The sequence below is a fragment of the Actinosynnema sp. NPDC037264 genome (assembly GCF_055603705.1).
Window position 1 is genome coordinate 1 of the sequence record NZ_JBVJVK010000013.1, and the last position, 55,226, is coordinate 55,226.

58 protein-coding genes and 1 pseudogene (1 of these 59 running past the window's edge) are annotated in these 55,226 nt (G+C 72.1%); 27 read left to right on the forward strand and 32 right to left on the reverse strand.

Annotated features, from left to right (window positions below):
* The first annotated feature begins 317 nt into the window (after window positions 1-317).
* Window positions 318-1,619: a cation:proton antiporter gene (locus ACZ7GX_RS16825; RefSeq protein ID WP_498777529.1), complete on the forward strand. Its 1,302-nt coding sequence runs from the start codon at window positions 318-320 to the stop codon at window positions 1,617-1,619.
* Between the two features lie 14 nt (window positions 1,620-1,633).
* Here the strand turns inward: ACZ7GX_RS16825 and ACZ7GX_RS16830 are convergent, their stop codons facing one another.
* Window positions 1,634-2,977: an MFS transporter gene (locus tag ACZ7GX_RS16830; protein ID WP_498777870.1), complete on the reverse strand. Its 1,344-nt coding sequence runs from the start codon at window positions 2,975-2,977 to the stop codon at window positions 1,634-1,636.
* 69 nt (window positions 2,978-3,046) lie between these two features.
* On the opposite strand from ACZ7GX_RS16830, the gene ACZ7GX_RS16835 reads away from it, so the two are divergent.
* Window positions 3,047-3,886 carry a radical SAM/SPASM domain-containing protein gene (locus ACZ7GX_RS16835; RefSeq protein WP_498777531.1) on the forward strand — a complete coding sequence of 280 codons (840 nt, stop codon included), beginning with the start codon at window positions 3,047-3,049 and terminating at the stop codon, window positions 3,884-3,886.
* Here the strand turns inward: ACZ7GX_RS16835 and ACZ7GX_RS16840 are convergent.
* Window positions 3,852-6,236 (reverse strand): ATP-binding protein, encoded by a 2,385-nt coding sequence (locus ACZ7GX_RS16840; protein ID WP_498777533.1) that lies wholly within the window; start codon window positions 6,234-6,236, stop codon window positions 3,852-3,854. The two genes, ACZ7GX_RS16835 and ACZ7GX_RS16840, sit on opposite strands and share 35 nt — an antisense overlap.
* Window positions 6,237-6,362: 126 nt before the next feature.
* Between ACZ7GX_RS16840 and ACZ7GX_RS16845 the strand changes: the two genes are divergently transcribed.
* From ACZ7GX_RS16845 to ACZ7GX_RS16855, 3 genes are read left to right on the forward strand one after another with little or no spacing between them, the layout of a single operon-like run.
* On the forward strand, window positions 6,363-7,022 hold the full coding sequence (locus tag ACZ7GX_RS16845) for a response regulator transcription factor (protein ID WP_498777535.1): 660 nt from the start codon (window positions 6,363-6,365) through the stop codon (window positions 7,020-7,022).
* Window positions 7,015-8,244: a sensor histidine kinase gene (locus tag ACZ7GX_RS16850; protein WP_498777537.1), complete on the forward strand. Its 1,230-nt coding sequence runs from the start codon at window positions 7,015-7,017 to the stop codon at window positions 8,242-8,244. Before ACZ7GX_RS16845 ends, ACZ7GX_RS16850 begins: the two co-directional genes overlap by 8 nt.
* A 56-nt stretch (window positions 8,245-8,300) precedes the next feature.
* The gene (locus ACZ7GX_RS16855; RefSeq protein WP_498777539.1) at window positions 8,301-9,587 is read left to right on the forward strand and encodes a DUF2079 domain-containing protein; all 1,287 of its coding nucleotides are present in this window, start codon (window positions 8,301-8,303) and stop codon (window positions 9,585-9,587) included.
* Here ACZ7GX_RS16855 and pdxH read toward each other — a convergent pair.
* Window positions 9,584-10,240 carry a pyridoxamine 5'-phosphate oxidase gene (pdxH, locus tag ACZ7GX_RS16860; RefSeq protein ID WP_498777541.1) on the reverse strand — a complete coding sequence of 219 codons (657 nt, stop codon included), beginning with the start codon at window positions 10,238-10,240 and terminating at the stop codon, window positions 9,584-9,586. The genes ACZ7GX_RS16855 and pdxH overlap by 4 nt on opposite strands.
* A 48-nt stretch (window positions 10,241-10,288) precedes the next feature.
* On the reverse strand, window positions 10,289-11,149 hold the full coding sequence (locus tag ACZ7GX_RS16865) for an urease accessory protein UreD (RefSeq protein WP_498777543.1): 861 nt from the start codon (window positions 11,147-11,149) through the stop codon (window positions 10,289-10,291).
* A gap of 116 nt (window positions 11,150-11,265) precedes the next feature.
* Here ACZ7GX_RS16865 and ACZ7GX_RS16870 point away from each other — a divergent pair, with 116 nt between their 5' ends.
* Window positions 11,266-11,742 carry a DUF4232 domain-containing protein gene (locus ACZ7GX_RS16870; protein ID WP_498777546.1) on the forward strand — a complete coding sequence of 159 codons (477 nt, stop codon included), beginning with the start codon at window positions 11,266-11,268 and terminating at the stop codon, window positions 11,740-11,742.
* On the opposite strand, the gene ureG is transcribed toward ACZ7GX_RS16870, so the two are convergent.
* The 5 genes from ureG to ACZ7GX_RS16895 are packed head-to-tail and all read right to left on the reverse strand — an operon-like array spanning window position 11,712 to window position 15,413.
* Window positions 11,712-12,392 carry an urease accessory protein UreG gene (gene ureG / locus ACZ7GX_RS16875; RefSeq protein WP_498777872.1) on the reverse strand — a complete coding sequence of 227 codons (681 nt, stop codon included), beginning with the start codon at window positions 12,390-12,392 and terminating at the stop codon, window positions 11,712-11,714. The two genes, ACZ7GX_RS16870 and ureG, sit on opposite strands and share 31 nt — an antisense overlap.
* A gap of 4 nt (window positions 12,393-12,396) precedes the next feature.
* Window positions 12,397-13,047: an urease accessory protein UreF gene (locus ACZ7GX_RS16880; protein WP_498777548.1), complete on the reverse strand. Its 651-nt coding sequence runs from the start codon at window positions 13,045-13,047 to the stop codon at window positions 12,397-12,399.
* Window positions 13,047-14,747, reverse strand: coding sequence for an urease subunit alpha (locus ACZ7GX_RS16885; RefSeq protein ID WP_498777550.1), 1,701 nt, complete (start codon window positions 14,745-14,747; stop codon window positions 13,047-13,049). Before ACZ7GX_RS16885 ends, ACZ7GX_RS16880 begins: the two co-directional genes overlap by 1 nt.
* Entirely contained in the window at window positions 14,744-15,100 is a 357-nt protein-coding gene (locus ACZ7GX_RS16890; protein WP_498777552.1) for an urease subunit beta, read from the reverse strand. The genes ACZ7GX_RS16885 and ACZ7GX_RS16890 overlap by 4 nt, the downstream gene beginning before the upstream one ends.
* Before the next feature lie 10 nt (window positions 15,101-15,110).
* On the reverse strand, window positions 15,111-15,413 hold the full coding sequence (locus tag ACZ7GX_RS16895; RefSeq protein WP_498777554.1) for an urease subunit gamma: 303 nt from the start codon (window positions 15,411-15,413) through the stop codon (window positions 15,111-15,113).
* 185 nt (window positions 15,414-15,598) lie between these two features.
* Here ACZ7GX_RS16895 and ACZ7GX_RS16900 point away from each other — a divergent pair, with 185 nt between their 5' ends.
* The 6 genes from ACZ7GX_RS16900 to ACZ7GX_RS16925 all read left to right on the forward strand — a co-directional run bounded on the left by ACZ7GX_RS16900 (window position 15,599) and on the right by ACZ7GX_RS16925 (window position 20,710).
* Entirely contained in the window at window positions 15,599-16,711 is a 1,113-nt protein-coding gene (locus ACZ7GX_RS16900) for a citrate synthase 2 (protein ID WP_498777556.1), read from the forward strand.
* A gap of 150 nt (window positions 16,712-16,861) precedes the next feature.
* Window positions 16,862-17,995: a phosphoserine transaminase gene (serC, locus tag ACZ7GX_RS16905; protein WP_498777875.1), complete on the forward strand. Its 1,134-nt coding sequence runs from the start codon at window positions 16,862-16,864 to the stop codon at window positions 17,993-17,995.
* A 239-nt stretch (window positions 17,996-18,234) separates the two neighbouring features.
* Window positions 18,235-19,143: a septation protein SepH gene (gene sepH / locus ACZ7GX_RS16910; RefSeq protein WP_498777558.1), complete on the forward strand. Its 909-nt coding sequence runs from the start codon at window positions 18,235-18,237 to the stop codon at window positions 19,141-19,143.
* 196 nt (window positions 19,144-19,339) lie between these two features.
* The gene (locus tag ACZ7GX_RS16915; protein WP_498777561.1) at window positions 19,340-19,852 is read left to right on the forward strand and encodes an SRPBCC family protein; all 513 of its coding nucleotides are present in this window, start codon (window positions 19,340-19,342) and stop codon (window positions 19,850-19,852) included.
* Between the two features lie 47 nt (window positions 19,853-19,899).
* Complete coding sequence (locus ACZ7GX_RS16920; RefSeq protein WP_498777563.1) at window positions 19,900-20,274, forward strand: hypothetical protein; 375 nt, start codon at window positions 19,900-19,902, stop codon at window positions 20,272-20,274.
* Window positions 20,267-20,710: a hypothetical protein gene (locus ACZ7GX_RS16925; RefSeq protein WP_498777565.1), complete on the forward strand. Its 444-nt coding sequence runs from the start codon at window positions 20,267-20,269 to the stop codon at window positions 20,708-20,710. Before ACZ7GX_RS16920 ends, ACZ7GX_RS16925 begins: the two co-directional genes overlap by 8 nt.
* A 57-nt stretch (window positions 20,711-20,767) precedes the next feature.
* On the opposite strand, the gene ACZ7GX_RS16930 is transcribed toward ACZ7GX_RS16925, so the two are convergent.
* Window positions 20,768-20,989 (reverse strand): hypothetical protein, encoded by a 222-nt coding sequence (locus ACZ7GX_RS16930; RefSeq protein WP_498777567.1) that lies wholly within the window; start codon window positions 20,987-20,989, stop codon window positions 20,768-20,770.
* Window positions 20,990-21,210: 221 nt separating this feature from the next.
* Between ACZ7GX_RS16930 and ACZ7GX_RS16935 the strand changes: the two genes are divergently transcribed.
* Both ACZ7GX_RS16935 and ACZ7GX_RS16940 read left to right on the forward strand, forming a co-directional pair.
* Window positions 21,211-22,887, forward strand: coding sequence for an ABC transporter ATP-binding protein (locus ACZ7GX_RS16935; protein ID WP_498777569.1), 1,677 nt, complete (start codon window positions 21,211-21,213; stop codon window positions 22,885-22,887).
* A complete protein-coding gene (locus ACZ7GX_RS16940) occupies window positions 22,884-24,725 on the forward strand; it encodes an ABC transporter ATP-binding protein (RefSeq protein ID WP_498777571.1) in 1,842 nt (613 codons plus the stop codon). Before ACZ7GX_RS16935 ends, ACZ7GX_RS16940 begins: the two co-directional genes overlap by 4 nt.
* 4 nt (window positions 24,726-24,729) lie before the next feature.
* Here the strand turns inward: ACZ7GX_RS16940 and ACZ7GX_RS16945 are convergent, their stop codons facing one another.
* Complete coding sequence (locus ACZ7GX_RS16945; protein ID WP_498777573.1) at window positions 24,730-25,350, reverse strand: DUF2537 domain-containing protein; 621 nt, start codon at window positions 25,348-25,350, stop codon at window positions 24,730-24,732.
* Between the two features lie 38 nt (window positions 25,351-25,388).
* Window positions 25,389-26,165 (reverse strand): TrmH family RNA methyltransferase, encoded by a 777-nt coding sequence (locus ACZ7GX_RS16950; RefSeq protein ID WP_498777575.1) that lies wholly within the window; start codon window positions 26,163-26,165, stop codon window positions 25,389-25,391.
* 206 nt (window positions 26,166-26,371) lie between these two features.
* Between ACZ7GX_RS16950 and ACZ7GX_RS16955 the strand changes: the two genes are divergently transcribed.
* Window positions 26,372-27,871 carry a glutamate-cysteine ligase family protein gene (locus ACZ7GX_RS16955; RefSeq protein ID WP_498777577.1) on the forward strand — a complete coding sequence of 500 codons (1,500 nt, stop codon included), beginning with the start codon at window positions 26,372-26,374 and terminating at the stop codon, window positions 27,869-27,871.
* Window positions 27,872-28,513: 642 nt separating this feature from the next.
* On the opposite strand, the gene ACZ7GX_RS16960 is transcribed toward ACZ7GX_RS16955, so the two are convergent.
* From ACZ7GX_RS16960 to ACZ7GX_RS16980, 5 genes are all read right to left on the reverse strand, one after another.
* Window positions 28,514-28,924, reverse strand: a complete 411-nt coding sequence (locus ACZ7GX_RS16960; protein WP_230569812.1) for a hypothetical protein — start codon at window positions 28,922-28,924, stop codon at window positions 28,514-28,516.
* Between the two features lie 251 nt (window positions 28,925-29,175).
* Window positions 29,176-29,940 (reverse strand): ABC transporter permease, encoded by a 765-nt coding sequence (locus ACZ7GX_RS16965; RefSeq protein WP_498777579.1) that lies wholly within the window; start codon window positions 29,938-29,940, stop codon window positions 29,176-29,178.
* Between the two features lie 10 nt (window positions 29,941-29,950).
* Window positions 29,951-31,198: an MFS transporter gene (locus ACZ7GX_RS16970; RefSeq protein WP_498777581.1), complete on the reverse strand. Its 1,248-nt coding sequence runs from the start codon at window positions 31,196-31,198 to the stop codon at window positions 29,951-29,953.
* Between the two features lie 79 nt (window positions 31,199-31,277).
* Window positions 31,278-31,706 carry a MarR family winged helix-turn-helix transcriptional regulator gene (locus ACZ7GX_RS16975; protein ID WP_230569809.1) on the reverse strand — a complete coding sequence of 143 codons (429 nt, stop codon included), beginning with the start codon at window positions 31,704-31,706 and terminating at the stop codon, window positions 31,278-31,280.
* 52 nt (window positions 31,707-31,758) lie between these two features.
* Window positions 31,759-33,246, reverse strand: coding sequence for an NCS2 family permease (locus tag ACZ7GX_RS16980; RefSeq protein WP_498777585.1), 1,488 nt, complete (start codon window positions 33,244-33,246; stop codon window positions 31,759-31,761).
* A 146-nt stretch (window positions 33,247-33,392) separates the two neighbouring features.
* Between ACZ7GX_RS16980 and ACZ7GX_RS16985 the strand changes: the two genes are divergently transcribed.
* Window positions 33,393-33,662 (forward strand): DUF2530 domain-containing protein, encoded by a 270-nt coding sequence (locus tag ACZ7GX_RS16985; protein ID WP_498777587.1) that lies wholly within the window; start codon window positions 33,393-33,395, stop codon window positions 33,660-33,662.
* A gap of 574 nt (window positions 33,663-34,236) precedes the next feature.
* Here the strand turns inward: ACZ7GX_RS16985 and ACZ7GX_RS16990 are convergent.
* On the reverse strand, window positions 34,237-37,065 hold the full coding sequence (locus ACZ7GX_RS16990) for a sacsin N-terminal ATP-binding-like domain-containing protein (protein ID WP_498777589.1): 2,829 nt from the start codon (window positions 37,063-37,065) through the stop codon (window positions 34,237-34,239).
* On the reverse strand, window positions 37,062-37,832 hold the full coding sequence (locus tag ACZ7GX_RS16995) for a DUF3027 domain-containing protein (protein ID WP_498777591.1): 771 nt from the start codon (window positions 37,830-37,832) through the stop codon (window positions 37,062-37,064). The genes ACZ7GX_RS16990 and ACZ7GX_RS16995 overlap by 4 nt, the downstream gene beginning before the upstream one ends.
* A 73-nt stretch (window positions 37,833-37,905) precedes the next feature.
* Here ACZ7GX_RS16995 and ACZ7GX_RS17000 point away from each other — a divergent pair, with 73 nt between their 5' ends.
* The 4 genes from ACZ7GX_RS17000 to ACZ7GX_RS17015 are packed head-to-tail and all read left to right on the forward strand — an operon-like array spanning window position 37,906 to window position 41,622.
* On the forward strand, window positions 37,906-38,649 hold the full coding sequence (locus ACZ7GX_RS17000; protein WP_498777877.1) for a glutaminyl-peptide cyclotransferase: 744 nt from the start codon (window positions 37,906-37,908) through the stop codon (window positions 38,647-38,649).
* Window positions 38,650-38,667: 18 nt separating this feature from the next.
* Window positions 38,668-39,570, forward strand: a complete 903-nt coding sequence (locus tag ACZ7GX_RS17005) for a threonine ammonia-lyase (protein WP_498777594.1) — start codon at window positions 38,668-38,670, stop codon at window positions 39,568-39,570.
* A 34-nt stretch (window positions 39,571-39,604) separates the two neighbouring features.
* On the forward strand, window positions 39,605-41,131 hold the full coding sequence (locus tag ACZ7GX_RS17010) for an MFS transporter (RefSeq protein WP_498777597.1): 1,527 nt from the start codon (window positions 39,605-39,607) through the stop codon (window positions 41,129-41,131).
* A gap of 11 nt (window positions 41,132-41,142) precedes the next feature.
* Entirely contained in the window at window positions 41,143-41,622 is a 480-nt protein-coding gene (locus ACZ7GX_RS17015) for a DUF2771 family protein (RefSeq protein ID WP_498777599.1), read from the forward strand.
* A gap of 412 nt (window positions 41,623-42,034) precedes the next feature.
* Here the strand turns inward: ACZ7GX_RS17015 and ACZ7GX_RS17020 are convergent, their stop codons facing one another.
* Window positions 42,035-42,421, reverse strand: a complete 387-nt coding sequence (locus ACZ7GX_RS17020; RefSeq protein ID WP_498777880.1) for a cold-shock protein — start codon at window positions 42,419-42,421, stop codon at window positions 42,035-42,037.
* A gap of 226 nt (window positions 42,422-42,647) precedes the next feature.
* On the opposite strand from ACZ7GX_RS17020, the gene ACZ7GX_RS17025 reads away from it, so the two are divergent.
* A complete protein-coding gene (locus ACZ7GX_RS17025; RefSeq protein WP_498777603.1) occupies window positions 42,648-42,839 on the forward strand; it encodes a hypothetical protein in 192 nt (63 codons plus the stop codon).
* Here ACZ7GX_RS17025 and ACZ7GX_RS17030 read toward each other — a convergent pair.
* On the reverse strand, window positions 42,805-43,449 hold the full coding sequence (locus ACZ7GX_RS17030; RefSeq protein WP_498777607.1) for an HAD family hydrolase: 645 nt from the start codon (window positions 43,447-43,449) through the stop codon (window positions 42,805-42,807). The genes ACZ7GX_RS17025 and ACZ7GX_RS17030 overlap by 35 nt on opposite strands.
* Before the next feature lie 36 nt (window positions 43,450-43,485).
* On the opposite strand from ACZ7GX_RS17030, the gene ACZ7GX_RS17035 reads away from it, so the two are divergent.
* A complete protein-coding gene (locus ACZ7GX_RS17035; protein ID WP_498777610.1) occupies window positions 43,486-44,028 on the forward strand; it encodes a TetR/AcrR family transcriptional regulator in 543 nt (180 codons plus the stop codon).
* A 3-nt stretch (window positions 44,029-44,031) separates the two neighbouring features.
* Here ACZ7GX_RS17035 and ACZ7GX_RS17040 read toward each other — a convergent pair whose 3' ends face one another.
* Window positions 44,032-44,301, reverse strand: coding sequence for a hypothetical protein (locus ACZ7GX_RS17040; protein ID WP_498777613.1), 270 nt, complete (start codon window positions 44,299-44,301; stop codon window positions 44,032-44,034).
* 2 nt (window positions 44,302-44,303) lie between these two features.
* Window positions 44,304-45,278, reverse strand: coding sequence for a Gfo/Idh/MocA family protein (locus tag ACZ7GX_RS17045; RefSeq protein WP_498777616.1), 975 nt, complete (start codon window positions 45,276-45,278; stop codon window positions 44,304-44,306).
* 32 nt (window positions 45,279-45,310) lie between these two features.
* Between ACZ7GX_RS17045 and ACZ7GX_RS17050 the strand changes: the two genes are divergently transcribed.
* The gene (locus ACZ7GX_RS17050; RefSeq protein ID WP_498777618.1) at window positions 45,311-45,685 is read left to right on the forward strand and encodes a YccF domain-containing protein; all 375 of its coding nucleotides are present in this window, start codon (window positions 45,311-45,313) and stop codon (window positions 45,683-45,685) included.
* Window positions 45,686-45,719: 34 nt separating this feature from the next.
* Here ACZ7GX_RS17050 and ACZ7GX_RS17055 read toward each other — a convergent pair whose 3' ends face one another.
* Together ACZ7GX_RS17055 and ACZ7GX_RS17060 are read right to left on the reverse strand one after the other, a co-directional pair.
* Window positions 45,720-46,103 carry a VOC family protein gene (locus ACZ7GX_RS17055; protein ID WP_498777620.1) on the reverse strand — a complete coding sequence of 128 codons (384 nt, stop codon included), beginning with the start codon at window positions 46,101-46,103 and terminating at the stop codon, window positions 45,720-45,722.
* 103 nt (window positions 46,104-46,206) lie between these two features.
* On the reverse strand, window positions 46,207-46,995 hold the full coding sequence (locus ACZ7GX_RS17060) for a metallophosphoesterase (RefSeq protein ID WP_498777622.1): 789 nt from the start codon (window positions 46,993-46,995) through the stop codon (window positions 46,207-46,209).
* A gap of 154 nt (window positions 46,996-47,149) precedes the next feature.
* Here ACZ7GX_RS17060 and ACZ7GX_RS17065 point away from each other — a divergent pair, with 154 nt between their 5' ends.
* Window positions 47,150-47,494 (forward strand): hypothetical protein, encoded by a 345-nt coding sequence (locus ACZ7GX_RS17065; protein ID WP_498777624.1) that lies wholly within the window; start codon window positions 47,150-47,152, stop codon window positions 47,492-47,494.
* Here the strand turns inward: ACZ7GX_RS17065 and ACZ7GX_RS17070 are convergent.
* The 3 genes from ACZ7GX_RS17070 to ACZ7GX_RS17080 all read right to left on the reverse strand — a co-directional run bounded on the left by ACZ7GX_RS17070 (window position 47,399) and on the right by ACZ7GX_RS17080 (window position 49,492).
* Window positions 47,399-48,136 (reverse strand): maleylpyruvate isomerase family mycothiol-dependent enzyme, encoded by a 738-nt coding sequence (locus ACZ7GX_RS17070; protein ID WP_498777628.1) that lies wholly within the window; start codon window positions 48,134-48,136, stop codon window positions 47,399-47,401. The genes ACZ7GX_RS17065 and ACZ7GX_RS17070 overlap by 96 nt on opposite strands.
* 66 nt (window positions 48,137-48,202) lie before the next feature.
* Window positions 48,203-49,009: an HAD-IIA family hydrolase gene (locus tag ACZ7GX_RS17075; protein WP_498777631.1), complete on the reverse strand. Its 807-nt coding sequence runs from the start codon at window positions 49,007-49,009 to the stop codon at window positions 48,203-48,205.
* Between the two features lie 18 nt (window positions 49,010-49,027).
* Window positions 49,028-49,492, reverse strand: a complete 465-nt coding sequence (locus ACZ7GX_RS17080; protein ID WP_498777634.1) for a MarR family winged helix-turn-helix transcriptional regulator — start codon at window positions 49,490-49,492, stop codon at window positions 49,028-49,030.
* A gap of 129 nt (window positions 49,493-49,621) precedes the next feature.
* Between ACZ7GX_RS17080 and moaA the strand changes: the two genes are divergently transcribed.
* From moaA to ACZ7GX_RS17095, 3 genes are all read left to right on the forward strand, one after another.
* Window positions 49,622-50,680: a GTP 3',8-cyclase MoaA gene (gene moaA, locus ACZ7GX_RS17085; protein WP_498777636.1), complete on the forward strand. Its 1,059-nt coding sequence runs from the start codon at window positions 49,622-49,624 to the stop codon at window positions 50,678-50,680.
* 1 nt (window position 50,681) lies between these two features.
* Window positions 50,682-50,936, forward strand: coding sequence for a MoaD/ThiS family protein (locus tag ACZ7GX_RS17090; RefSeq protein ID WP_498777638.1), 255 nt, complete (start codon window positions 50,682-50,684; stop codon window positions 50,934-50,936).
* Window positions 50,937-51,315: 379 nt separating this feature from the next.
* Window positions 51,316-51,969 (forward strand): LysM peptidoglycan-binding domain-containing protein, encoded by a 654-nt coding sequence (locus tag ACZ7GX_RS17095; RefSeq protein WP_230569786.1) that lies wholly within the window; start codon window positions 51,316-51,318, stop codon window positions 51,967-51,969.
* Window positions 51,970-52,161: 192 nt separating this feature from the next.
* On the opposite strand, the pseudogene ACZ7GX_RS17100 reads toward ACZ7GX_RS17095, so the two are convergent.
* The 4 genes and pseudogenes from ACZ7GX_RS17100 to ACZ7GX_RS17115 form a co-directional block, all read right to left on the reverse strand.
* Window positions 52,162-53,075 (reverse strand): annotated as a pseudogene (locus tag ACZ7GX_RS17100) (molybdenum cofactor biosynthesis protein MoaE).
* A 17-nt stretch (window positions 53,076-53,092) separates the two neighbouring features.
* Window positions 53,093-53,566 carry a cyclic pyranopterin monophosphate synthase MoaC gene (gene moaC, locus ACZ7GX_RS17105; RefSeq protein ID WP_230569783.1) on the reverse strand — a complete coding sequence of 158 codons (474 nt, stop codon included), beginning with the start codon at window positions 53,564-53,566 and terminating at the stop codon, window positions 53,093-53,095.
* 10 nt (window positions 53,567-53,576) lie between these two features.
* Window positions 53,577-54,965 carry an NAD-dependent malic enzyme gene (locus tag ACZ7GX_RS17110; protein ID WP_230569782.1) on the reverse strand — a complete coding sequence of 463 codons (1,389 nt, stop codon included), beginning with the start codon at window positions 54,963-54,965 and terminating at the stop codon, window positions 53,577-53,579.
* A gap of 94 nt (window positions 54,966-55,059) precedes the next feature.
* Window positions 55,060-55,226, reverse strand: partial view of a hypothetical protein gene (locus tag ACZ7GX_RS17115; protein WP_498777641.1) — the 3' portion only. 19 nt of this gene lie beyond the right edge of the window; only the last 167 of its 186 coding nucleotides appear in the window; the start codon falls outside the window, past its right edge; it ends in the stop codon at window positions 55,060-55,062.

The following is a 55,226-nucleotide window of genomic DNA, read 5'->3' on the forward strand; positions in this document are numbered from 1 at the left end:
TCGAGAGCCATCCAACGGCAGAGGACTGATTGCCACACCCCACCAACCCGGGCGTCCGGAACATCGTGTCCCGGACGATCAAGAGCTTATGGAGGACTGAGGGCGTTCTCAGCATTTCCGCAGGTCAGAGGCATCATCTAGGGATGCCCAGGAGACCGTGGACCCACGCGCGGGCGCGCATCCCCAACACGCACAGGGGTTGGCGCCACCCGATGCGGGTAACTGGCTGAGTACTCGACCCGCTCGACCGCGAAACCCGCTCGACCGGGAACACGCTCGACCGGGAGAACCACGCGCCGACGAGAGGAACTCACCCGTTGGGTCCGACTGCGGTGGTCTACGCCAGTGTCGGCGTCGCGACCCTCCTGGCCGCGGTGCTGCCGCGGGTCCTGGGACGGGCGCCCGCCTCCATGCCGATGGTCTTCCTGGCCGCGGGCGCGCTCGCGTTCACGGTCATCGACCCGCTGCCCGATCCCGATCCGACCGAGCACGGCACGCTCACGGTGCACCTCACCGAGCTGTGCGTGATCATCTCGCTGATGGGCGCGGGCCTGGCGCTCAACCGGCCGGTCGGCCTGCGCCGGTGGTCGACGACCTGGCGGCTGCTCGGCATCACGATGCCCTTGTCGATGCTGGCCGTCGGCGCGCTCGGGTGGAGCGCGCTCGGCCTGGGCCTGGCCTCGTCGGTGCTGCTGGCGGCGGTGCTGGCGCCCACCGACCCCGTGCTCGCGAGCGAGGTGCAGGTCGCCGAGCCCGCGGAGAACCCCGACGACCCGGGCGAGGAGGAGGACGAGGCGCGCTTCGCGCTGACGTCCGAGGCGGGGCTGAACGACGGGCTGGCGTTCCCGTTCACCTACGCCGCCGTGGCCATCAGCGTCGTCGGCGCCGCGCCGGGCGCCTGGCTGCCGCAGTGGCTCGCCGTGGACGTGCTGTGGCGACTGGCGTGCGCGCTGCTCGTCGGCCTGCTCACCGGGTGGGGGTTGCGCAAGCTGTTCTTCGCCGCGCCGTCGAAGGATTTCCGGCTGGCGGAGCACGCGGAGGGCTTCGTCGCGCTGGCCGCCACGTTCCTGGCCTACGGCCTCACCGAGCTGGCCGAGGGGTACGGCTTCGTCGCGGTCTTCGTCTGCGCCTGCGCGATCAGGGCCGGCGAGCGGTCCCACGGCTACCACCGCGTCCTGCACCAGTACGTCGAGCAGGTCGAGCGGATGCTCACGGTGCTGATCATCTTCCTGCTGGGCGGCGCGGCGGTCACCGGCCTGCTGGCCGGCACCGGGTGGCGGGAGGTGCTGGTGGCACTGGTCTTCCTGCTGGTGGTGCGACCGGTGGCCGGCCTGGTCGGGCTGGCTCGGGGCAAGACGGGGCCCCGTGAGCGGGCCGTCATCTCGTTCTTCGGGGTGCGCGGCGTCGGATCGCTCTTCTACGTCGCCTACGCGCTCCAGTCCGGGGATTTCGCCGACCAGGACGCGATCTGGCGAGTGGTCGGCCTGGTGGTCATCGGCTCGATCGTGCTGCACGGCATCACGGCGACCCCGGCCATACTGCTGCTGGACCGCCTGAGGGTGCGCGCGGCGCGGGTACGGCACGGCGACCCGGGCCAGGCTCCGCGAACCCCGGTCTGACCGCGGTCAGCGGTTCACTTGGCGGCGTCCCCGGCAGCGACGCCCCCGGTGGCGACGTCCGCCGGGGCGAACCGGTAGCGCCTGATCGCCGGGATCGCCAGCACCGCCAGCACCGTCGCCACCACCACCAGGACCCCGCCCGACGCGGTGGCGCTGCCGGGACCGATCATGGCCCCCGTCGTCCCGTGCAGCAGGTCCGCCAACCGGGGACCGCCCGCCACCACCACGATGAACACGCCCTGCATCCGGCCGCGCATCTCGTCCGTGGCCGCCGACTGCAGGATCGCGCTGCGGAACACCATGCTGATCATGTCCGCCGCGCCGCCGATCGCCAGGAACACCACCGCGAGCCACAGGGCGTTCGACAGGCCGAACCCGATCATCGCCACGCCCCACGCCACGACCGCGAGCACGACACCCATGCCGTGCCGGGTCACGCGTGACGTCCAGCCGGACGTGAGGCCGCACAGCATCGCGCCCAACGGGATGGCGGCGAACAGCAGCCCCAGCGCCAACCCGCCACCCGCCGGGTCGCCGAACGTGTTCTCGGCCATCTCCGGGAACAGCGCCCGCGGCATGCCGAACACCATCGCGATGATGTCCAGCAGGAAGCTCGCGAGCAGGATCTTCTGCACGGCCAGGTAGCGGAACCCGTCGACCACGTCCCGCAGCCCGGCGCGCCGCGACGTGCCGCTCAACGGCGGCAGCGGCGGCAGCTTCCAGACCGCCCAGATCGTCAGCGTCAGCGCGACCGCGTCGACCAGGTACAACGTCGACAGGCCGACGACCGGCATCAACGCGCCCGCCAGCATGGGACCGAACACGCCGCCGAACATCATCACCGTCGAGCTCAACGCCGTGGCGGCCGGGATCTGCTCGGCGGGCACCAGCCGGGCGACGGAGGCGGTGCGGGCGGGGGCGTTCACGGCGAAGAACACCTGCTGCAGCCCGAGCAGGGTGATCACGAGCCAGACCGAGTCCACGTGCAGCGCGGCCTGCGCCCACAGCAGCACGGACGTCACCGCGACACCCGTGTTCGTGACGACGAGCAGCTTGCGCCGGTCCACCACGTCCGCGATCGCGCCGCCGTACAGCCCGAAGACCAACAACGGCACCAGGGCCACCCCGGCCGCCACACCCACCCAGCCCGACGACCCGGTGAGGTCGTACACCTGCTTGGGCACCGCCACCGCGGTCAACTGGCTGCCGACGGCCGTGACGATCGTCGAGAGCCACAACCGCCGGAACGCCACGATCCTCAGCGGTCGGGTGTCGATGGCGATCTTCCCCAGCACTCTCCGCACGGTCGTTAGCGTACGGCAACTAACAACTCCTTCACCGAGACCTGGAACACCCATCACTCGTTTGGGGCTTCTCAGCACGCTGGGCAGTGTCGACGCTGAGAGGACAACAGTGGGGGTGGGGCCGTGTTGCGCTGGCTGTCGCTCGAGTTGACCGGTCGTTGCCAACTCCGCTGCACGCACTGTTACGCCGACTCGTCGCCTCTGGGCACGAGCGGCACCATGACCACCGACGATTGGTCACGGGTGATCGACCAAGCCGCCGACCACGGCGTGGAGGAGGTTCAGTTCATCGGCGGCGAGCCGACCACGCATCCCGCGTTCGCCCGGCTCGTCGACCACGCGCTGTCCCGTGACCTGGCGGTCGAGGTCTACAGCAACCTGGTGCGCATCCGCGACGACCTATGGCGGCTGTTCGAACGCAACGGGGTCGCGCTTGCCACGTCCTACTACTCGGACCGCGCCATGGAACACGAGTCGATCACCGGCCGGACGGGCAGCCATGCCCAGACGCGCTCCAACATCACGCAGGCGGTCCGCCGGGGCATACCCATCCGCGTCGCGATCATCGAAGGGCATCACGGGCGGCGGACCCGGCAGACCCGCATCGAACTCGCCGGACTCGGAGTATCCGAGATCACCGTCCACCGCGTGCGCCGGATCGGCCGGGCCGGAGCGTACGGCCGCCCGGAGGTCGCCCAGCTGTGCGGACGATGCGGCTGGGACCGACTCGCGATCGGCGCGGACGGCGAGGTCTGGCCGTGCACCCTGGCCAGGTCCGCGTCACTCGGCGACGTCCGGAAGCGTTCTCTCGAATCCCTGCACAACGCTGCGCGGACGATCGCGGTCCGTCGCGTGTCGGGTGCAGGTGAAGGTGCCTGTGCACCGAGTGGTGAAACCGACTCGCCCGATCGGATTCCGATCCACGGAGCTACCGACCCAAAGCCGCTTCGACCTTCTCCCTGAGCGCCACCGTGAACTCGTCCGAGAACCCCGCGAGACAACTCAGCGACTCTTCTCGAACCGCGACAGCTTCCGCTCTTGAGTCACTCAGATTCAGCGCCTCGCCCAAGTGGCACAAAGCCAAGCCCAATTGCCACGTGTCACCGATCTCCCGGAAGACCGCCACGGCACGTCGGTGGAAGTCCACCGCCTCCTCGTGGCGCGCCAGTGCCTGGTAGACCTCTCCGGTCCCATCGAGGGCTTGAGCCTCGCGGCCGCGATCTCCCAGGGACCGATGGATGGTCACCGCCCGCTGGTACGACTCCAACGCACTGGCGGTATCACCTACAGACCCTTGGATCTTCCCCAGTTCCAACAGGACGTAACCCTCCAACAGGAAATTCTTCAACGTTCGGACGATGTCCAGCGCGGTTTCGATCGAGTCCAGGGCACGACGGAACTCCCCCATGGCGGATTGTGCTCTGGCGAGGACGATTAGAGCGATCGATTCTCCGTAGCGATCGCGGAGTTCCCGCCCGATGGCCACGGCTTCCTCGGCGACGGAAGCGGCCTCCGCGAAACGCCCTTGACCGATGTGGGCGTCAGCCAGGTTGTAGAGCGGGATCGCCATGCGCTGATGTTCACCGATTTCCCGGTAGATGACGCCGACCTGTCGGAAGACCTCGGCAGCTCTGTCGAACCGACGCTGGGCGAGGTGCGCGATCCCGAGGTTGGCGAGAGAAACTGCTTCGCCCTGCCGATCGCCCCGTTGGCGCCGGATGGCAAGGGCGGCTTCGTGTCGTTCAATCGCCTCGAGGGGGCGTTGCCGTCGGATCGCGATACCTCCGAGAGCGGACAGGACCGCTGCTTCGCCAGCCTTATCCTCCGCACGTCGAGCAGCGGCGAGCGCCACGTCCATCCCGCGCTCGTTCTCGCCCATCGAACTGTTCGCCGAACCGTATGCCTTGAAGACGACCGGCAGCTGCCACGCCAGCCGATCCATCCCCGCTCGCACTGCCGCGTTGGTCGCGGCCAGCAGGTTGTCGTACTCGCTCTCGTACCACCTGACAGCCTCGTCGTGATCGACGAAGGAGAGAACGGCTGCGGTCGATTCCAGCGGATCGAGCGGCAGTCGCCGGCTGTGCGTGTGCATGACCGCGTTGGCCGCCTCCGCGGTGTGCAGATACCACAGCACCAGCCGCCGCAAGCACGCTTGGCGAACATCCAGCGACTCGGCTGTGTTGACCTGATCAGTCGCGTAGGCGCGCAACAGATCGTGGAACTGGTAGCGATCAGGCGCTGTCTGCTCCAGCAGGTGGGCGCCGATGAGGGCGTCCAGCCGCCGTCGCGCGTCGGCGATCGGCACGTCGGCCAGGGCCGCGACCGCCTGTACGCCGAAATCAGCTCCAGGATGCAGGCCGAGCAGTCGGAAGAGCCGCGCGGCGGCCTCAGGCAGGGCACGGTAAGACCACGCGAAAACGGTGCGGACTGCGCCCGCTTCGTCGTCGTCCCCGGTGGACAATGCGTCCCACAGCCCGGATTCGTCGCGAAGATCCTGGATGAGGCTGTTCAACGGCATGTGCGGTCTGCTGGCGGCTCGTTCCGCGGCGATCCTCAGCGCCAGCGGCAACCGGGCGCACAACCTGGCGAGTTCGGCGATCTCCTCGCGGTCGTCGTCGGTGCGGTAGTCGGTCGTGACCGAGCGGATCAGCTCGACTGCCTCGGCTTCGGGCAACAATTCGAGAGTCAGCCTGCGGGCACCGTTGCGGGAAGTCAGGCCGGATAGCCGACTGCGACTGGTCACCACGACCAGGCTCTCCGCCGTGCCGGGCAACAGCGGACGGACTTGGGCGACCGTAGCGGCGTTGTCCAGCAGGATCAATATGCGCCGGCCGGCCAACAGCGAGCGGTACATCGCGGCTTTTGCTTCGAGGTCGGTCGGGATCGCGTCGGGGCGCACTTCCAGCACGCGCAGGAAGCGGTCGAGCGCCTGGTCCGGTGTTACCGGCTCACCAGGGTCGTAGCCCCTGAGGTTCACGTACAACTGGCCGTCGGGGAACTGGTGACGTGCGCGGTGCGCCCAGCGAACGGCCAGCGACGTCTTGCCGACACCCGCCGTGCCGGCGACCACCACCGCCGCCACCGCGTCGCGGTCGTCGCCGCGGAGCGCCAACAGGTCGCCGAGCATCCCCAGCTCACTCGACCGGTTGACGAATCCGCGGATGTCACCGGGGAGTTGCTGAGGTACCCGACTCATCTCCGACGCGGACTGGTGGAAGTGCACTCCACCGCTCACGTCCCGCGCCTGGAACACGTTGCCCGCCGACCCGGTGACCTCCGACCTGTTGTCGCTCGGGCCCGGCTCAACGCTCATGGTTCCTCCTGCGCGCGGGTGGCTCTCCAAAGAATGTCGAGTGTGTCGGTCGCTGACCACCTGCTACACACGAATGGCCACGGTCGAGTAGCGGAAAGGGGAGCGGCTGTCCGTAAGGTGCCGGGTGTGCGACTGCTCGTGGTCGAGGACGAGGTCCGGTTGGCCGAGTCCCTGAAGGCCGGGCTGGAGGCCGAGGGGTACGCGGTCGACCTCGCGTTCAGCGGGACGGACGGGTTGTGGATGGCGTCCCGGCACGCCTACTCCGCGATCGTGCTGGACATCCTGCTGCCCGGCCTGAACGGCTACCGCGTCTGCCGCCGGCTGCGCACGGCCGGCGACTCGACTCCGATCCTCATGCTCACCGCCAAGGACGGTGAGCTGGACGAGGCCGAGGCGCTGGACACCGGCGCCGACGACTTCCTCTCCAAGCCGTTCTCCTACGTGGTGTTCCTGGCCCGGTTGCGGGCGCTGATCCGGCGCGGCGGGTCGTCCCGGCCGAGCGTGCTGCGGGTCGGCGACGTCGAGCTGGACCTGGGCAGGCGGGAGTGCCGGTCGCGCGGCGCGCTGGTGCCGTTGTCGGTCAAGGAGTTCAGCGTCCTGTCGTTCCTGCTGTCGCGGCCGGGCGAGGTGGTGAGCAAGACCGAGCTGCTGGAGGGGTTGTGGGACTTCGCGGCCACCCCGGACCCGAACCTGGTCGAGGTCTACGTCAGCTCGATCAGGCGCAAGCTGGGCCGTGACGTCATCCGCACGGTCCGCGGCGCGGGGTACGTGGTCGCCGGTGGCTAGGTCCCCGACCGCGTGGCCGCCCATCGACAGGATCCGGATCGCGGTCGCCGCCGCCCTCGTCTCCGGCGCGCTGCTGGCCGCCGGCGCGGCGTGGCTGGTCGAGCAGATGGAACTGCAGGTCGAGCAGCAGATCGTCGACGCCGCCCGAGCACGCGCGGACGAGGGCGCCCACCGGCTGGCGAAGCTGCTCGTGACCACCGGCGACCTCGCGGCGGTGCGGTCGATGGGCACCGCCCTCGGGCCGTTCGAGGTGGTCGACCGGGACCACGAGGTGGTCGCGAGCTGCCCGCCGACGGAGCCCCCGATCAACCTCGGCAGCCTGTCAGGCCCATCACGGGTGCTGAGGCGGTACACCACCCAGGTCCGCGTGGACCCCGACCGGCACGACTGCGTCGCGCCCGACCTGTGGCGCGACGGCGACGTCATGGAGGTCCAGGTCGCCACGGTCACCACCGAGCTCTACGACGTCCGCGTGGCCGCGCCGATCGGCAACGCCGACCGGACCGCCGTGGAGGGTGTCCGGGACCTGCTGCGTACGTTGGTCCCGGCCACCGCGCTGCTGATCGGTGTGCTGGCGTGGCTCGCGACCACCACCGGCGACACGTTCCTCCGGCTCAACGCCGCGCTCGACCGGCAACGGCGGTTCACGTCCGACGCGTCGCACGAGTTGCGCACGCCGCTCGCCTCGGCCCGCACCCAGCTCGAAGTGCTGCTCGCCCACCCCGACCGGGTCGACTGGCGGCGCACCGCCGAGAACACCGTGCTGGACCTCGACCGGATGCAGGCCGTCGTCACCGACCTGCTGTCCCTGGCCCGCCTCGAAGGACCCCTCGATCGCCACCGGGTGGACCTGGCGGAGCTGGCCGGCGTGCCCGGACCGGTCGAGGTCATCGGCGACCGGCCGCAGCTGGAACGGATCCTGCGCAACCTCCTCGGCAACGCCGAACGGCACGCGTCCTCGCAGGTCACCGTCACCGTGACGGTGGAGGGCGACACGGCCGTGCTGCGCGTCGCGGACGACGGGCCGGGCATCCCCGGAGCCGACCGCGAACGGGTCTTCGAGCCGTTCGTGCGGCTGGACGAGGGCCGTGCGCGGGACGAGGGCGGCGCGGGCCTCGGGCTGGCCATCGTGCGCGAGGGCGTGCGCGCCCACGGCGGCACGGTCGAGGTCGAGGACAGCGACCGGGGCACGGTGATGGCGGTCCGGCTGCCCCTTGCCTGAAGGGTCCTTCAGGCGGCTTCAGCTCCGGTTCAGCGTGCTCGCCCGACGCTGCCGCCGTGCTCGACACCCGACCGCGGACCACCACCCGAACGCGGACCACCGTCCGACCGGCGTACGCCGTCGCGCTCGGCCTGGCCGTCCTCTACTCCGGCTACGCGCTCGCGCGGCACCACTCGTTCCAGACCACCGGGTTCGACCTGGGCATCTTCGAGCAGGCGGTGCGCTCCTACGCCGCCGGGCGGTGGCCGACGGCCGACCTGAAAGGCCCGGGCTTCCCGCTCCTCGGCGACCACTTCCACCCGGTCCTCGCCCTGCTCGCCCCGTTCTACGCGGTGGTCCCGCGCGCGGAGACGTTGCTGGTCGCGCAAGCCGTGCTGCTGGCCGTGTCGGCGATCCCGGTGACGAGGTTCGCGGTGGACCGGCTCGGTCGGCGCGGCGTCGTCGTCGGCGTGGCGTACGGGCTGTCGTGGGGCCTGCACAACACCGTGGCGTTCGACTTCCACGAGGTGGCCTTCGCCGTGCCCCTGCTGGCGTTCTCGCTGGAGGCCCTGGCCCGCGAGCGGTGGCGCCCGGCGGTCACCTGGGCCCTGCCGCTCGTCCTGGTCAAGGAGGACCTCGGCCTGACGGTCGCGGCGATCGGCCTCTACCTGGTGTGGCGCGGGGTCCGGCGTGGCTGGGCGGTGGCGGCGTTCGGGGTCGCGGCGTCCGCCGTGGTCGTGCTCGCGGTGCTGCCCGCGGTGAACCCGGCGGGCGGCTACCCGTACTGGGTGCGGACGGCGGAGACCGGCGGCCTGGGTTGGCTGCGCCTGCTCACCGCGGTCGCGCTGCTCGCGCCTACCGGCTTCCTCGCCGCCCGGTCGCCGCTGCTCGTGATCGCGCTGCCCACGCTGGCGTGGCGGTTCGCCTCCGGCAACCCGGCGTACTGGGGCATCGAGCACCACTACAGCGCCGTGCTGATGCCCGTGGTCTTCCTCGCGTTCCTGACCGCGAACCCGCGCCGGGTCTGGATCTGCGCGACGGTCACGGCCGCGTTCACGCTCGCCCTGCTCCTGCGACCCCCGCACCAGCCGACGTGGGACGAGGGCCGGCGCGCGACGGCCGCCGGAGTCCTGGCGATGATCCCGGACGACGCCCACGTCGCCGCGTCGAACCGCCTCGCACCGCACCTCACCGGCCGGTGCCGGGTGTCCTTGTTCCCGGCCGACGCCGAGTGGCTGGTCGTGTCCCGCCCGTCGCACTGGCCGACCACGCCCGACGAGGAGGACCGACTCGTGAAAAAGGCCTCCGCCACCCATCGAGTGGTGGCGGAGGCCGATCACGTCATCCTGTTGCGCCGCCGCTAGGGGGCGACCCGCTGCACTTCCCAGCCGTCGCGGCCGAGGCGGAAGCGGAGGCGGTCGTGCATCCGGTCGCGGCGGCCCTGCCAGAACTCGACCTCTTCGGGCCGGATGCGCCAGCCGCCCCAGTGCGGCGGCACGGGTACCCGGTCGGCGTCGGCGAACTGCCGCTCGACCTTGTTCAGCGCGCTCTCCAGAGTGGAGCGCCCGCTGACGACGCGGGACTGCGGCGAGGCCCAGGCGCCCAGCTGCGAGCCGCGCGGGCGGCTCTCCCAGTAGCTCGCGGTCTCGGCGGGCCCGACCTTCTCCACGGTGCCGCGCACGTGCGCCTGCCGCTGCATCGCGAACCACGGGAACGTGGCCGACGCGTACCGGGTGGCCATCAGGTCGTGGCTCTTCGTCGACGTGTAGTTGGTGAAGAACACCAGGCCGCGCTCGTCGAGGCCCTTGGCCAGCACGGTCCGCGAGGACGGGCGGCCCTCGGTGTCCGAGGTCGCCAACACCATCGCGTTCGGCTCCGGCAGGCCCGCGCCCGCCGCCTGGTCCAGCCACAGCTGCAACTGCTCGTGCCAACTCGCCGCGAGGTCGCTCTCCGTGAGCGAGCCTTGTTCGTAGGACACCCGCATCGACGGCAACGCGATGTTCGTCGTCTCCGACATCCCGACCTCCCGGAGCGTAGTTCGTCCTGGCCAAGGCACTTGTGGCGCCTAGCGGTCCAGCGACCGTACGGCTTTCCCGCCCGAGGCGAAACCGCCCGCACGGTGATGACCGCCACCCGATCCGTGACTTTCGGTGTGACCCTCGCCTCGGAATCGAGTACGAGATCGAGTCAGAACGTCGCTCGATCCGGGATGCCTGGCCCGTGCCTGGTCGAGCGCGCGTTCGACGGTCACGGCGTCGTCGGCCACGGCGGTGCCCAGACTTCCACCGCGTGCCAGCGGAACGAGCGACCACCACTGCTCCGAAACCGCTCCCGGCAGGTCGTCGCCCCAGCACAGCAGCTCGGTGCCGAACACCCGGCGGCCCGCCAGACCGGCCGGGCTCGCGTCCACTTCGGGCGTTCCCAATCGAGACGTCTGCTTGATCAGCGGCCCGTTCCGCCGGACGTCGAGCGTCGTGGTGAGCGAGCCCGGCCGTTCGTTCGACCGACCCAGCACGACCACGTCCCGCGCGCGCAGCCGAGCGCCTTCCCCCATCCGCGCGCGGAACACGGACTCGTGGCACGCACGCGCGGTGACGACCGTCGGCTCCGGCAGGTACGCCAACGACGCGCCGTCGGCCAGCTCCACGTCGACCAGCGCGCGGCTGCCGCCCCCGTGCCGACCGGGCAGCGCCAGCGTCGCGGCCACGCCGCGCAGCTCCAGCGACGCGCCCTCCTCGACCGTCACCCGCAATTCCAGGTCGTCACCGCCCAACGGGGCCGTGACCGCGCTGACCAGGTGCACGAGCGCCACCTCGTCGGCGCCGCGACGCGGCACCAGGCGCAGCGGCGCCATCGACCGCATCCCGCGCACGACGGTTCGCCCGTTCGGGTCGCGTGCCACGACCAGGTGAGCCCGCGCCCTCACCGGAGCAACCCCTGTGACCCCCGACACGTCACCAGGTCGGGTGGAACCGCCACCCGCGGATCTCGGGGGAGATCGTGATGAGGAGAGTTGTCGCAACAGCCGCTGTCATCGCGGCAATGGTGGTTATCGGCGGAACCGGGGGAACCGCGGTCGCACAGCGAGCCGAGGTCTCGACGTGCCGCTCGGCGGACCTGACCATCGGGTTCGGCCGCGTGGGAGGCGCGGCGGGCACCGTGTACCGGGAGGTCGTGTTCACCAACCGGGGGCTGCGCACGTGCGTGCTGCGGGGCTTCCCGGGTGTGTCCTATGTGGACGCCGACGGCGACCGGGTCGGCGCCGCCGCCGTGCGCGTCGGCGACCGCGGTCCGCTGCTCACCCTGCCGCACGGCGCGGCGGTCCGCTCGGACGTCGGCTTCGCCCAGGTCGACAACTTCGACCCGGACGTGTGCCGCAAGACGCCCGTGTGGGGCGTGCGCGTGTTCCCGCCGGACGAGACCGTGCCGCTGTACCTGCCGATGACCGACCAGCACGGCTGCGCGGGCGACGTCAGCCCGTTCGGCGATCAACTGACCGCCGCGAGCGTGCGGAGCTGAGCGCGCACCCAGTCGGCCACCGCGGGAGCGTCCGGTGTGTCCACAAGGGACTGCGCGATCACCGGTAGCGCGCCGCGCATCCGGTGGGCGTCGGCCGTCATGACACCGAGGTCGGCGCCCACCAGCGGCGCGAGGTCCGTCTTGTTGATCACCAGCAGGTCCGCGGTGGTCACGCCGGGGCCGCCCTTGCGCGGCACCTTGTCGCCGCCCGCCACGTCCACCACGAAGACCTGCCGGTCGACCAGGCCGCGGCTGAACACCGCGGTCAGGTTGTCGCCGCCGCTCTCGATGATCACCAGCTCCAGGCCGTGGATCCGCTGCTCCAGCAGCTCCACGGCGTCCAGGTTGGCCGTGATGTCGTCGCGGATCGCCGTGTGCGGGCACGCGCCCGTCTGCACGGCCTCGATCCGCTCGACGTCCAGCACGCCGGCCGCGCGCAGGAAGTCGGCGTCCTCGGTGGTGTAGATGTCGTTCGTCACCACGGCGAGGTTCACGCTGTCGCCCAGCGCCCGGCACAGCGCCGCGGTCAGCGCGGTCTTGCCGCTGCCGACCGGCCCGCCGATGCCCAGGCGCACGGCCCGGTGCCCGTGGTCGTGCGGGTGGTGCGGGTCGTGGCCCGCGTCGGTGGGGTCGAAGTTCACCGGGTGCACGTGGTCAGCTGACAAAGAGACGCACCTCTTCCGTGTGGTGGCGGTCATGGGCTTCGGCCAGCAGGTCCAGGCCGGGCGCGCTCGGGGCGGGCAGGTCCTCGGGCGGGGTGTCGGCGTGCCCGGCGGCCGTCGCGGCGATCGCGTCGATCTCGGGCGCCAACCGGGCCAGCACCGCGTTCACGGCGAACGGGTCGAGGCCGAGCAGCCGGATCGCGCCCGTCGCCGGACCCGTCACCGCGTGGTAGGCCACGGTCTGCGCCGCCTCGAACGGCTCGCCGACGAGCACGCCGACGATGACGGGGTGGTGCGGCCTCGGCGTGACCCGCAGCAGCTCGGCCAACGCCGCCGTCGGCCACGCCCGCCGGGCCGCACGCGCGATGCCGCGCCCCTGCACGCGTGAGGCGTTGCGCTGGGCGGGCGACGGCGTGCGGGCGTCGAGTTCGGCGTCCAGCTCCGCATAACGCCCGCGGCACGCGGCGGACGCGAACACCGCGCCCAACGCGCCCGCCGTCCGCAGCCGCCCGATCAGGAACGACGCCAACGACGCCTCGTCGGTCACCAACCGCCGCGCGACGGCCTCCTCCAGCCCGCCCGAGTGCACGTGGCCGCCGCCCGGGAACCGGGAGTCCGCGATCATCAGCGCCGCGAGGTTCATCAGAACAGGAAGTAGCGCTGGGCCATCGGCAGCTCCGCCACCGGCGCGGGCTCCACCAGCTCGCCGTCGATCCGCACGGCGAAGCTGTCCGGGTCCACCTTCACCGACGGCATCGCGTCGTTGAGCACCATGTCGGCCTTGGTGACGCCACGCGTGTTCCCCACCGCCACCAACGGCCGCGCCAACCGCAGCACGTCCGCCAGGTCCGCGTCGACCGCTTGCTGCGACACGAAGTGCACACTGCCGCGCGCCGCCGAGTGGGCGCCGAACATCGGCCGGGCGAAGACCGGCTGCGGGGTCGGGATGGACGCGTTCGCGTCGCCCATCGCCGCGTGCGCGATGAACCCGCCCTTAAGCACCACGGACGGCCGCACGCCGAAGAACTTCGGCTCCCACAGCACCAGGTCGGCCAGCTTGCCCACCTCCACCGACCCGACCTCGTGGTCGATGCCGTGCGCGATGGCCGGGTTGATCGTGTACTTGGCCACGTACCGCCGGGCGCGCAGGTTGTCCGCCAGCTCGCCGAACCGCCCGTGCATCACGTGCGCGGTCTGCCACGTCCGGATGATGACCTCGCCGACCCGGCCCATCGCCTGCGAGTCCGAGCTGATCATCGAGATCGCGCCCAGGTCGTGCAGCACGTCCTCGGCCGCGATCGTGGTCGGCCGGATGCGGCTCTCCGCGAACGCCAGGTCCTCGGGCACGGACCGGTTGAGGTGGTGGCACACCATCAGCATGTCCAGGTGCTCTTCCAGCGTGTTCACCGTGTGCGGGCGCGTGGGGTTGGTCGAGGACGGCAGCACGTTCGGCTCGGACACCACCTGGATGATGTCCGGCGCGTGCCCGCCGCCCGCGCCCTCGGAGTGGTAGGCGTTGATCGACCGGCCCGCGATGGCGGCCAGCGTCGACTCCACGAACCCGGCCTCGTTCAACGTGTCCGTGTGGATCGCCACCTGCACCCCGGACTCGTCGGCGACCCTCAGGCAGGCGTCGATCGCCGCCGGCGTCGTCCCCCAGTCCTCGTGCAGCTTGAACCCGCCCGCACCGCCGGCCAGCTGCTCGCGCAGCGCGTCCTCGCGGGTCGTGTTGCCCTTGCCGAGCAGCAGCACGTTCACCGGCAGGTGGTCCAGCGAGACGAGCATCCGGCCCAGGTTCCACGCGCCGGGCGTCACCGTCGTGGCCTTCGTGCCCTCCGCCGGGCCCGTGCCGCCACCGATCAACGTGGTCAGCCCCGAGGCGACGGCCACGTCCACGATCCCCGGCGTGATGAAGTGGACGTGGCAGTCGATGCCGCCGGCGGTGAGCACCTTCCCGTTGCCCGAGAGCACCTCGGTGGACGGCCCGATGACCAGCGCCGGGTCCACGCCGTCCATGGTGTCGGGGTTGCCCGCCTTGCCGATGCCGACGATCCGGCCGTCCCTGACCCCGACGTCGGCCTTCACCACGCCCCAGTGGTCGAGCACGACGGCGCCCGTGATGACGAGGTCCGGCGCGCCCTCCGCGCGGGTGGCCACGCCCTGGCCCATCGACTCGCGGATCACCTTCCCGCCGCCGAAGATCACCTCGTCGCCCGAGCCGCGCCGGCCCCTCGACCGGTCCTCGGTCACCTCGATGAAGATGTCGGTGTCGGCGAGCCGGATCCGGTCGCCGACCGTCGGCCCCAGCAGTTCCGCGTAGCGGCGGCGGCTGATCCCGGTCACCGGTCCGACTCCCCGGCGTCCGACTCCCGTGCGCCAGGCTCGCCGGCGTCCAGCTCCCCGGCCCACTCCGGCCGCAGCCCGGGCACGCGCCGCGCACCGGCCAGCGGCACCAGCACGACCTCGCGCTCGACACCCGGCTCGAACCGCACCGCCGTGCCCGCCGGCACGTCCAGCCGCTTGCCCCACGCGGCCTCCCGGTCGAACTCCAGGCCGGGGTTGACCGCCGCGAAGTGGTAGTGCGACCCGACCTGCACCGGGCGGTCCGCCGCGTTGACCACGACGAGCGTGGTGCGCGGCCGACCGGGGTTCAGCTCGACCGGCTCGTCGCCGGTGACGATCTCGCCAGGGACCACGGGCTGCTCCTCACACGATCGGGTCATGCACGGTCACGAGCTTGGTGCCGTCCGGGAAGGTCGCCTCGACCTGCACGGACTCGATCATCTCCGGGACGCCCTCCAGCACCTGCTCCCGGCTCAGCACGTGCCTGCCGCTGTCCATCAGCTCGCTGACCGTCCGGCCGTCGCGGGCGCCTTCGAGCACGTGCTCGGTGATGAGCGCGACCGCTTCCGGGTAGTTCAGGACCACCCCGCGTTCGAGCCTCCGGCGCGCGACGTCCGCCGCCACGTGGACCAGCAGCTTGTCCCGCTCGTGCGGTGTCAGGTGCATGGCCGGTGGTCTACCACGGGAAACACCGCCCACCGCCGAACCGAAACAAGGCGTTAACGATCACCCGTCTTCTGAATCGGTTCCTTGATCGTGACCGACGACACGCGCACCCGCGATTGCCCGCAGGTCGGAAGGGGAGCAAGGTTTCTCCAACTCTTTACTTCCGCCGAGAAGGAGCGCACAGCGTGGTGCAGACCGAGGACGACGGATTCCGGCCGGGTCTCGAGGGCGTGGTCGCCTTCCGCACCGAGATCGCCGAACCGGATCGCGACGGTGGCGCGCTGCGCTACCGCGGCGTGGACATCGAGGACCTGGCCGGCCACGTGACCTTCGGCAACGTGTGGGCGCTGCTGGTCGACGGCCGCTTCGGGCCCGGGCTGCCGCCCGCCGAGCCGTTCCCGATCCCCGTGCACACCGGCGACGTGCGGGTGGACGTGCAGGCCGCGCTGGCCATGGTCGCCCCGATCTGGGGCTACGAGCCGCTGCTGGACATCACCGACGAGCGGGCGCGCGAGCAGCTGGCCCGCGCCTCGGTCATGGCCCTGTCGTACGCGGCGCAGTCCGCGCGGGGCATCGGCCGGCCCGCCGTGCCGCAGCACCGCATCGACGAGTGCACGACGATCACCGAGCGCTTCCTCACCCGCTGGCGCGGCGAGCCCGACCCCGCGCACGTCAAGGCGCTGGACGCCTACTGGGTGTCGGCCGCCGAGCACGGCCTGAACGCCTCCACGTTCACCGCCCGCGTCATCGCCTCCACCGGCGCGGACGTCGCCGCGTCCATGTCCGGCGCCATCGGCGCCATGTCCGGCCCCCTGCACGGCGGCGCGCCCGCCCGCGTGCTGCCCATGATCGAAGAGGTCGAGCGCACCGGCGACGCCGAGGGCTACGTCAAGGGCATCCTCGACCGGGGCGAGCGCCTCATGGGCTTCGGCCACCGCGTCTACCGCGCGGAGGACCCCCGCGCCCGCGTGCTGCGGCGGACGTGCCGGGAGCTGGGCGCCACCCGCTACGAGGCCGCGAACGCCCTCGAACAGGCCGCCCTGGCCGAGCTGCGCGAACGCCGCCCGGACCGCGCCATCGAGACCAACGTCGAGTTCTGGGCGGCGGTGATCCTCGACTTCGCCCAGGTCCCGCCGCACATGATGCCCGCGATGTTCACCTGCGCCCGCACCGCCGGCTGGTCGGCGCACATCCTGGAGCAGAAGCGCACGGGCCGCCTCGTCCGCCCGTCCGCGAAGTACGTGGGCCCCGGCCCCCGCAAGCCGTCCGAGGTCGAGGGCTGGGCCGAGATCGCCTGACCCGGCCCACCGGAACTGGGGGTTTCCACCCCGCGTGGCGTGACCCGGGACACCCGGCTGTCACCGCCCGGCCACCCGGCTGCAACACTTAGGGCTCCCGGCAACGGCGCCGGTCGTGCCGACCCCCTCCCCGTGACCGGAGGCTTCGCGATGACCCAGACCGCCGACCCGACCTCGTTGGTCCTGCCCCCCGAACTGCTGCCGTCCGACGGCCGGTTCGGGTGCGGGCCCTCCAAGGTCCGTCCCGAGGCCCTGGCGGCGCTCGCGGCCGAGGGCGCCGCGCTGATGGGCACCTCCCACCGGCAGAAGCCGGTGAAGTCCCTGGTCGGCTCGGTCCGCGCCGGCCTGCGCGAGCTGTTCTCGCTGCCCGAGGGCTACGAGGTCGTCCTCGGCAACGGCGGCACCACCGCGTTCTGGGACGCCGCCGCGTTCGGCCTGGTGCGCGAGCGGGCCCAGCACTTCACCTACGGCGAGTTCTCCTCGAAGTTCGCCAAGGTCACCTCCGACGCGCCGTTCCTGGGCGACTCGATCGTGGTCAAGGCCGACCCGGGCAGCGCGCCCGAGATCGCCTACGCCGAGGGCGCCGACCTCGTCGGCTGGGCGCACAACGAGACCTCGACCGGCGTCGCGGTGCCCGTCTCCCGCCCCGCGGGCTCCGACGGCGCCCTGATCGCCATCGACGCCACCTCCGGCGCGGGCGGCCTGCCGGTCGACCCGGCGGACTTCGACGTCTACTACTTCGCGCCGCAGAAGTGCTTCGCCTCCGACGGCGGCCTGTGGATCTCCCTGATGTCGCCGGCCGCCCTGGAGCGCGTCGCCGAGATCGGCAAGTCGGGCCGCTGGGTGCCGGAGTTCCTCTCGCTGACCACGGCCCTGGACAACTCCACCAAGGACCAGACCTACAACACGCCGTCCCTGGCCACGTTGTTCCTGCTCAACGACCAGATCGAGTGGATCCTGAGCAACGGCGGCCTGAAGTGGGCCGTCGACCGCACCGCCGACTCGTCCTCGCGGCTGTACACGTGGGCCGAGTCGACCTCCTACACGACGCCGTACGTGGCCGACCCGGCCCACCGGTCCCAGGTCGTCGGCACCGTCGACTTCGACGACTCGGTGGACGCCTCCGTGGTGGCCAAGGTCCTGCGCGCGAACGGCATCGTGGACGTCGAGCCGTACCGCAAGCTGGGCCGCAACCAGCTCCGCGTCGCCATGTTCCCGGCCGTCGAGCCGACCGACGTGAGCACGCTGACGAAGGCCGTCGACTGGGTCGTCTCCAAGCTCTGACCCGGACCCACCTGTGGGGGTCGTCCCATCCGGGGCGGCCCCCACAGCCATGACCAGGCACTTCGGGAAGCCGCACCCACCGCCGGCGAGGTGAACCTTGTGCTAACGGAGGTGCGCGGGCCGCCGACATACGGCAAGATCACACGAAGATATCGGCGAACACGGCGAGTCTCCCCCGTCAAGGCGGCGCGCCGCATTAACGTGAGTACTCGGCGAGGTGAGCCATCCGGGAGGCCATGATGCGAGCGTTGCGAGTCATCGGGCTCGAAGACGACGGCAAGTCCGTCATCCTCGAGGACCCGGATCGCGGCGAGCGCTTCGTGCTCCCCGCCGACGAACGGCTGCGCGCGGCGGCACGCGGCGACCTCACCCGGCTCGGCCAGATCGAGATCGAGGTCGAGAGCCAGATGCGCCCGCGCGAGATCCAGGCGCGCATCCGCGCCGGTGAGTCCGTCGCCCAGGTGGCGGCGGCGGCCGGCCTGCCCGCGCACCGGGTCGAGCGCTACGCCTACCCCGTCCTCCTCGAGCGCTCCCGCACCGCCGACCTGGCCCAGCGCGCCCACCCCGTCCGCGAGGACGGCCCGGACGTGCAGACCCTCGGCGAGGTCGTCGCGCACTCCTTCGGCCTGCGCGGCCAGGAGTACGCCGACGTCAGCTGGGACTCGTGGCGTGGCGAGGACGGCCGCTGGGTCGTGCAGCTGCACTGGACCGCCGGCAGGTCCGACAACCTGGCGCACTGGGCCTTCCACCCGGGCGCCCAGGGCGGCACGGTGACCGCGCTGGACGACGGGGCCATGGAGCTCATGGACCCGAACCCCAACCGCACGCTGCGCACGGTCCGGCCGGTGACCCAGCTGGCCCGCCAGGCCCTGGAGCTGGAGAAGCAGCAGGAGCCGGAGATCCTCGTCCGCGAGGAACCGGCGCCGGCGCCCCCTCCGCCCCCGGTCCAGGAGCCCCAGCCGACGCCGGAGCCCGCACCGGTGGCCGAGGAGCCCGCGCCGGCGGCCCCCGCGCCGCAACAGCCGGCGGCAGGCGCCAAGCAGCAACCGCCCCGCAAGGACCCACCGCCCAAGCGAGGCAAGAAGAACCACCCGATCGTGCCGTCCTGGGAGGACGTCCTCCTGGGCGTCCGCTCCACCCGGGGCTGACCCCGACCGGATCCGGAGAAGGCCCCCGCGCAGCACCGCTGCCGGGGGCCTTCCCGCGTCCGGTCCCGTCTCGGCGCGACGCGCGTGATCCGGGTCGGCCCCCGTCACCCGCCCTGAGGTGTGGCAGCAAGCTCGCTCACCGTGTCCACCCGATCGCGGCTCGTAATCGGCGGCGATTCCTCCTACCTTGGATCTGGTGGAACCGACGATTTCGCACAGCATCGACGTGGCCGCGGCCCCCGGCGTGGTGTGGGCGCTGGTGAGCGATCTGCCCCGGATGGGGCGGTTCAGCCCGGAGAACCTCGGCGGCCGGTGGCTGCGCGGGGCCACCGGACCCGCGGTCGGCGTCGAGTTCCGCGGCTTCAACCGCAACGGCGCCAAGCTGTGGTGGACCACCGCCCGGATCGTGGCCTGCGAGCCCGAACGGCTGCTGACCTTCGACGTGCGGTCGCCGTTGACGGTCCGGGTGGCGCGGTGGTCGTACGTGATCACGCCGACCCGCGACGGGTGCGTGGTGACGGAGAACTGGTACCGGGTGGGCAACTGGTTCGTCCGCCGGTTCCTGGGCCCCCGCGTCACCGGGCGCGAGGACCGGCCCGGCTACAACGTCGACTCGATCAAGCACACCCTGGCGGCGGTCAAGGCGCACGCCGAGTCGCTCGGGGACATGCGCCGGGCGCGGCGGACCTCCACGTCGAACGCGCCGTGATCGCACGGGCCTGCTTGACCACCGCCTCATCCGGGTAACCACCCGCCATGCTGGGACGACTGGTCGTCGGCGCCGCGCTGGGCGCCGGTCTGGGCGCGGCCTGGTGGGGCCTGCGCGAACTCATCGCCTCCGGGGCCGTCTGCTCGACCGAGGACTGGGACTGCCTGGCCATGGGCCTGTTCGCCATGCCGGTCAGCCTGGTCGTCGGCGTGCTCGTGGCCTGGGCCGTCCTCAAGGCCGCCCACCAGGACCGCCCGCTCGGCTACGCCGCCGTCGGGGTGACGTTCACCGCCGTCCTCACCCTGCTCACCGTCTGGGTCTCGATCCCCGCCGGGTCCGTCGCCGCCGGCGTGATCGGCTTCGTCCTGGCCGCCCCGGTGACAGCGCGGCACCCGGTCGGCCACACTGCTGCCCGTGACTGACACGCCGCACCCCTCGCGCCCGACCGCGGGCGGCTTCGCGTTCAAGGTGCTCCTGCGCGTCGTGGTGTCGGCCGTCACCGGTTCCGCGCTGCTCGTCGCGTGGATCTGGGCCTACCGCAGCGGCGTCCTCGACCGGGTGGTGAACGAGACGACCCTGGGCGAGTTCATCCTGCTGGTCGTGATCGGCCTGCCGATCGCGCTGGTGTTCAGCGCGCTGCTCGCCGGACCGGTCCTGTGGCTGCTGAAGATCCGCCCGGTGTGGCCGATCATCCTGATCGGCCCGGTCATCCTGGGCCTCGCGCACTACTTCGGCGCGCCGGACCGGCTCTCGTCCGTGGGCGACCGGTGGACGGTCCTCGTCCTGCTCGCCGGGGCCAGCTACGGCCTCGCGGGCCTGCTCACCGCCCCCGCGATCCTGCGCCGCCGCAAGAAGTAGCCACCCCGCCGAACCGGGTCACCCCCTGGTGGACCGAGTCGCTCCTGGTGGACCGGGTCACTCCGGCAGCGGCACCGCGTCGAGCACCTCGACCCCGACCGCCTCGAACCGGCACCAGTCCTCCGCCTCCTCCCGGCTGATCGGCCGCGCGCCCTCCGGCCGCCGCCCGCCGGCCACGTCCCACCCGTCCGGCGCGAGCACGTAGAGCCTGCCCCCGCTCACCGCCAACAACCGACCGCGGGGGAACGCCATCGTCGGCTCCGCCCGGAGATACCTCACACCCACCTTGACCTCCCTGGACTGCCCGGCCCTTGACCTCCACCTAACTCCAGCCTGCAGGGTCGGTGGCACGAAAACCGGATGCCGATGGTCGGTCCACCTTCGTACCGTCATGGTGGACCGGAGGGGGACTCGTGTCGGAAGACCGTACTTCCACAGCCGCGACTCTGCGCAGGCTGTGGCCGTACCTCAGGCCCGTTCGCACACCCGTCGTGCTGGCGATGGCCGCCACGCTGCTCGCGATGACGTGCGGACTGGGCATCCCGCTGATCACCCAACAAATCGTGGACGGCCCGATCGCCGACCGCGACCTGGGCGCGTTGCCGCTGCTCGTCGGCGTCATCGTGCTGCTCGGCTGCGCCGAGGCCGCGCTGTTCTACGCCCGCCGCAAGCTGATCGCCGGACCGGCGTCGGACGTCGAGGCGCGGATGCGGGCCGAGCTGTACCACCACCTGCAAGACCTGCAGGTGGCCTTCCACGACCGCTACCAGTCGGGGCAGCTGCTGTCCCGCGCCACCACCGACCTGACCCAGGTCCGGCGCTTCGTCGGCTTCGCCGTGATCTTCCTGGTCGTCAACACCCTGATCGTGGCCGCGGGCCTGGGCGTGCTGTTCTGGCTGTCGCCCGTCCTCGGCCTGATCGTGCTGGCCAGCACGTTGCCGCTGGTCGCGCTGTCCTACCTGTTCGAGACGAAGTTCAAGGTCGTCGCCCGCCGCGCGCAGGACCAGGCGGGCGACCTGACGACCGTGGTCGAGGAGTCGGTCCTGGGCATCCGCGTGCTCAAGGCCTTCGGCCGCGGCCCGCACCTGACCAAGCGGTTCATCCGCCAGGCGCGCGAGCTCCGCGACACCGAGGTCTCGAAGGTGCGGATCTTCGCCGCGCTGTGGGCCGTGCTGATCGTGCTGCCCGAGCTGGGCATCGCCGGTCAGCTGGCGTTCGGCTCGATCGGCATCGCCAACGGCACCGTCACGGTCGGCACGCTCGTCGCCGCCGTCACGGTGAGCGCCTACCTGCGCTGGCCGATCGACTCGATCGGGTGGCTGCTGGCGGAGACGAACTCGACCGCCTCCGCCCTGGAGCGGTACTTCGAGGTGACCGACACCGCGGTCACCGTGACCACGCCCGCCGACCCGAAGCCGCTGGCCGCGCCCGTCCGCGGGCACGTCCGCTTCGAGGGCGTCCGCTACCACCACCCCGGTTCCGACAACGAGGTGCTGCGCGGCGTCGACCTGGACATCCGGCCGGGTGAGACCGTGGCCCTGGTCGGCGCGACCGGGTCCGGCAAGACCACCGTCACCGCGCTCGTGCCCCGGCTGGCCGACGTCACGGAAGGCCGGGTCACGCTCGACGGCGTCGACGTGCGCGACCTCGACCTCGCCGACCTCCGGCGGGTCGTGGGCACGGCGTTCGAGGAGCCGATCCTGTTCTCCGCGAGCGTCACCGAGAACGTGGCCCTCGGCGCGAAGGACGTGAGCGAGGAACGGGTCCGCGAAGCCCTGAAGGTCGCGCGGGCCGAGGAGTTCGTCGACGCCCTCCCGTGGGGGCTCGACACCCGGATCGGCGAGCAGGGCCTGTCCCTGTCCGGCGGTCAGCGCCAGCGCCTCGCCCTCGCGCGCGCCGTCGCCGGCCACCCGGCCGTCCTGGTCCTCGACGACCCGCTCTCCGCGCTGGACGTGCACACCGAGGCCGAGGTCGAGGCCGCGCTGCGCCGCGTGCTCAAGGGCGTCACGGCGCTCGTCGTCGCCCACCGGCCGAGCACCGTGCAGCTGGCGGACCGGGTGGCGATGCTGGTGGACGGCCGGATCGCGGCCACCGGGACGCACACGCAACTGTTGGCGGACAACGAGGACTACCGCAACCTGTTGTCCACTATGGAGGATGAGGAGGTGGCGGCGTGACGAGCGTGACCGAACCCCGGCAGGACGACGAAGCCTGGCGCGGTGTGGGCGCCGAGGACGTCGAAGACGTCGACTACGCCACCGGCGTCAAGCTCCAGGCCCGCTCCCGCCGGCTGCTCGGCGAGCTGATCCGCCCGCACACCAGGGCCGCGATCCTGGCCCTGGTGATCGTGATCGCGGAGAACGTGGTCAACCTGGCCGGCCCGCTGCTCATCGCGGCGGCCATCGACACCGGCATCCCGGCGGCGCTCGACGGCCGCCCCGACGCCCTGGCCTGGTGCGTCGGCGGCTACGTCGCCGCCGCGATCTCCGCCACGCTGCTGCGCTGGTCGTTCGTCCGCCTGACCGGCCGGATCGGCCAGGACGTGCTGCTCGTCCTGCGCGAACGCGTCTTCCGGCACGCGCAGCGGCTGTCGGTCTCGTTCCACGAGAAGTACACGTCCGGCAAGGTCATCTCACGCCTGACCAGCGACGTCGACTCCCTCCAGGACCTGGTCGAGGAGGGCTTGGACGGCTTCTTCACCTCGATGCTGTCCCTGCTGGGCATCTCGGTCGTCCTGCTCTACCTGGACGTCCCGCTCGCGCTCGTCGTGCTGTCCGGCTTCCTGCCGCTGATCATGCTCACCCAGTGGTTCCGCCGCCGTTCCGGCCGGGCCTACCGCGACACGCGCGGCGCGATCGCGAAGATCATCGTGCAGTTCGTGGAGACCATGAACGGCATCCGCGCGGTGCAGGCGTTCCGGCGCGAGCGGCGCAACGAGAAGATCATGGGCGAGCTCAACGCCCGGTTCCGCGACGCCAACACCGACGCGATGGGCGTGATGGCAGCGTTCACCTCACTCGTTCGAGTGATCGGCAACCTCTCCCTGGCGGTGATCCTCGCCTGGGGCGCGTTCCGGGTGGCGAACGGGCAGCTCGAACTGGGCGTGCTGGCCGCGTTCACGCTGTACGTGCGGCGGTTCTACGACCCGTTCGACCAGCTCGCGATGTTCGCCAACGCCTACGCCTCGGCGACCGCCGCGTTGGAGAAGATCTCCGGCCTGCTCGAGGAGGAGCCGCAGGTCCGCGAGCCCGAGGAGCCGACGCCCCTGGGCGACGTCCGGGGCTCGGTCCGTTTCGACGGTGTCGAGTTCCGCTACTCGGACTCCGGCCCCGTCGTGCTGCCGCCGTTCGACCTGACCGTGCCCGCCGGGCAGACCGTGGCGCTGGTCGGCGCGACCGGCGCGGGCAAGTCGACGTTGGCCAAGCTCGTGGCCCGGTTCTACGACCCGGCCGAGGGCTCGGTGCGGCTCGACGGGGTCGACCTCCGGTCCGTGGCGGACGCCGAGCTGCGCCGCGCGGTGGTCATGGTGACGCAGGAGAACTTCCTGTTCGACGGGTCCGTGCTGGACAACATCGCGCTGGGCCGCCCGTCCGCGACCCGCGAGGAGGTCGAGGCGGCGGCCCGGGCGGTCGGCGCGGAGGAGTTCATCCGGGCGCTGCCCGAGGGCTACGACACCGACGTGCGCAAGCGCGGCGGGCGGCTCTCGGCCGGGCAGCGGCAGATGGTGGCGTTCGCGCGGGCGTTCCTGGCCGATCCGGCGGTGCTGGTGCTGGACGAGGCGACGTCCAGCCTGGACGTGCCCACCGAGCGCGCGGTGCAGGGCGCGCTGGAGACCGTCCTGGCCGAGCGGACGGCGTTCATCATCGCCCACCGGCTGTCCACCGTGCTGATCGCCGACCGGGTCCTGGTGCTCGACGGCGGCCGGGTGGTGGAGGACGGCACGCCGGAGGAGCTGATCGGCGGGCGCGGCCGGTTCGCCGCGCTGCACACCGCGTGGCGGGACTCCTTGGCCTAGCCCGTCACAGGAGGGTCGTCAGCAGCAAGGACAACCACGCCGCCAGCACACCCGCCACCACGCCGTACGCGACCCACCGCCACACCGGCACCTTCCGCGCCAGCCACACCGACGGGGTGATGCCGCCGACCACCAGGACGTTCGCCAGCACCGCGAGCCACTGGCTGGTCTCGCCCAGCCCGACCGACAGCGTGTAGACGGTGAACGTCACCACGGCGGCGACGATGAAGCTGACCGTGAGCCCGGTGCCCCAGGGGGTTTCCTCCTGGGGTTCCGGCTCGTCGGCCTCGACCCCGTCGTCGCCCTCGGCCTCGTCGGCGGTCTCGACCGGCGGCACGTCCACGACCACCAGCTCACCCGTCACGGGATCGGTGTACTCCACCGGTGTGCCCATCTCGGCCGCCAACCTCCCCGCCAGCTGTCGTCCCCGCCTGGTCACGAGGGCGTTCGCGGCGCCGTCGGAGGGCGGGTCGGCCCGCGTCACCGCGTCGGCCACCTTCGCCCACTCGTGCAACGCGTCGGCGAGCCCGGCGCCGAGCGGGAGGGTGTGCGGGTCGACTTCCCGCTCACCCGCGTCGTCGCGGCCCGCGAGCACGGCCCGGCCGTCCTGCACCCGCAGTTCCACCTACGTCCTCCTCTGCTCGGGAGGAGAACGTAGCGCGTTCAGGCGATCGCGTAGAAGGCGATCGCGCCCGCGGTTGCCACGTTCAGGGAGTCGACGCCCTCCGCCATGGGGATCCGGACCGCGACGTCGGCCGCCGCGATGGCCTCGTCGGTCAGGCCCGGACCCTCCGATCCGAGCAGGACAGCGACCTTGCGGCCGCGCAGCCCGGCGTCGGCGAGGTTCGCCGAGCCGGCCCTCGGCGTGAGCGCGGCGACCGTGAAACCGTTGTGGCGCAGCAGCTCGAAGCCTTCGGTCAGGTTCGGCATCGACGCGAACGGCACGCGCAGCACGTGACCCATCGAGACGCGGACGCTGCGCCGGTACAGCGGGTCGCTGCACCCCGGGCCGAGCAGCACGCCGTCGATGCCGAGCGCGGCGGCGTTGCGGAACAGCGAGCCCAGGTTCTCGTGGTCGCCGACGCCTTCGAGCACCGCGAGCCGCCGTGCGGACGCGACGAGTTCGGCCACGTCCGGCTGGGGCGCCCGGTCGGCGGCGGCCAGCACGCCCCGGTTGAGGTGGAACCCGACCACCTCGGCCATCACGTCGGCGGAGGTGACGTACGCGGGCGCGGGCAGGTCGCCGAGCGCTTCCACCCTCCGCCGCACGCCGAGCAGCGCGCGCACCGGGTAGCGCGAGTCCAGGAGCCGTTCGACGACCACGACGCCCTCGGCGATGACCAGTCCCCGCCCGCCGGGTCGGTCGGGCCTCCGGTCGGCCGTCGACAGGTCCCGGAAGTCGTCCAGCCGCGGGTCCGCCGGGTCGTCGATCTCGATCACACCGAGGAGTGTGCCACTTATCAACAGGTGAACACCCCTCGTAGATCGGATGTCGCAGCCGCAAGCCGCCAACCAGCACATTCTCGCTGATTGTTACTGCTATGTGACAGAGAGCACCGATTTGGGCGCTGGCGGGCAGATGGTTGCTGTGTCACGGTTGGCCTCCGCTAAGCCCGCCGGAGCAGCCCTACCGATTGGGAGGCGGCATGGGTACGGATGTGTCCAGTCGGACGTTCACCAGAGAGGACCGCCAGCGCTACCGCGAGCGCATGCAGCGGTGCATGGACGCGCTGGGAACCATGCTGGTGGAGGAGAGCTTCTCCTTCCCGAGACAGCAGATGGGGCTGGAGATCGAGCTGAACCTGGTCGACGGCGCCGGTCGGCCCGCGATGGCCAACTCCGAGGTGCTGGAGAAGATCGACGACCCGTCGTTCACGCTGGAGCTGGGCCAGCACAACCTGGAGGTCAACGTCCCGCCGCGCGAGCTGGCCGGTGACGAGACGCTGGACCTGGAGCGGGAGCTGGTCTCCACGCTCGCGGCGGCGGACGTGAAGGCGCACGACGCCGGCACGTCGATCGTGATGATCGGGGTGCTGCCGACGTTGCGGCACGAGCACTTCGACCGGCGGTGGCTCTCGCAGCAGGCCCGGTACACGACGTTGAACGACCAGATCCTCGCCGCGCGCGGTGAGGAGGTCGTGCTGTCGATGGAGGGCGCGCCCCTGCCGGGGCGGGCGGGCGAGCGGTTGTCCAGCTACGCCGAGTCGATCATGCCGGAGGCGGCTTGCACGTCCGTGCAGCTGCACCTGCAGGTGGCGCCGGACGACTTCGCGGCGCACTGGAACGCGGCGCAGGCGTTGGCCGGGGTGCAGGTGGCGATCGCGGCGAACTCGCCGTTCCTGCTCGGGCGGGCGTTGTGGCACGAGACCCGGATACCGCTGTTCCTGCAGGCCACGGACACGCGTTCGCAGGAGCTGAAGAACCAGGGCGTCCGGCCGCGGGTGTGGTTCGGCGAGCGGTGGATCACGTCGATCTTCGACTTGTTCGAGGAGAACGTGCGGTACTTCCCGGCGTTGCTGCCGGAGACCGGCGACGAGGACCCGTTGGACGTGCTCGGGGCGGGCGGGACGCCGTCGTTGACGGAGCTGCGGCTGCACAACGGGACCGTGTGGCGCTGGAACCGGCCGGTGTACGACGTGGTGGACGGCGTGCCGCACCTGCGCGTGGAGAACCGCGTCCTGCCGGCCGGGCCGACGGTGCTCGACACGATGGCGAACGCGGCGTTCTTCTACGGCGCGCAACGGGCACTGACCACTTTGGAGCGTCCTTTGTGGAGCCAGATGTCGTTCCACGCGGCGGAGGAGAACCTGTACGCCGGGTCGCGGCACGGGATGGGCTCGCAGCTGTACTGGCCGGGGATCGGCTGGGTGCCGCCGGACGAGCTCGTCCTGCGGCGGCTGTTGCCACTGGCCCACGAGGGGCTGCGGGCGTGCGGCGTGTCCGACGAGGCGTGCGAGCGCTACCTGGGCGTGATCGAGGCGCGGTGCCTGGCGCGGCGCACGGGCTCCCAGTGGCAACGCGAGACGGTCGCCCTGCTGGAGGAACGGGGAGCCGACCGCGACACCGCCCTCACCGCCATGCTGGGCCGGTACGTCGAACTGTCCCACGCCGGCGAACCGGTCCACACCTGGCCCGTGGGCCTCTGACCCGTGCCGTGCGGGTGCGGTGCGTGCCTGCCGTACCGCTGCCCGCCGTCCGGGTGCCGCTGCCCGCCGTGCGGGTGCCTGCTGTGCGGGTGCCGCTGCCCGCCGTGCGGGTGCCTGCTGTGCGGGTGCGGGCGCCTGCCGTGCCGCTGCCTGCCGTGCGGGCGCGGGTGTCTGCCGTGCGGGCGCGCGTGCCGTGCCGCTGCCTGCCGCGTCCTAGGGCGCGGCGGGCGCGGACCGGCTCCGCGGAGCAGCCCGGCGGTCCGAACCCGGCGGTGCGACTCCCCGCGCGGACCGGCGCCGGCGGTCCGTCCGGCTCCAGCGGCCGAGGGGCGGTCCTAGCCCCTCCCCCGCGGGCGGCAGTCCTAGCCCCTCCCCGCGGGCGGCAGTCCTAGCCCCTCCCCCGCGGGCGGGTGTTCCCATCCACGGGCAGCCCAGGAGCGGGCAGTCCGGTGGCCCTGGCCGTTCCTGTCCGAGCGCGATGCCTGGTCCGGGCCGTGCGCCACACCTTCATTCTTCCGGCAACGCTTTCGGCGTTTCCATTGATCCCCGAGCCGGCTCGATTCGCGCGTTCGGGTGATCTTCACGCCCCGACCACCAAGGCCGCACCACCCCATAACCGCAGCTCAGGGCCCAATCCCCGACTCAGCGCCGACGGCCGGCCTTCAGCGGAGCGACGTCGGCGCCGTCGTGGGAGCTGCGGCACTCGTCGGGGGTCACCGCCTCGACCGCCAGGGTCAGCATGCCCTTCACCCCCGTGTAGATGCTCTCGCCCGCCGACGCCAGCGACGTGTGCACCCGGTTCGAGTCGGAGAAGTCCCGCTCGTCCTTCGTGCGCTTCTTCCCGGCCTCCTCGGGCTTGGTCGCGCTGCGCAGGTTGACCTCCAACCACGCGGCGACCTCGGCCGGCGTGGTCAGGACCTCCTCCGGCGTGCGCTCCAGCCGCTCAGCGCGCGGAGAGGCGTGGTCGAGGGAGGTGTGCTCCACGTAGGCGTGCCAATGCGTGTTGCGCAGCGACCACGTCTGCTCGACCGGCCAGTCCTCCTCGGTGCCCATGCGCCTATCTTGCCAGGGTCCGCACGTCCAAGGTGTGGTCAACCCCCACAGCCGACGCCGTCCTCCGGTCGTGGATGACGAGCAGCCCGAACGCCCGCCGATCAGCCGTGGGCGCCCGACTTTCCACCACGACAGCGAACGATCAGGCCCACGCCGACACGACGAGGCCCCGCCACCCGGTGGTACGACCGGGAGGCGGGGCCTCGTCTGTTCCCGAACTGACTGCCGCTCCCACCACGAAGCGACGACGCTTAGGTTAGCCTAACTTCACCGACCGCACCAGTCCTGCGCACCAGCCCGCGCGCGACGAGTTCCACGACCACCGCGATCGCCACCGCCTCGACCGCCAGCAGCGCCAGCAGCACGACGAGCTGCAACGCCCCCGCCTGCCACACCGGCGCGCCGCCGAGCAGCATCCCGACGAACGCACCGGGCAACGTCACCAGGCCGACCGTCCGGGTCTGGTCCAAGGCCGGGATCAACGCCTCGGCGGCCGGCCCCCGCACCAGCTCCCGCACCGCCACCGGCTCGGTGAACCCCAGCGCCAACGCCGCCTCGAACTCGCCGTGCCGGTCCCGCAACGTGTCCAACGTCCGCCGCACGGACAACGTGGTCGCGGTCATCGCCCCACCGATCAGGATCCCCCCGACCGGCACCAGCGCGATCCCCCGCAACGGCACCAGACCGCTCGCCACCAGCGCCACCAGCGCGGGCACCGTCCCGCCGAGGATCGCCGCGCCCACCCACACGCCGCGCCGCCCGGTCTTCGTGCGGGCCGCCGACGTCCCCGTCGCCACGCCCGCCATCACCACCAGGAACGCCGCCGTCAGCGGCAACGACGCCAGCACCACCGTGATCACCGCCGACACGGCGGCCAACTGCGCCGTCGCCCGCACGGCCGCCCGGACCACGGGCCGGGGCGACGCCAACCTCGCCCACCACAGCACCGCGCCCGCGACGGCGGTGAAGATCAGGCAGACGACGAGCAGCCGGACCCAGTCCGTTGCGATGACCACCGGACCATTGTCAGACGCGCGCGCGGCGGCGCAGGCCCAGGCGGTGCACCGGCAGCCTCACGCCACCCCGTCGGGCCAGCACGACGCCGCCGACCACGGCCGCCAGGATCGACACCACGCCGCCGACGACCAGCGGCGCCCGCGCGGTGAAGTGCTCGGCCAGCCAGCCCATCACCGGGCCGCCCACCGGGTTGCCGCCCAGGAACACCAGCATGTACAGGCCCATGACCCGGCCGCGCATCGCCGGGGACACGGCCAGCTGCACGGTTGCGTTGGCGGTCGTCGTGAACGTCATCATGGCGATGCCGACTCCGATCAGCGCGAGCCCGGCCAGCCACATCGTGGGCATCAACCCGACCACGACCTCCAGCACGCCGAACGCCAGCGCGCCCAGGATCAGCAGCCTCAACCGCGGCTTGCCGCGCGCGCTGCGCTTGGCCGCCAGCGTCGCGCCGGCCAGCGTGCCGACCGCGAGCAGCGTCGAGAGCAGGCCGTAGGCGGACGCGTCGCCGCCGAACGTGTTGCGCGCCAGCACGGCCAGCGTGACGTAGAAGTTCAGCCCGAACGTGCTGATGAAGAACACCAGGCACAGCAGGATCACCAGGTCGGCGCGCTTGCGCACGTACCGCAGCCCTTCCCGCAGCTGGCCCTTCTCGCGCGGCACGGGGTCGCCGCGGTGCAGTTCGGCGGCACGCATCAGCAGCAGCCCGGCCAGCACGCCGAGGAAGCTGATCGCGTTGATCAGGAACACCCAGCCGGTGCCCACGAAGATGATCATCACGCCGGCCACGGCCGGTCCGACCATCCGGGCCAGGTTGAACGTCATCGCGTTCAACGCCACCGCGTTGGTGAGCTGGTCGCGGCCGACCATCTCGACCACGAAGCTCTGCCGCACGGGCGTCTCCACCGCGGAGACCGCGCCGAGCAGCAGGCACAGCAGGTAGACGTGCCACAGCTCGACCAGCCCGGTGACGTCCAGCAGGCCGAGCGTCAGCGCGCAGAGCCCGAGACCGGTCTCCAGCACGAGCAGCAGCTTGCGCTTGTCCATCCGGTCGGCGAGCACGCCCGCCCACAGCGACAGGAACAACGTGGGCGCGAACTGGAGCGCCGCCGCGATGCCGAGGGCGACCGGCGAGCCGTCGGACAGCTCCAGCACCAGCCAGTCCTGCGCGACGCGCTGCATCCACAGCCCGACGAGCGAGACGACCTGACCGGAGGCGTAGAGGCGGTAGTTGCGCACGCGGAGCGAGCCGAACATGCGCTTGCGCGGCGGGGGTGCGGCTGGGTTGCGTTCGACCTGGTCCGTCTCTGCACCACCCGCGTACGCCGGCACTTCGTTACTGCCCCGCCATCCTGTCGATGATCTCGGCGGCACGCGACAACGTGCCCCGGTCCTCCGGTGTCAGCTCGGCCAACCGCTTGTCCAGCCAGGCTTCCCGCGCGGACACCTCTTCGTTGATGTAGCTCAGCCCCGCCTCGCTCAGCTCCACGATGGCCTGCCGGCCGTCGGTGGGGTGGGGGCGGCGCGTGGCGAACCCGTACTCCTCCAGGGCGGCTATCACCCTGGTCATGGACGGTGGCTGGACGCCTTCCTTGGCGGCCAGCTCGCCCGGCGTCAGGGGTCCGCACTTGTGCAGCGTCGACAGCGCGGACACCTGGGTGAGCGAGATCGCGGAGTTCACCCGCTGCGCGCGGAGCCTCCGGTTGAGCCGGACGACGGCCAGTCTCAGCCGGCTCGCCAGTCCCGCTTCAGCCTCGGTCTCCACGTAGTTAGCATACCTCACGATCTCGGCACCCGTCGAAGAGGAGTTGCCCGTCTCAGCCCGCGAGAGCGGCCTGGATCGGTCCGATGGCGAAGTAGACGACGAACGCGGCCGCCACGACCCACATCAGCGGGTGCACGCTGCGCGCACGCCCGGTGAGCGCCCGCAACGCCACGTAGCTGACGAAGCCCGCGCCGATGCCGTTCGCGATCGAGTACGTGAACGGCATGATCACGATGGTGAGGAACGCGGGCAGGCCGACGGAGAAGTCGGCGAAGTCGATCTCCTTCACCTGCATGATCATCAGCGCGCCGACGACGACCAGCGCGGGCGCCGCCGCCTCGATCGGCACCACCGCGTACAGCGGGGTGAGGAACATGGCACCGAGGAACAGCAGCCCGGTGACGACGTTCGCCAGGCCGGTCCGCGCGCCCTCCGCGATGCCGGACGCCGATTCGATGAAGACCGTGTTGGACGACGAGGACGCCGCACCGCCGGCGACCGCGCCCAGGCCGTCCACGAACAACGCCTTCGACACGCCCGGCAGCTGGCCGTCCTTGCCGATGACGCCGGCTTCCTTGCCGAGGCCGGTCATCGTGCCGACGGTGTCGAAGAAGTCCGTGAGCACCAGCGTGAACACCAGCAGCGCGGCGGTCAGCGCGGGCACCCGCGTCCACGCGCCGAACGACACGTCGCCCAGCAGCGAGAGGTCGGGCAGCCCGAACACCTGCTCCGGCAGGCCTGGGTAGCCGAGGTTCCAGCCGGTCGGGTTGGTGCCCTGCGAGGGGCCCGCCTTGACGATCGCCTCCAGCACGATGGACAGCACGGTCGCCGCCAGCACGCCGATCAGGATCGCGCCCTTGACCTTGCGCGCGACCAGGATGCCGGTGACCACCAGGCCGACCACGAAGACGAACGTCGGCCACGACGCGATGGACCCGTTGATGCCGAGCCCGACCGGCACGGTGGTGCCCGCCGCGTCCGGCAGCCGGCGCACGAAGCCCGCGTCGACCAGGCCGATGAAGCAGATGAACAACCCGATGCCGACCGCGATGGCCGCCTTGAGCTCCGCCGGCACCGCGTTGAACACGGCCGTGCGGACGCCCGTGACGACCAGGAGCAGCACCACCAGGCCGTTGACCACGACCAGGCCCATCGCCTCGGGCCACGACATCTGCGGCACGATCGTGACGGCCACGAAGGAGTTGATGCCCAGGCCCGTGGCCAGCGCGAACGGGTAGTTCGCGACGAGTCCGAAGAGGATCGTCATCACACCCGCGACCAGCGCCGTCACCGCCGCGACCTGCGGGATGGTGAGGATGTTGCCGAGGACGTCGACCTTGGCGGAGGGGTCGTCGGCGGCGAAGCTGCCCAGGATCAGCGGGTTCAGCACGACGATGTAGGCCATGGTCACGAACGTGACGAGCCCACCGCGCACCTCCCGCCCGACCGAGGAGCCGCGTTCGGAGATCTTGAAGAACCCGTCCAGCTTGGACCGGGCCGGCGGCTTCTGAGCGGCGGGTGGTGTCTCGGCGGTGGCCATCTCATCTCCTCGATCGGTGGTGCGGGGCACGTGCCTGGTTCGTGCGTGTTCACGTGCCTGTTCGTGCCGGTTCGCGTGCCTGGTTCGTGCGTGCGGAGCAGGCAGAGCGTGCCCTACTCGTGTTTCGGGCGAGTAGCCTGCCCGACGTGGCCGAACAGGAAGCAACTCCCCTCCCACCCCCACCGCCGCTCCCACCGAAGCTGGCCGACCCCGTGCCCGCGATCGTGGTCGGGACGGCCCTGTGGCTGCTGGCGCTGGTCGGGGTGCTGCTGTTCGCGCGCGACGACACCGTCCTGGTCTGGACGTGCCTGTCCGGCGGCCTGCTGGGGATCATCGGCTACGGCATCTTCACCTGGCAACGCTCCGCCGCCCGCCGCGGCAGCCGCACCGCCCAGCAAGGCCAAGGCCTGGAGTGATCGGCACCCGGGCCACTTCCGGCTGAGCACGAGCGACACCACCCAGGCCGCCCCGGCTGACACCACGCTCAGCTGACGCCGGCCGCGCTCAGCTCACACCCGTCATACCCGGCCTCGGTCCGCATCCAGCCGCTCGGCCCACCCCCGGCCGCACGAGCCGCACCGGCCGGCACCGGCCACGCTCGGCTACCACCGCTCCGCCGCCACCGCTCGCCGCTGCCCATCGCTCGCCGCCATCCCAGGCCGCGCTCGCCGCCACGTACCGCTCGACACTCGCCGCCACGTACCGCTCGCCACCTGGCCACGCACCGCTCGCCACCTGACCGCTGCCTGCCCGCCACGCACTGCCCGCCACGCACTGCTCGCCGCAGCCGACCACCGCTGCCCGCCGCAGCGGCCCACTGCTCTCCGCGGCCCACTGCTCACGTCGGCCGAGAGCGGTGGGCGCCCAGGGTCTCGGGCTGACACTGAGGGCCGGGGCGCCGCGCCTCCCTCTTTTCCGGCAACAAATCCGGGATTTCCATTCATCCCCGGAGCGGCTTCCACGATCGGGTGATCTTGGCAGCCCGGCCGGTCAGCCCAGCAGCACGGCCGGTGTCGGGTCGGCGATCAGCGCGGCGAACGTGTGCCGATCATCCCAGCGACCCGTCGTCCACGCCAGCGCACGCGCCAAACCCTCGGGCGTGTCGGCGGCGTGCACGACCTCCGATTCCACCCACCACGACACCGAGTGCTCCGCACCCTCCGCGGCCACCACGAGATCGTCGTGCACGATCAGCGAACCGGCCGGCAGGTCGACGCCGAGCAGGTCGCACGCCAACCGCACCGCGCCCAGCTCCGACCAGACCACCTCGTCGCCCTCGCCCACCACCGCACCGGACACTTCCTCCGACGCCAACGGCAGCGCCAGCAGCTCGGCCAGCTCCGCCGCCGCACCGGACGACGCCAGCACCTGGGCCGGCGGCAGCACGCCGAGCAGCCACGGCGAATCCAGCACCAGCACGTCGTCGGCCGGCTCGGCGGCGCCGGTGAGCACCCGCACCCGGTCCGGCGGCTCGACGCTCACCGAGTCCGCCACCTCGGCCAGCGACGCGTGCACCCGCAGCACCAGAGCGTCCGACAGCTTGCGCTCGGGATCACCCAGCCGCGCGATCAGGTCGGTGACGTCGTCGGAGTCCACCACGCTCAACGACGTGCGCACCCCGGCCGCCGCCAGCACGTGCGGCGGCAGCCCGATCGACGGCACCACGTCGTACAGGCCCTCCAGCCCGTCCGCGTCCGGCAGCCGCCACGACCCCAGCGGCACGCCGTCGATCGTCGCGTAGCGGGCCAGCCACCAGCCCGTGTACCCGTCCGGCTCGTTCACCGCACGCCACGCCACTGGGTCGGCGGCCATCATCGCCAACGCCTCCGGCCACTTGTCGCGCGCCACCAGGTCCAGGTCGCGGATGCCGAGCACCCGGGTCGGCGGCACGTCGAACGCGTCCCACCAGTACCCCTCGTCGGCCAGGTCGTGGTCGGGCTCGGTGGGCGAGTCGTCCTCCACCACGGTGAACCCGTCGATCACGCCGACGTCGGTCAACACCGACCGGGGCCACTCGGCCGCCACCGCGGCGTCCAGCACGCCGAACGGCGCGTCGGGCTCCAGCACGGCCAGCAGCGCCGAGTCCGGCAGCACGAGCTCGTCCGCGCGCCGCCACTCGCCGTCCGCCGACGGCAGCGCCAGCTCCGACAGCCACGGCCGCCCACCGGCCCGCGACACCAGCCGCAGCACGGTCCGCACCAGCTCCGGACCGTCCAGCGCGGGGTCGTCCAGGCTCCGGTGCACGGCCTCGCGCACGGCGTCGGAGTCCAGCAGCTCCGCCGGGCCGGCCTCGGTCGCGCCCAACCGCACCAGCAACGGGTGCGCCGCCTCGGGGTGCGCGATCCGCAGCCCCGGCACGGAGAACAGCTCCGTGTCCGTGCCGACCAGCACCCCGCGCGGGCTGCTCACCAGCCGCCCGTCCACCAGCGGCACGGGCAGGCCGCCCATCGCCTCGCGCGCGGTCGAGTCGACGTCGGCGACCGGTGACAGCGCCTCGTACACCTGGCGCCACCACGACGGGTCGCCGCCGACACCGGCCAGCGCGGAGACCACTTCGGGCACGCCGAGGCGCGGCACTTCCAGCGCGGCCAAGGCCTTCGCGTGCGGCGGCAGCGTCAGCTCGTAGTCGAGCAGGCCGGGTATGACGTCTTCCAGCAGCTCGACCAGCTCGAACGACGCGAGGTCGAGCACCTTCGACGCCGACGGCGCGGCCCACTCGCCGTCCGCCAGCGGCAACCACGACGCCGACCTGAGCGCCGCCAGGATGCCCGTCCGCAGCCGATCGTCCACTTCGGACAGCGGGAACCCGGGCAACGGCACGAGCGACGTCCGCTCGACCGCGGGCAGCTTCGCCACCAGCTCCGGGTACGCGAGCGCGGCCTGCTCCAGCACGTACGACGCCGCCGTGCCCGCCAGCACCCGCCGCCGCGACGGCTCCACCGGCAGCGTCGCGATCAGCCGCGCGGGCAGCGACAGCTTCTCGTCGGTCGGCGTCGGCGCGTGCAGCACGTCACCGGACAGCGGCTCGTCCATCGGCCACGCCCAGCACACCGACCACTGCGGCCGGGACTCCACGCCCGCGACCAGCGCCGCCGGCAGCTCGCCGCCGACGCGGTGCACCAGCCACCGCTGCGCCCCGCCGGGCCCGGTCAGCACCACCACGCCGTCGGCCTCGGACCGCTCCCACGCCTCCGCGCCGACCTCGACGCGCCGCAGCCCGGGCAACGCCAGCAGCAGGTCCGGCACCTGCACCGCGAACTCCGCGAGCAGCGCCGCGCCGTCCACCGTCAGCGGCAGCCGCACCTCGGTGTCGAACCCGTCCGGCAGGTCCGCCTCGTCCGACGGCCACACCAACCGCAGCACCGGCACGTCACCGCCGCGCGCGGACGCCAGCGACGGCACCGCCTCGCGCGTGCGGGAGGCCGAGAACGCCACCGCGCCGGTCCGCGACACCACGCGCGGCTCCTCGGTCACCGCCAGCACGGCGGCGAAACCGACGCCGAACTGGCCGACCGTGTCCGCGGCCTTCGACGACGCGCGCAACGACGCCAGCGCCGCCACCCCCGCCGCGTCCAGCGGCGCGCCGGTGTTCGCCGCACGCAGCTCACCGTCCACAACGGACAGTCGCAGCACGCCGGGCGCGTCACCGGCCGCGTCGGAGGCGTTCTGCGCGAGCTCCACCAGCAGCCGGTCGCGGTACCCGCCGAGCCTCAGGTCCTCCTCGGCGTTGGCGTCCTCCCGGAACCGCGTGGGCGAGCCGCGCCACGCCGCCAGCACCGACTCGCGCAGCGCCTCGGTGCCGAACGGGTCCGCGCTCACTTCCCGCTCTCGGAGTTGGCCTCGACGTCGAGCACCGCGTCGTCGTAGACGACCTCGGCGACCGGCACCAGCGGGCCGCCCTCCACCTCGACCTCGGAGTGCGCGCCGCACCCGTACTCCACGTGCACGACGTGCCCGTCGGCCGGCGTCATCTCGTTCGCGCACACCCCGTAGGCGGCGCCGAGCGACCCGGCGATGCGGGTGTAGAAGCCGCACGTGCCGCAGGTGGCGGGGGCGCTGCGGGCCATCTCGCTGCGCGGCCCGAAGTCGCCGGCGTGCCAGCGCTGGGCGGCGTCGAGCACGCCCTCCCGCGACAGCACGCGCACGCGGCCGAGACCGACCTCCATGGCGACCTCTTCGACCGCCGGGTCGTCCGAGCCGACGTACCCCGGCGCGAGGCGCGGGTCGTCCTCGGGCGCGGGCAGCAGGTCGCCGACGCCGAGGTCGCCCGCCCGCACCCGCTCGTGCCACGGCACCCACTCGGGCGCGACCAGCGCGTCCTCGCCGGGCAGCAGCACGACCTCGCTGACCGACAGCGGCGTGCCGGGGCCCGCGAACGCGACCGTGACGGCCCAGTTCCAGCCCTGGTAGCCGGCGTGGTCGGCCTCGAACAGGTGCGTCGCGGACACCGCGTCCTCCGCGACGGCGCCCACGTGGTCGCCGACGCGTTCCGCGCCCGCCTCCTCTTGTGCGGCGGCTCGGGCGAGCCGGACTGCCGCTGGGTCGGCGAGCGCTGGATCGGGCTGGCGGGTCGGCGTGGCGGTCACGGGTTGAATTGTGCCGCACGTCTGCGCAGCCCCGCGCACACGTGCCACCCTTTCGGACGTGCGGTGGCTCCTGATGGCGGCGGTCTTCGTCTTGTCGGCGGCGTGCACCACCCCGCCGAGCGGTCCAACGGGCGGTCCGACCCGGGTCGAAGTGCTGGGCACGCTGCCCCACGACCCGGGGGCGTTCACCCAGGGCCTGGAACTCGTGGGCGGCGTCCTCTACGAGGGCACCGGTCTGGAGGGGCAGTCCTCGCTGCGCCGGCTCGACCCCTCCTCCGGGGAGGTGCGGCAGCGCGTCGACCTGCCCGGACCCCTCTTCGGCGAGGGCATCACGGTCGTCGGGGACCGGATCTGGCAGCTCACCTGGCGGGACGGCGTGGCCATCGAGCGGGACCGGGACACGCTCGAGGAAGTGAGACGCGTCACGTACGAGGGCGAGGGCTGGGGCCTGTGCCTCGACGGCGGCCGGCTGGTGATGAGCGACGGCACCGACGAGCTGGCGTTCCGCGACCCGACCTCCTTCGCCGAGACCGGCTCGGTCGCCGTGCGCCGTGACGGGGAGCCGGTCACGTTGCTCAACGAGCTGGAGTGCGTCGACGGCCAGGTGTGGGCCAACGTGTGGCAGACCGACGAGGTGGTGCGCATCGACCCGGCGAACGGCCAGGTCACGGCCACCGTGGACCTCAGCGGGCTGCGGCCGGCCGACGTGCCGAAGTCCGACGTGCTCAACGGCATCGCGGCCGTGCCGGGCACCGACGAGTTCCTCGTCACGGGCAAGAACTGGCCGACGATCTTCCGGGTCCGCTTCACGCGGTAGTGACCTACGGTCTCGCACGTGGACATCGACCTCGACAACATCGCCCGCGCCGCCGAGACCATCGACCCCGTCTTCCGCGGCACCCCGCAGTACGTCGACGAGCAGCTCGGCGCGGCGCTGGGCCGCCGGGTGCTGGTCAAGGTCGAGACGGTCAACCCGCTGCGCAGCTTCAAGGGCCGCGGCGCGGACTTCATGGGCGCGACCCTGCCGCCGGGACGCACGGTCGTGTGCGCGTCGGCGGGCAACTTCGGCCAGGCCGTGGCCTACGTCGGCCGCACCCGCGGTTTCCCGGTCGAGGTCTTCGTCTCCCGGGCCGCCGTCCGCGACAAGGTCCGCCGGATGAAGTCCCTCGGGGCGTCCGTGATCGAGGTCCCGGGCGACTTCACCGCCGCCAAGGACGCCGCCCGCGAGCACGCCCAGCGGGTCGGCGCGATCTTCGTCGAGGACGGCCGCGACGTCGCCGTCACCGAGGGCGCGGGCAGCATCGCCGTCGAACTGCTCCGGGCGGGCCGGTTCGACACCGCGGTGGTCCCCGTCGGCGACGGCGCGCTGATCACCGGCATGGCCCGGTGGATCAAGGAGCACTCGCCGGACACCCGCGTCGTCGGCGTCTGCGCCGAGGGCGCGCCGGCCGTGGCCCGTGCCTGGGCCGGCCGCCCGGTGGCCGACACGCCCATCGACACCATCGCCGACGGGATCGCCGTGCGCGTCCCCGTGCCCGCCGCCATCCCCCGGCTGCGAGCCCTCGTCGACGACATGGTCCTGGTGCCCGACGACGCCATTCGAGACGCGATGGCGCTGGCCCGGGGCGCGCTCGGCCTCGTGCTCGAACCGGCGGGCGCGATCGGCCTGGCCGCGATCGCCGTGGCCGACATCCCGGGCGAGACGATCGCCACCGTGCTCACCGGCGGCAATGTGTGAGACAGCCCGCACCGGGTGAGGCAGGATTGAAGGCGTGACACCCCCTCGGCCGGAAGACCAGTCGCGGCGGTACCCGTGGGAGGACGACGAGTACAAGCCGCGCACCCGGCCGTACCCGACCCCGGGCCCGCCGCCACCCCCGCGTGACGAACGCGAATCGGCCCGGTTCACGCCACCGCCGGACGCCGACAAGCCGACCGTCCCGACCCTGCCGAAGAAGCTGACCGTCACCCGCGTGGCGTGGTTCCGGACCCGGCAGCTCAGCAGCCAGGCGCTGGCCGCGTTCCGCAAGGCCGCGCACGCCGACGGCGCCAAGCAGTCCGGCCTGTCCTCCCTCACCTACGCGGTGATGCTGAACTACGCGGCCGACGCGGCGATGGCGGTCGCGCTGGCCAACACCTTGTTCTTCTCGGCCGCCTCCGGCGAGAGCCGGGGCAAGGTCGCGCTCTACCTGCTGATCACCGTCGCGCCGTTCGCCCTGGTGGCGCCCGTGATCGGCCCCGCCCTGGACCGCATCCAGCACGGCAGGCGGGTGGCGCTGGCCGCGTCCTGCGTGATCCGCGTCTTCCTGTCCATCGCGATGGCGCTGAACTTCGACAACTGGGGCCTCTACCCGGCCGCCCTGGGCAGCATGGTCCTGTCCAAGTCGTTCACCGTGCTCAAGGCCGCGATCACACCCCGCGTGCTGCCGCGCGAGATCACCCTGTCCAAGACCAACGCCCGGATGACCGTGTTCGGGCTCGCCGCCGGCGGCGTGTTCGGCGCGGTCGCGGCCGGTTTCGCGAACCTCTTCGGCTCCCCGGGAGCCCTCTGGTTCACCGCCGCGCTCTGCCTGGCCAACGCCTTCTACTGCCTGCGCATCCCCTCGTGGGTCGAGGTCACCGAGGGCGAGGTCCCCACCTCGCTGCGCGCCAAGCCGCACAAACCCAAGCGCCAGGCACTGGGCCGCACCGTCGTGGTCGCCCTCTGGGGCAACGGCGCGATCCGCATGCTGACCGGCTTCCTGATGCTCTTCGCCGCCTTCGTCGTCCGCGCCCAGACCGAGGGCGACGCCCTCATGCAGGTCCTCCTGCTGGGCGTCATCGCCGCCGCGGCCGGCATCGGCAGCTTCCTCGGCAACGCCGTCGGCGCCCGCCTCCAGTTCGGCTCGCCCGACCAGGTCGTCATCGGCTGCCTCACCACCGCCCTGGCCACGGTCGTGCTGGCCGCCGTCCTCCCCGGCCTGGTCACGGCCGCCGCCGTCGGCCTGATCGGCGCCACCGCCAGCTCCCTGGCCAAGGTGTCCCTCGACGCGGTCATCCAGGACGACGTCCCCGACGAATCCCGCGCCTCCGCCTTCGGCCGCTCGGAGACCATCCTCCAGCTCGGCTGGGTCTTCGGCGGCGCCCTCGGCGTCCTGCTGCCCACCGAGTACTGGATCGGCTTCACCGTCCTCGCCGTCCTGCTCGCCGTCGGCCTGGCCCAGACCATCCAGACCAAGCGCGGCTCGACCCTGATCCCGGGCCTGGGCGGCGACCGCCCACTGCGGCCCGCGCCCGTCGTGCCCAGGCCGGGCACGTAGGCTCGACCGCCGTGCGCCGAGCCCTGATCCCCGTGTCGCTGCTGGTGGTCCTCTCCGGCTGCGCGACGGCGACCACCGACCCCGAGGTGACGTTCTACGCGGACGGCAAGACGATCAACGTCCACCCGTCCCAGTACTGCGACCTGCGATCGGAGAACTGCGACGTCGCCCCGGACGCGGTCGGCGTCCTCCGCGTCCGCCCGGGCAAGCCGGTCCAGATCTCCGTCCCGGGCGACCTGGCCAACACCGCCTGGTCGGTCAAGTTCACCTACCGCAACGCCCAAGGCCAACCGCAGGAACCACTGCGAAGCAGGCTGTTCACCGAACGCGACCCGAAGTACGCCTACACCCTCGTGCTCCCGAACCCCGACGACCAGCTGGAGAGCGTCGAGGTCCAGCAGTACGGCGCACGCATCGAGGCGGGCACCACCGGCGCGTTCGACTTCGTCGCCCGGGGCACCTGGGTCGTCTCCATCGACGACCGCCACTAACCCACCCCACCCACGGCCACGTGCGACGTCCCACTTCAGGACGACGACCAGCCGCGCTACCAATCCACAACGGACCCGTAGCGAACCCCACCGAGGCCCTCAACCGCCGCACACGGACCCGCAGCGAACCCCACCGAGACCCTCAACCGCCGCACAACGGACCCGCGGCGGACCCCACCGAGGCCCGATTTGACATGGGTTCGGGTGCTTTAGGCTGGTCGAAGCCGGCAGGCCTGGCGGGACGCTTTTCCCCGCCGGGCCTGCCGGCTTTGGCCTGCCTGGAGTGCCCGTAAGGGCCCCATGTCAAATCGAGCCGGACCTGACCCGAGCAGCCGGACCCGAGCGTGACCACCGGCCCGACCCCGAACCCGACCACCAACGCACAACCACCAACCACCACACCGCTCGGGCTTTACGGATCCAACTCCCGCGCCACCGCCCGGACCACCTCGGCGATCAGCTTCGTGTTCTTCCGATCCGGGTACCGCCCCCGCCGCAGCTCGGGCTGCACCTTCATCTCCAGCAGCTTGATCATGTCCTCGACCAGGCCGTGCAGCTCCTCAGCCGGCCGACGACGGGCCTCGGCCACCGACGGCGCGGGGTCGACCAGCCGGACCGACAACGCCTGCGGACCGCGCCTGCCCTCGGCCATGCCGAACTCGATCCGCTGACCGGCCTTCAAGCCCTCGACACCCGGAGGCAGCGCGGATTTCCGCACGTAGACGTCTTCGCCACCGTCCTGTGTGACGAAGCCGAAGCCCTTCTCCGAGTCGTACCACTTGACCTTGCCGGTCGGCACCGTTCTCACCAATCCTTATGCGATCACACGACGAACGCGCCCCGGGGCGTGCCCAAGGCGCGTCCCACCAGACTATCCAGAACACCACCGCCGGGGCACCTCCGATCGCGCGACTGCGCCACCCCGCCACCCCGCCACCCCGCACCGCACCACCCCGCCACACCGCACCGCACCGCACCACCCACACCCGCACCGCCCCGCCCGCACCCGCGACTACGCTTCAGCCATGTCGACCTCGAAGCTGATGCCGCCTGCGGTGGCGTTGTTCGCGCTCGGCGTGGCGGCCATCGTCGCGATGTTCATCGCCGGCGAACGCGGCCTGCCCGCCTGGGTGTTCGCCGCGGGCTGGCTGCTCGCCCCCGCGGGTCTCGCGCTGGGCGTGCTCAGCGCGGTGCGGAACGCCCGGCCCCGGCGCTGAGCCGGTCGACGTTCGCCCGCAGCCACCCCGGGAACTCCGTCAGGTCCGCCAGCACCACGTCCGCGCCCTCGGCCGTCAACTCCGCGGCGTCGCACGGCCCGCTCACCACGCCCACGGCCACCGCACCGGCCGCCTTCGCACCGCGCACGTCACCCACGTGGTCGCCCACGTACACGGCCGCGCCGTGCGCCTTCAGCGCCTCGGCCTTGCCGGCCGCCCACAGCTCGCCGAACAAGTGGTCCACCTCCCAGTCCAACGCCGCCAAGTGCAGCGCCGCGTTGGCCCGGTACTTGCCGGTGACCACGATCGTCGTCCCGCCCAGCTCACGCACCGCCGCAAGCGCTTGCGCCGCGCCCGGCAGGGCGACCGTGGCCGGGATGACGACCTCCGGGTACAGCTCGCGGAACCGGGCGATCAACCCCGGGATGTCCTCTTCGACCACTCCGAAGTCGCGGTAGATCATGTCCAGGGGCGGGCCGAGGTTGGCCGCGAAGTGGGCCCCGTCCAGCGGGTAGCCGCTCTCCGCCGCGACCGCGTCCATCACGGCGGCCATGCCCGGCCTGGGGTCGATCAACGTCATGTCCAGGTCGAAACCCACGGTCAAAGGCACGGTTCGCACCCTATGCGCTGTGCAAAGCTTTGCGCCGTGACGGAACTCACCCGGGCGCTGCTCGACGCGGCGGTGGACCTGATCGCCGCACACGGCTCACGTGGCCTGCGCATGGCGGAGGTCGCCGCCAAGGTGGGCGTGAGCAGGCAGACCGTCTACAACGAGTTCGGCAACAAGGAGCGGCTCGTGCAGGCCGTGGCGCTGCACAAGACCGCCGAGTTCCTCGACGGCGTCCGCGCGCAGCTGGCGAGCACGCCCGACCCCGTGGAGGGCCTGCGGCGGGCCATCAGGTTCGCGTTCGACCTGGCCGCCCGGGACGCGCTGGCCAAGTCCGTGCTGGGCGGCGCGAACGCCGAGGACATGCTGCCCCTGCTGACCACCAAGGGGCGACCGGTCCTGACGTTCGCCACCTCGGTGTTCGCCCAGCACCTCCGCAAGCACTGGCCGACGATGCCGGACGCGCGCGTGCACCTGATCGCGGACACGATCGTGCGGATGGCGTTGAGCCACCTGCTCACGCCCAGCAGCCGCCGCGTCGAGTCGGTGATCCAGGTGACCGAAGCGCTGCTGGCCGACTGACCGTCACCGCCGCGCCGCGACCCTGACCCGCCGCACACCGGCCTTCCCCGCACCGCCCCTACCGGCCCCGGCCTTCCCGGTCCCGACCTTCCCCGCACCGACCTGCCGCGCCACGACGACCCGCCGCGCGTCCGCCCGTCGCGGCACCTCACGCGTGCGCACCGCCGCGGGCCGCACCGGCTCGTCGCTCCCCGCGCCCCGGCGCGAGAACACGACCAACCCCGCCGCGCCCACCAGCCCGGCCACCGCCGCGAGCACCCACTTCTTGCCCATGCTCAACCCACCGCCACGTCGTCGTAGGTCAGGCCCACCCGCTCGGCGGCCCTGGTGAGGGTGCGCAGGATCGCCAACGACTCGGCGGGCCGCATCGACGGGCTCTCCGTCTCACCCGCCCGCACCCGGTCCACGACCTCGCGCAGCTGTGGAACGTACCCCGCGCCCTCCTGCTCGTGCCGGTGCTCCACCCCGTTGACCACGATCCGGCTCGGGTTGAACAACGCCTCCGGCAGCTCGACCAGACCGCGCGTCCCGTACACGACCGCGCCGGACTTCAGCGGGCTGACCAACGACGACCCCAGCAGCGCGTGCGCGCCACCCTCGTAGCCGAGCAGCATGCCGATCTCGGCGTCCACACCGCCGACCATCCGCCCGTGCGCCTGGACCGTCTCCGGCTCGCCCAGCAGCAGGTGCGCGAACGACACCGGGTAGATCCCGAGGTCGAACAACGACCCGCCGCCCAGCGCCTTGTTCCACAGCCGGTGCGCCGGGTCGTGCTCCAGCGTGAAGCCGAAGTCCGCCCGGACCGACCGGACCTCGCCGATCGCGCCGTCCGCGACCAGCTCCGCCATCCGCACGATGAGCGGGTTGAACCTGGTCCAGATGGCCTCCATGAAGAACAGCCCGCGCTCGCACGCCAGGTCCACCACGTCCTGCAGCTCGCGCAGGGTCAGCGTGGCCGGCTTCTCGCACAGCACGTGCTTGCCCGCCTCCAACGCCGCGCGGGTCACCGCGTGGTGCTGGACGTGCGGCGTCGCCACGTAGACGACGTCCACGTCCGGGTCGGCCAGCAGGTCGGCGTAGTCGCCGTACGCGCGCGGGATCCCGTGCTTGGCCGCGAAGGACTCGGCCTTGGGCAGCGCGCGCGACGACACCGCGAGCACCTCGACGTCGGGCAGCAGGCGGAGGTCACCGGTGACGACGTCGGCGATGCCGCCCGTCGCCACGACGCCCCAGCGGAGTTTGTTCAGCACGGGACGGGAGCTTAATCGGGCAAGATGGAGGTGTGAGGCTCATCCTGAACCTGATCTGGCTGGTCCTGAGCGGCTTCTGGCTGGCCGTCGGGTACGTGGTCGCCGGCGTGGTGTGCTGCGTGCTGATCATCACCATCCCGTGGGGGCTGGCGTCGTTCCGCATCGCGAACTACGCGCTGTGGCCGTTCGGCCGCACGGTCGTGGACCGGCCCGGCGCCGGCGCGCCGTCCCTGCTCGGCAACGTCGTGTGGATCGTCGTCGCGGGGATCTGGCTGGCCATCGGCCACGTGGTGACCGGCGTGCTGCTGTGCGTGACGATCATCGGCATCCCGCTGGGCGTGGCGAACTTCAAGATGGTGCCGGTCTCCCTGATGCCGCTGGGCAAGGAGATCGTCTCCCTCCCCTGACCCGTCCCCGAACGCGCCCGGGGCCCGGGGCCCGTCAGCCGGTCACCTCGTGCAGGCACAGCACGTTGCCCTCGCTGTCGTGGAACCACGCCGCCTTCTCCGACCCGAGCACGGCGACGTGGTTCACCGTCTTCAGCTCGGGCAGGTCGTAGTCCTCGAACCGCACGCCGCGCCGTTCCAGCTCGCCCATCTCGGCGTCCAGGTCGTCGACCTCGAAGCTCAGCACGGTGTGGCCGCTCTGCGCGCCCTCCTCGGCGGGCATCAGGCCGAGCACGTCGCCCCGGCCGAGCTCGAACAGGCGGGTGCCGTCGTCGCTGCCGCCCAGCGGCGTGAGGCCGAGCCGGTCGGCGTAGAAGTGGGCCGCCCGGTCCGAGTCGGTCACGGGCAGGATCGTCGTGGTCCGCGTCGCGGTGAGCATGTCGCTCCTCCTTGCGGGGTGGAGCCCTCCTGGGGTGGGGCCGTCAGCGGTCGGGGCCCGACTTGCGGGTGGGGCCCGACTTGCGGGTGGGGCAATGCTGCGCCTACTCCGCCTGGTCCGCCAGTTGGACGACCAGGCACGGACCGCCGCTGTAGAGGCCCGCGTCGACCGCCAGCACCTTGTCGTCGGCGTACCGCAGCGGGCCGTCGATCTCCTCCGGCGGCACGCCGAGCTGGTCGGCGATGACGCTGTGCCCGTGCACCACCTCGTGCCCGCCGAGCACCTCGAGCAGCTCGCCCGCCACCAGCGCGCCGTCCGGGCCGCGGAACGCGTAGCGGGTGGTCATCTTGCGCCAGCACTCCCACCAGTGGTCCAGGTCGTCGCCCTTGAGCACGTCCCACACCGCCTCGTTGACCTCGTCGATCGTGTCGCCCCACTCGAGGTAGGCGAGGGTGTCGGAGTGCATCAGCAGGTGCCCGTCGACCTCGGTGAGCACGCGGCGGGAGGTCAGCCACTCGATGTGGGCGTCGGTGAGCCGGTCCTGGTCGCTGCGCAGGCCGCCGTTGAGCAGCCAGCTGCGGGCGAAGCTGCGCGGGGTCGGCGCGCCGGGCACGTTGCGGTCGCCGAACCGGTGCATGCCCAGGAGCAGCACCTCGTGGTTGCCGATGAGCGCGTCGACCTGGCCACCGCTCTGCTCGGCCAGCCGCATCACGAACTCGATCACCCCGATCCCGTCGGGGCCGCGATCGACGAAGTCGCCGAGGAACCACAGCTCCGCGTCACCGCCGCACCAGTCACCGTCGGCGTCGACCAGGCCCGAGGCGTGCAGGGCGCGGGTCAGCTCGGCGAGGTGCCCGTGCACGTCGCCAACCACGAAGAGCGGTCGTTCCACACCTGCGACGATAAGCGACGCGGGGGTGTGGTGCGCAAAAGTCGATCAGCGCTCGGCCCGGACGCTTCGGCCGCACCACCGCGAACCTCACCCGTCAGGGTGAGATCCGGGTGGTTTGCCGTGACGAAAGCCGGCCGGCGGGCTCTCACCCACCATGAGAGAGCAACTGGAACAGGTCGCCGGCGAACTGGACGAGGCGATGGTCTCGGTGGCCGCGCGGGCGGGCGCGAACTGGCACCCGTGGCAGCACATCGAGTGGCTGCGCCTCCAGGCGGACCTGCTGGACCGCCTGGGCGCGGCGTTCGGCGGCCCCGGCTCGTGCCGCGCCGAACTGCTGCGCGACCGGGCCGAGCGGATGGCCGACCGGATCAACGGGATGCCCTCCGCCGAGGGCGGCTTCCCGTCACGACAGCTTGGGCCACCCGAGCAGCGCGTCCACCTTCGCGCGGTCGCCCGCCACGGTCAGCTCCTCCACCCCGAGGCGCCGCCACAGCAGTAGGTAAAGCTGCTCGGCCGTGCCGCTGACCCGGACGTCCGGCTCGCCCCCGGCCAGCCGCGCCGGCCTGGCCGACCCGTCCGTGCCGAGCAGCCACGTCGCGCCGGTGTCGGTCGCCGCCAGCTGGAGCACCAGCGGCCCGCCCTCCCACTCCTTGCCGTTGAGGAAGCGCTCCAGGAACTCGTCCACCCCGTCCGCCGCCAGCTCGGCCGGGATCGGCTCGACCGCGCCCGCCGCCTGCTGGGCGTCCCAGCAGTGCACGACCACCTCGTGCGCCTGCCGCGAGGCCAGCGCCGCCGCCGTGTCGCGCTTCTCCTCGTTCCAGAACACCCACACCGGCGCGTCCGGCCCGCCGACGCGCAGGTAGTCCTCCTGCACGGCGACGAACCGGGCGCTGATCTCCCGCCACCCCTCGATCCGGTCCGGCCCGGTGTCGGCGGCCCGCCGCGCCGCCTCCTCGTCCGGGTACGCGCCCTTGGCCAGCACGACGGCGGTCCACCAGGACTGCACCTCCGCCATGTGCGCGACCAGGTCGTCCACGGTCCAGCCCGGACAGCTCGGCACCGGTGCGCCGAGGTTGCCCACGACCGCCTTGGTGAAGGACCCGCTGTACTCCTCGATGACCGCCAGGTGATTGATTCCCATGGCCGATCAAGCTAGCCCCGACCACCGACTATTCCCGGACGTCGGCCCACGGCTCCGGCCCCGGGCTCAGCCCTCGTCCGCGAGCCCGTCCGGGAAGGGGTTCGCCGAGTTGCCGACCAGGTCCGCGATCGACTTGACCACCCGCGTCGGCCGGTACGGGTACAGCTCGGCCGTCGACTCCGTCGAGATCCCCGTGAGCACCAGGATCGTGCGCAACCCCGCCTCCAGGCCGGACCGCACATCGGTGTCCATCCGGTCGCCGATCATCAGCGTGCTCTCCGAGTGCGCGCCCAGCGCCCGCAGCGCCGACCGCATCATCAACGGGTTCGGCTTGCCGACGTAATAAGGCGCGCGGCCGGACGCGCGTTCGATCAGCGCGGCGATCGAGCCGGTGGCGGGCAGCGAGCCCTCGCGGGACGGGCCGGTGGCGTCCGGGTTCGTCGCGATGAACCGCGCGCCCTCCTCCACCAGCCGGATCGCCTTGGTGATCGCGGTGAAGCTGTAGGTGCGGGTCTCGCCGAGCACCACGTAGTCCGGGTCGCGGTCGGTCAGCACGTAGCCGATCTCGTGCAGCGCCGTGGTCAGGCCCGCCTCGCCGATCACGTACGCCGAGCCGCCCGGCCGCTGCGAGTCGAGGAACTTGGCGGTGGCCAGCGCCGAGGTCCAGATCGCGGACTCCGGCACCTCCAGGCCCGTGCGGGCCAGGCGGGCCCGCAGGTCGCGCTGGGTGTAGATGGAGTTGTTCGTGAGCACCATGAACGGGATGCCGTTCGCGGTCAGCTCGGCGACGAACTCGCTCGACCCCGGGATCGGGTGCTCCTCGTGCACGAGCACGCCGTCCATGTCCATCAGGTAGTTCCACTGAGCGGCCATGGCGGACATGCTGCCGGCTCAGGCCTCGATCACGCGTCGCCGGAACGTTTCGATGAGCGTCTGGTTGTAGCGCTCCAGCACGTCCCGCTCCGCCGGCGTGAAGCGCGACAGCACCTCGCGCAGCGTCTCCTGCGCGCCGACGAACAGGTGGTCGAACTTGCCCCCGTCCGCCACGGTGACCTCGACGAGCACCTTGCGCCGGTCGTGCGGGTCGCGGACCCGCCGCACGTAGCCGGCGCGCTCCAGCCGGTCGATCACGCCGGTCACCGCGCCGGTGGACAGCCCGGACAGCTCGGCGATCTTGCCCGCGGTGATCGGGCCGCTCGCCCGCAGGGCCAGGTCGAGGCACTTCTCGTCGGTCGGCGACAGGCCCATCCGCTCGGCCACCCGGCTGTGGAACAGGACGGTGAGCGCGCTGGTCTCCCGCGCGTAGACGCTGAACCGCTCCAGCACGTCCGCGGGCACCTCGTGCTCACTGCTCATGTCAGGCAATTTAGCGTTCCGACCCGGGGTTCCGGCGAACGTGTTCGGCATCTTCGCCCAACTCACCGCCCGCCGCCGTCCCCCATTTCCACCAGCACCCACAAGTGTCAGCCGATTACCCTGGCAGGGGTGACAGCTGTCGAGTTGGGGCTACCCGCCGTGCGCGGCAACCCGGACACCTCCGAGCGACCGGACTCACCCCTGCTGGTGGACCGGTTCGGCCGGATCGCCACCGACCTGCGCGTGTCGTTGACCGACCGCTGCAACCTGCGGTGCACCTACTGCATGCCCGCCGAGGGCCTGGACTGGCTGCCGAAGCCGGACCTGCTCTCCGACGACGAGCTCACCCGCCTCATCGGCATCGCGGTGACCCGCCTCGGCGTGACCGACATCCGGTTCACCGGCGGCGAGCCGCTGCTGCGGCCCGGCCTGGACGGCGTGATCGCGGCGACCGCGGCGCTCGACCCCCGGCCGCGCATCTCGATGACCACGAACGGGTTGACCTTGGCCAAGCGCGCGGCCGGGTTGGTCGCCGCGGGCCTCGACCGGGTGAACGTCTCGCTCGACACCCTCGACCCCGAGCGCTTCCACCGGCTCACCCGCCGCAACCGGCTGGCGGACGTGTTCGCGGGCCTGGCCGCCGCCCGCGACGCCGGGTTGACGCCGGTCAAGGTGAACACCGTGCTGATGCGCGGCGTGAACGAGGACGAGGCCGTGCCGCTGCTGCGCCACTGCCTGGAGCACGGCTACCAGCTGCGGTTCATCGAGCAGATGCCGCTCGACCCGCAGCACGGCTGGAACCGCGACGACATGGTCACCGCCGAGGAGATCCTCGAGTCCCTGAGCACCGGGTTCACCCTGACGCCCGAGCCGGGCGAGCGGGGCGGCGCGCCGGCCGAGCGGTGGCTGGTGGACGGCGGCCCGGCCGTGGTCGGCGTGATCGCGTCGGTCACCCGGCCGTTCTGCTCGGCGTGCGACCGGACCAGGCTCACCGCCGACGGCCAGGTGCGGAACTGCCTGTTCAGCCGGTCGGAGACGGACCTGCGGGCGTTGCTGCGCGGTGGCGCGTCGGACGAGGACATCGCGCACGTGTGGCGCGGCAACTCGTGGGCCAAGGCCGCCGGGCACGGCATCAACTCGGCCGGGTTCAGCCAGCCCGACCGGCCCATGAGCGCGATCGGAGGGTGAGGTGCGGCTGACGGTGCGGTACTTCGCGGGCGCCAGGGCGGCGGTGGGCGTGGCGGAGGAGAGCTTCGAGCTGCCCGGCGACGCGGCCACGGTGCGGGCCGCGATCGAGGCGGTCCGCGGCCGGCACGGCGCGGAAGCGGCCCGCGTGCTGCCCGCGTGCAGCTACCTGTTGGACGGTGTGGCCGTTCGCGATCATGACACGGCCGTGTGGTCCGGGGCACAACTCGACGTGTTGCCACCCTTCGCCGGCGGATGAGGCTTCTCCACCCTTGCGGCTTAGTACGTGAGCTAAACCTCACTTACGGTGATTGATCTCGGCGAATCTCGGAACGGAAACAGACCGGTAACGGTGCCCTGAGCTGGCTAAACGGGACGGTCGGGGAGTCACTCGGTCGCGTTACAGTGACGTGCGTCACATGGCAGATCATTTGGCGCGAGCCTCCCGGTTACGTACCGTCGCTTCTCGGTTGGCCCCGACCGACCAGAGCTAGACCGGGACGCCTCGCACCGAACCTGTCCAACGGTGTCCCGGAACACCCCCGAGCGAGAGACAACCACCGGACAGGGATCAAGCCGAACGGCGTACCGGGCCCGAACCCGAGCCGGACGCGCAGGTGCGGGTGGACGAGAGGGAAATGGCTTCTTACCGAGGCAAGCACCGTCCGACCACCAGTTCCACCGCCCGGAGCATCGCGAAGGTCGCCGTCGCCGGCGTCATCGTCGGCGCGCCGCTGGCCATGGCCGCCGGCACCGCGAACGCGCAGTCCGGCGTCAACTGGGACGCGGTCGCCGCGTGTGAGAGTGGCGGCAACTGGAGCATCAACACCGGCAACGGCTACTACGGCGGCCTGCAGTTCCTGCCGTCCACGTGGACCGCGCACGGTGGTTCCGGAATGCCCCACCAGGCTTCCCGCGAGGAGCAGATCCGCGTCGCGGAGAACGTGATGAAGACCCAGGGCATCGGCGCCTGGCCCGTCTGCGGGCCGAAGGGCCTCGGCGGCGCCCCCGCGCCCGCCAGGACCGCCCCGGCCCCGGCGCAGCCGCGTCAGGCCGCCCCCGCGCCGGTCCAGCAGGCCGCGCCGGTCCAGGAGGCCCCCGCTCCCGTGACCGTGGCGCTGCCGTCCTCCAACCCGAACGGCGACTACGAGATCAAGGCCGGCGACAGCCTGTCGAAGATCGCGGAGGAGCTGAAGGTCGAAGGCGGCTGGGCCAAGCTGCACGAGCTCAACAAGCAGTTCATCCCGAACGCCGACCTCATCCTGCCGGGTCACAAGATCGCCACCAAGTGATCCGTGGCCGGCGCGAGTCGGTGCACGACGGAACAGGGACCCCGGACCGCCCCCCTCGGCGATCCGGGGTCCCCGACCCGTTTCCGGGCTGAGTTCCCGTCACCGAGTTGTCGTCGCCCCGGTCGGACCTGCCGGTCGTGGGTCCGCACCGGGTTGTCGGGGATCTCGTCGCCGGGTTCCCCGTGGCCCTGGTCAGGGCATGTTGACCCACTCGTCGGTGCCGTCGGTGAAGACCTGGCGCTTCCACACCGGCAGCCGCCGCTTCACCTCGTCGACGAGCTCCGAGCACACCGCGAACGCCTCACCCCGGTGGTCGGCGGACACGGCGCAGGCCAGCGCCACGTCCCCGATCGCGAGCGGACCGACCCGGTGCGACACGGCGACGGCCCGCACGCCCTCGAACCGGGCCACCACGTCCGCCACCACCTCGGCCACCACCGCGCCGGCCGTCGGGTGCCCGACGTACTCCAGCTCGCGCACCGAACGCCCGTGGTCGTGGTCGCGCACCACCCCGGCGAACGTCACCACCGCGCCCGCCGCCGCGTGCTCCACGAGCTTGGCGTGCTCGTCCACGGACAGCGGCTGATCGCTGACGGTCGCGCGCAGGACCTCGGTCATGCGTGGTCACCTCCGGACACCTGGTCGACGGCGTGCTCCAGCACGGTCGCGAGCACCTCCAGCCCGTCGCGCACCCCGCCGGTCGAGCCCGGCAGGTTCACCACGAGCGTGCGGCCCGCCACACCGGCCACCCCGCGCGACAGCACGGACGTCGGCACGCGGGGCCAGCCTGACATGCGGATGGCGTCGGCCACACCCGGGACCTCGAAGTCCAGCACCGACCTGGTCGCCTCCGGCGTGCGGTCGGTGGGGCTCACGCCCGTGCCACCGGTCGTGATGACGACCGCGACACCGTCCGCCACGGCCGCCCGAAGCGCGTCGGCCACCGGCTCGCCGTCCGGCACGACCACCGGGTCCGGCACGTCGTAGGACCGCTCCCGCAGCCACGCCACGATGATCGGCCCGCCGCGGTCGGCGTACACACCGGCGGACGCCCGGTTCGACGCCGTGATCACGCGCGCGGTCCGGACCGCGGGGCCAGGCGTCACGGGCGCGGAGCCGGCCGTCACGGGCGCTCCCACAGGCCGGTCTTGCCGCCCTCCTTGCGCTCGACCCGCACCGCGTCCAGCGACGCCGCCGGGTCGACCGCCTTCACCATGTCGTGCAGCGTCAGCCCGGCCACCGACACGGCCGTCAACGCCTCCATCTCCACGCCCGTGCGGTCCGTCGTGCGGACGGTCGCGGTGATGCGCACCTCGGCGTCGCCGAGCACGAGGTCCACCTTCACCCCGGACAACGCGATCGGGTGACACAGCGGCACCAGCTCCCAGGTCCGCTTGGCCGCCATGATCCCGGCGATGCGGGCCGTGGCCAGCGCGTCGCCCTTCGGCAGCCCGTCGCTGCCCAGCAACGCCACCACCTCGTCCGTCGTGCGCAGGACACCGGAGGCCACCGCCGTGCGCGTGGTCGGCTCCTTCTCGGACACGTCGACCATGCGTGCCGCGCCGGCGGCGTCCAGGTGGGTGAACTGGTTGCTCATACCCGCGATGCTAGGCGGATTCGGTGGCGGCCTTCCGGACCGCCTCGGCGACCGCGGGCGCGACCGAGGTGTCGAACACGCTGGGCACGATGAACGACGCGTTGAGGCGTTCGCCGTCCACCACGTCGGCGATGGCGTTGGCCGCCGCGATCAGCATCGAGTCCGTGATCGTGCGGGCGTGGGCGTCGAGCAGGCCCCGGAACACGCCCGGGAACGCCAGCACGTTGTTGATCTGGTTCGGGAAGTCGCTGCGCCCGGTGGCCACGACGGCGGCGTGCTTCTGCGCCTCCATCGGGTCGATCTCCGGGTCCGGGTTCGCCAGCGCGAACACGATCGCGTCGCTGTTCATCGTGGCGACCTGCTCGGCGCCGAACAGGTTCGGCGCCGACACGCCGATGAACACGTCCGCGCCGACCAGCGCGTCGTGCAGCCGGCCGCTGACGTTCTCCTTGTTGGTCGACGCGGCGACGGACTTCAGGTTGTCGTCCAGCCCCGGCCGGTCGCGGTGCACGATGCCGTCCACGTCGACCGCCACCACGTCGCCGGGCTCCTGCTTGAGCAGCAGCCGGATGATCGCGCTGCCCGCCGCGCCGACCCCGCACACCACGACCTTGCAGTCGGTGATCTTCTTGCCGACCACGCGCAGGGCGTTGCGCAGCGCGCCGACCACGACGATCGCGGTGCCGTGCTGGTCGTCGTGGAAGACCGGGATGTCCAGCTTCTCCCGCAGCCGCGCCTCGATCTCGAAGCAGCGCGGCGCGGCGATGTCCTCCAGGTTGATGCCGCCGTAGACCGGCGCGATCAGCTCGACCGCGCGGATGATCTCCTCGGTGTCCTGGGTGTCCAGGCAGACCGGCCAGGCGTCGACGCCGGCGAACTTCTTGAACAGCGCGGCCTTGCCCTCCATCACGGGCAGCGCGGCGGCCGGGCCGATGTTGCCGAGGCCGAGCACGGCCGAGCCGTCGGTGACCACGGCGACCGTGTTGCGCTTGATGGTGAGCCGGCGGGCGTCGTCCGGGTTCTCCGCGATGGCCATGCAGACGCGGGCGACGCCGGGCGTGTAGGCGCGGGAGAGGTCGTCGCGGTTGCGGAGCGGCACCTTGGACGAGATCTCGATCTTGCCGCCGAGGTGGACCAGGAACGTCCGGTCCGACACCTTGCGGACCACGATCCCGGGCAGCAGCTCCAGGGTGTCGGTGATGTCCTTGGCGTGGTTGGCCGACAGCGCGTTGCAGGTGAGGTCGATGATCACCCGGTCGGTGTGCGACTCGACGACGTCGAACGCGGTGATCACGCCGCCCGCCCGGCCGACGGCCGAGGTGAGGTCGCCGGCGGCCGACGCCGACGGCGGGGCCTCCAGCCGGACGGTGATCGAGTAACCAGGGCCGGGGACCGGCATCGAACCTCCCAGAACAGCACAGCTCAAGAGGGATCGAGCGTAGTCCGCGCGGATATACGGAACGCGCGCGGCTCGACGGCCGCGCGCGTCCGGGCTAGCGGTTGATCTCCGTCACGGGGTGGTGGTAGCCGAGCTCTTCGACCGGCAGCGGGAAGGTGACCTTGCCGAACGGGGACATCGCGCCCTGCACGTCGCTGGCCAGCTCGGACACGGCGTACTTGCCGTCGGCGGGCGGCTCCGGCCAGTGCGGGTCGATGCGCT

Bases quoted from the DNA above. Each gene is read 5' to 3' on its own strand.
- ACZ7GX_RS16830 (WP_498777870.1), bottom strand. From the start codon at position 2,977: ATGGGTGTTCCAGGTCTCGGTGAAGGAGTTGTTAGTTGCCGTACGCTA.
- ACZ7GX_RS16840 (WP_498777533.1), bottom strand. From the start codon at position 6,236: ATGAGCGTTGAGCCGGGCCCGAGCGACAACAGGTCGGAGGTCACCGGG.
- pdxH (WP_498777541.1), bottom strand. From the start codon at position 10,240: ATGTCGGAGACGACGAACATCGCGTTGCCGTCGATGCGGGTGTCCTAC.
- ACZ7GX_RS16870 (WP_498777546.1), top strand. From the start codon at position 11,266: ATGGTGGTTATCGGCGGAACCGGGGGAACCGCGGTCGCACAGCGAGCC.
- ACZ7GX_RS16880 (WP_498777548.1), bottom strand. From the start codon at position 13,047: ATGAACCTCGCGGCGCTGATGATCGCGGACTCCCGGTTCCCGGGCGGC.
- ACZ7GX_RS16895 (WP_498777554.1), bottom strand. From the start codon at position 15,413: ATGCACCTGACACCGCACGAGCGGGACAAGCTGCTGGTCCACGTGGCG.
- serC (WP_498777875.1), top strand. From the start codon at position 16,862: ATGACCCAGACCGCCGACCCGACCTCGTTGGTCCTGCCCCCCGAACTG.
- sepH (WP_498777558.1), top strand. From the start codon at position 18,235: ATGCGAGCGTTGCGAGTCATCGGGCTCGAAGACGACGGCAAGTCCGTC.
- ACZ7GX_RS16920 (WP_498777563.1), top strand. From the start codon at position 19,900: ATGCTGGGACGACTGGTCGTCGGCGCCGCGCTGGGCGCCGGTCTGGGC.
- ACZ7GX_RS16935 (WP_498777569.1), top strand. From the start codon at position 21,211: ATGGCCGCCACGCTGCTCGCGATGACGTGCGGACTGGGCATCCCGCTG.
- ACZ7GX_RS16955 (WP_498777577.1), top strand. From the start codon at position 26,372: ATGGGTACGGATGTGTCCAGTCGGACGTTCACCAGAGAGGACCGCCAG.
- ACZ7GX_RS16960 (WP_230569812.1), bottom strand. From the start codon at position 28,924: ATGGGCACCGAGGAGGACTGGCCGGTCGAGCAGACGTGGTCGCTGCGC.
- ACZ7GX_RS16970 (WP_498777581.1), bottom strand. From the start codon at position 31,198: ATGTTCGGCTCGCTCCGCGTGCGCAACTACCGCCTCTACGCCTCCGGT.
- ACZ7GX_RS16980 (WP_498777585.1), bottom strand. From the start codon at position 33,246: ATGGCCACCGCCGAGACACCACCCGCCGCTCAGAAGCCGCCGGCCCGG.
- ACZ7GX_RS17000 (WP_498777877.1), top strand. From the start codon at position 37,906: ATGGCGGCGGTCTTCGTCTTGTCGGCGGCGTGCACCACCCCGCCGAGC.
- ACZ7GX_RS17025 (WP_498777603.1), top strand. From the start codon at position 42,648: ATGTCGACCTCGAAGCTGATGCCGCCTGCGGTGGCGTTGTTCGCGCTC.
- ACZ7GX_RS17040 (WP_498777613.1), bottom strand. From the start codon at position 44,301: ATGGGCAAGAAGTGGGTGCTCGCGGCGGTGGCCGGGCTGGTGGGCGCG.
- ACZ7GX_RS17055 (WP_498777620.1), bottom strand. From the start codon at position 46,103: ATGCTCACCGCGACGCGGACCACGACGATCCTGCCCGTGACCGACTCG.
- ACZ7GX_RS17065 (WP_498777624.1), top strand. From the start codon at position 47,150: ATGAGAGAGCAACTGGAACAGGTCGCCGGCGAACTGGACGAGGCGATG.
- ACZ7GX_RS17070 (WP_498777628.1), bottom strand. From the start codon at position 48,136: ATGGGAATCAATCACCTGGCGGTCATCGAGGAGTACAGCGGGTCCTTC.
- ACZ7GX_RS17075 (WP_498777631.1), bottom strand. From the start codon at position 49,009: ATGGCCGCTCAGTGGAACTACCTGATGGACATGGACGGCGTGCTCGTG.
- ACZ7GX_RS17080 (WP_498777634.1), bottom strand. From the start codon at position 49,492: ATGAGCAGTGAGCACGAGGTGCCCGCGGACGTGCTGGAGCGGTTCAGC.
- ACZ7GX_RS17095 (WP_230569786.1), top strand. From the start codon at position 51,316: ATGGCTTCTTACCGAGGCAAGCACCGTCCGACCACCAGTTCCACCGCC.
- moaC (WP_230569783.1), bottom strand. From the start codon at position 53,566: ATGAGCAACCAGTTCACCCACCTGGACGCCGCCGGCGCGGCACGCATG.
- ACZ7GX_RS17110 (WP_230569782.1), bottom strand. From the start codon at position 54,965: ATGCCGGTCCCCGGCCCTGGTTACTCGATCACCGTCCGGCTGGAGGCC.